The organism is Rhodanobacter glycinis (assembly GCF_900114325.1).
Classification (GTDB): domain Bacteria; phylum Pseudomonadota; class Gammaproteobacteria; order Xanthomonadales; family Rhodanobacteraceae; genus Rhodanobacter_A; species Rhodanobacter_A glycinis.
In genome coordinates this window covers 110782-163070 of the sequence record NZ_FOSR01000009.1, presented here as the reverse complement: position 1 = coordinate 163070, position 52289 = coordinate 110782, and the positions used below count along the sequence as shown (strand labels likewise).

62 protein-coding genes (1 of these 62 running past the window's edge) are annotated in these 52289 nt (G+C 65.1%); 46 read left to right on the top strand and 16 right to left on the bottom strand.

What is annotated here, in order from left to right; genetic code table 11:
- From BMY90_RS11505 to BMY90_RS11355, 31 genes are all read left to right on the top strand, one after another.
- Window positions 1-95 (top strand): EF-Tu C-terminal domain-related protein (locus BMY90_RS11505; RefSeq protein ID WP_092704061.1); only part of this gene is annotated, 95 nt, incomplete at its 5' end.
- A 341-nt stretch (window positions 96-436) separates the two neighbouring features.
- A complete protein-coding gene (gene rpsJ, locus BMY90_RS11500) occupies window positions 437-748 on the top strand; it encodes a 30S ribosomal protein S10 (RefSeq protein WP_008209947.1) in 312 nt (103 codons plus the stop codon).
- A 20-nt stretch (window positions 749-768) separates the two neighbouring features.
- The gene (rplC, locus tag BMY90_RS11495) at window positions 769-1410 is read left to right on the top strand and encodes a 50S ribosomal protein L3 (protein ID WP_008209949.1); all 642 of its coding nucleotides are present in this window, start codon (window positions 769-771) and stop codon (window positions 1408-1410) included.
- An 11-nt stretch (window positions 1411-1421) separates the two neighbouring features.
- Window positions 1422-2024 carry a 50S ribosomal protein L4 gene (gene rplD, locus BMY90_RS11490; protein WP_008209950.1) on the top strand — a complete coding sequence of 201 codons (603 nt, stop codon included), beginning with the start codon at window positions 1422-1424 and terminating at the stop codon, window positions 2022-2024.
- Entirely contained in the window at window positions 2021-2314 is a 294-nt protein-coding gene (gene rplW, locus BMY90_RS11485; protein WP_008209952.1) for a 50S ribosomal protein L23, read from the top strand. The genes rplD and rplW overlap by 4 nt, the downstream gene beginning before the upstream one ends.
- 17 nt (window positions 2315-2331) lie before the next feature.
- Window positions 2332-3156 (top strand): 50S ribosomal protein L2, encoded by an 825-nt coding sequence (gene rplB / locus BMY90_RS11480; protein WP_008209954.1) that lies wholly within the window; start codon window positions 2332-2334, stop codon window positions 3154-3156.
- 12 nt (window positions 3157-3168) lie between these two features.
- Complete coding sequence (gene rpsS, locus BMY90_RS11475) at window positions 3169-3441, top strand: 30S ribosomal protein S19 (RefSeq protein ID WP_008209957.1); 273 nt, start codon at window positions 3169-3171, stop codon at window positions 3439-3441.
- Window positions 3441-3776, top strand: a complete 336-nt coding sequence (rplV, locus tag BMY90_RS11470) for a 50S ribosomal protein L22 (RefSeq protein WP_008209958.1) — start codon at window positions 3441-3443, stop codon at window positions 3774-3776. The genes rpsS and rplV overlap by 1 nt, the downstream gene beginning before the upstream one ends.
- Before the next feature lie 16 nt (window positions 3777-3792).
- On the top strand, window positions 3793-4542 hold the full coding sequence (gene rpsC / locus BMY90_RS11465) for a 30S ribosomal protein S3 (protein WP_008209959.1): 750 nt from the start codon (window positions 3793-3795) through the stop codon (window positions 4540-4542).
- A gap of 11 nt (window positions 4543-4553) precedes the next feature.
- Window positions 4554-4967: a 50S ribosomal protein L16 gene (rplP, locus tag BMY90_RS11460; protein WP_008209960.1), complete on the top strand. Its 414-nt coding sequence runs from the start codon at window positions 4554-4556 to the stop codon at window positions 4965-4967.
- The gene (gene rpmC / locus BMY90_RS11455; protein ID WP_008209961.1) at window positions 4967-5152 is read left to right on the top strand and encodes a 50S ribosomal protein L29; all 186 of its coding nucleotides are present in this window, start codon (window positions 4967-4969) and stop codon (window positions 5150-5152) included. The genes rplP and rpmC overlap by 1 nt, the downstream gene beginning before the upstream one ends.
- Before the next feature lie 12 nt (window positions 5153-5164).
- Window positions 5165-5425, top strand: a complete 261-nt coding sequence (gene rpsQ / locus BMY90_RS11450) for a 30S ribosomal protein S17 (RefSeq protein WP_008209962.1) — start codon at window positions 5165-5167, stop codon at window positions 5423-5425.
- 14 nt (window positions 5426-5439) lie between these two features.
- A complete protein-coding gene (gene rplN / locus BMY90_RS11445) occupies window positions 5440-5808 on the top strand; it encodes a 50S ribosomal protein L14 (protein WP_008209963.1) in 369 nt (122 codons plus the stop codon).
- Between the two features lie 15 nt (window positions 5809-5823).
- A complete protein-coding gene (rplX, locus tag BMY90_RS11440; protein ID WP_008209965.1) occupies window positions 5824-6138 on the top strand; it encodes a 50S ribosomal protein L24 in 315 nt (104 codons plus the stop codon).
- A 12-nt stretch (window positions 6139-6150) separates the two neighbouring features.
- Window positions 6151-6690, top strand: a complete 540-nt coding sequence (gene rplE, locus BMY90_RS11435) for a 50S ribosomal protein L5 (RefSeq protein WP_008209968.1) — start codon at window positions 6151-6153, stop codon at window positions 6688-6690.
- 17 nt (window positions 6691-6707) lie between these two features.
- On the top strand, window positions 6708-7013 hold the full coding sequence (gene rpsN, locus BMY90_RS11430) for a 30S ribosomal protein S14 (RefSeq protein WP_092704059.1): 306 nt from the start codon (window positions 6708-6710) through the stop codon (window positions 7011-7013).
- 216 nt (window positions 7014-7229) lie between these two features.
- Window positions 7230-7625 (top strand): 30S ribosomal protein S8, encoded by a 396-nt coding sequence (rpsH, locus tag BMY90_RS11425; RefSeq protein ID WP_008208429.1) that lies wholly within the window; start codon window positions 7230-7232, stop codon window positions 7623-7625.
- A gap of 10 nt (window positions 7626-7635) precedes the next feature.
- Complete coding sequence (gene rplF / locus BMY90_RS11420) at window positions 7636-8163, top strand: 50S ribosomal protein L6 (RefSeq protein WP_008208431.1); 528 nt, start codon at window positions 7636-7638, stop codon at window positions 8161-8163.
- Between the two features lie 24 nt (window positions 8164-8187).
- Window positions 8188-8547 carry a 50S ribosomal protein L18 gene (gene rplR / locus BMY90_RS11415; RefSeq protein ID WP_172624079.1) on the top strand — a complete coding sequence of 120 codons (360 nt, stop codon included), beginning with the start codon at window positions 8188-8190 and terminating at the stop codon, window positions 8545-8547.
- Window positions 8548-8659: 112 nt separating this feature from the next.
- Window positions 8660-9169 (top strand): 30S ribosomal protein S5, encoded by a 510-nt coding sequence (rpsE, locus tag BMY90_RS11410; RefSeq protein WP_008208434.1) that lies wholly within the window; start codon window positions 8660-8662, stop codon window positions 9167-9169.
- A complete protein-coding gene (rpmD, locus tag BMY90_RS11405; RefSeq protein WP_092704057.1) occupies window positions 9162-9359 on the top strand; it encodes a 50S ribosomal protein L30 in 198 nt (65 codons plus the stop codon). The genes rpsE and rpmD overlap by 8 nt, the downstream gene beginning before the upstream one ends.
- 5 nt (window positions 9360-9364) lie before the next feature.
- Window positions 9365-9796 (top strand): 50S ribosomal protein L15, encoded by a 432-nt coding sequence (gene rplO, locus BMY90_RS11400; RefSeq protein WP_008208438.1) that lies wholly within the window; start codon window positions 9365-9367, stop codon window positions 9794-9796.
- 6 nt (window positions 9797-9802) lie between these two features.
- Window positions 9803-11125 carry a preprotein translocase subunit SecY gene (gene secY, locus BMY90_RS11395; protein WP_037098352.1) on the top strand — a complete coding sequence of 441 codons (1323 nt, stop codon included), beginning with the start codon at window positions 9803-9805 and terminating at the stop codon, window positions 11123-11125.
- A 125-nt stretch (window positions 11126-11250) separates the two neighbouring features.
- Entirely contained in the window at window positions 11251-11607 is a 357-nt protein-coding gene (gene rpsM, locus BMY90_RS11390; protein WP_008208441.1) for a 30S ribosomal protein S13, read from the top strand.
- 12 nt (window positions 11608-11619) lie between these two features.
- The gene (gene rpsK, locus BMY90_RS11385) at window positions 11620-12006 is read left to right on the top strand and encodes a 30S ribosomal protein S11 (RefSeq protein ID WP_092704055.1); all 387 of its coding nucleotides are present in this window, start codon (window positions 11620-11622) and stop codon (window positions 12004-12006) included.
- Between the two features lie 10 nt (window positions 12007-12016).
- The gene (gene rpsD / locus BMY90_RS11380) at window positions 12017-12643 is read left to right on the top strand and encodes a 30S ribosomal protein S4 (protein ID WP_008208446.1); all 627 of its coding nucleotides are present in this window, start codon (window positions 12017-12019) and stop codon (window positions 12641-12643) included.
- Window positions 12644-12659: 16 nt separating this feature from the next.
- The gene (locus BMY90_RS11375) at window positions 12660-13658 is read left to right on the top strand and encodes a DNA-directed RNA polymerase subunit alpha (protein ID WP_008208448.1); all 999 of its coding nucleotides are present in this window, start codon (window positions 12660-12662) and stop codon (window positions 13656-13658) included.
- Window positions 13659-13959: 301 nt separating this feature from the next.
- Entirely contained in the window at window positions 13960-14346 is a 387-nt protein-coding gene (gene rplQ / locus BMY90_RS11370; protein ID WP_008208450.1) for a 50S ribosomal protein L17, read from the top strand.
- Between the two features lie 158 nt (window positions 14347-14504).
- Window positions 14505-15026, top strand: a complete 522-nt coding sequence (locus BMY90_RS11365) for a disulfide bond formation protein B (RefSeq protein ID WP_092704053.1) — start codon at window positions 14505-14507, stop codon at window positions 15024-15026.
- On the top strand, window positions 15023-16384 hold the full coding sequence (locus tag BMY90_RS11360; protein WP_092704051.1) for a class II 3-deoxy-7-phosphoheptulonate synthase: 1362 nt from the start codon (window positions 15023-15025) through the stop codon (window positions 16382-16384). Before BMY90_RS11365 ends, BMY90_RS11360 begins: the two co-directional genes overlap by 4 nt.
- Before the next feature lie 118 nt (window positions 16385-16502).
- The gene (locus BMY90_RS11355; RefSeq protein ID WP_245735023.1) at window positions 16503-17309 is read left to right on the top strand and encodes a hypothetical protein; all 807 of its coding nucleotides are present in this window, start codon (window positions 16503-16505) and stop codon (window positions 17307-17309) included.
- Between the two features lie 48 nt (window positions 17310-17357).
- Here the strand turns inward: BMY90_RS11355 and BMY90_RS11350 are convergent, their stop codons facing one another.
- Entirely contained in the window at window positions 17358-17570 is a 213-nt protein-coding gene (locus BMY90_RS11350) for a GDCCVxC domain-containing (seleno)protein (RefSeq protein ID WP_008208458.1), read from the bottom strand.
- A 7-nt stretch (window positions 17571-17577) separates the two neighbouring features.
- Window positions 17578-19176, bottom strand: coding sequence for an amidase (locus tag BMY90_RS11345; RefSeq protein ID WP_217638572.1), 1599 nt, complete (start codon window positions 19174-19176; stop codon window positions 17578-17580).
- An 87-nt stretch (window positions 19177-19263) separates the two neighbouring features.
- Here BMY90_RS11345 and BMY90_RS11340 point away from each other — a divergent pair, with 87 nt between their 5' ends.
- From BMY90_RS11340 to BMY90_RS11300, 9 genes are all read left to right on the top strand, one after another.
- Window positions 19264-20064: a c-type cytochrome gene (locus BMY90_RS11340; protein ID WP_092704045.1), complete on the top strand. Its 801-nt coding sequence runs from the start codon at window positions 19264-19266 to the stop codon at window positions 20062-20064.
- Window positions 20061-21350 carry a cytochrome c gene (locus BMY90_RS11335; protein ID WP_092704043.1) on the top strand — a complete coding sequence of 430 codons (1290 nt, stop codon included), beginning with the start codon at window positions 20061-20063 and terminating at the stop codon, window positions 21348-21350. The genes BMY90_RS11340 and BMY90_RS11335 overlap by 4 nt, the downstream gene beginning before the upstream one ends.
- Before the next feature lie 333 nt (window positions 21351-21683).
- Window positions 21684-21776 (top strand): K(+)-transporting ATPase subunit F, encoded by a 93-nt coding sequence (kdpF, locus tag BMY90_RS11330; RefSeq protein WP_081491695.1) that lies wholly within the window; start codon window positions 21684-21686, stop codon window positions 21774-21776.
- A complete protein-coding gene (kdpA, locus tag BMY90_RS11325) occupies window positions 21773-23551 on the top strand; it encodes a potassium-transporting ATPase subunit KdpA (protein ID WP_092704041.1) in 1779 nt (592 codons plus the stop codon). The genes kdpF and kdpA overlap by 4 nt, the downstream gene beginning before the upstream one ends.
- A gap of 19 nt (window positions 23552-23570) precedes the next feature.
- Window positions 23571-25676 carry a potassium-transporting ATPase subunit KdpB gene (gene kdpB / locus BMY90_RS11320; RefSeq protein ID WP_092704039.1) on the top strand — a complete coding sequence of 702 codons (2106 nt, stop codon included), beginning with the start codon at window positions 23571-23573 and terminating at the stop codon, window positions 25674-25676.
- 11 nt (window positions 25677-25687) lie between these two features.
- The gene (locus tag BMY90_RS11315) at window positions 25688-26500 is read left to right on the top strand and encodes a TorF family putative porin (protein ID WP_092704091.1); all 813 of its coding nucleotides are present in this window, start codon (window positions 25688-25690) and stop codon (window positions 26498-26500) included.
- A 73-nt stretch (window positions 26501-26573) separates the two neighbouring features.
- Window positions 26574-27146 carry a potassium-transporting ATPase subunit KdpC gene (gene kdpC, locus BMY90_RS11310; RefSeq protein ID WP_092704037.1) on the top strand — a complete coding sequence of 191 codons (573 nt, stop codon included), beginning with the start codon at window positions 26574-26576 and terminating at the stop codon, window positions 27144-27146.
- A gap of 26 nt (window positions 27147-27172) precedes the next feature.
- A complete protein-coding gene (locus BMY90_RS11305; protein WP_092704035.1) occupies window positions 27173-29836 on the top strand; it encodes a sensor histidine kinase in 2664 nt (887 codons plus the stop codon).
- Window positions 29833-30537: a response regulator gene (locus BMY90_RS11300; protein ID WP_008208477.1), complete on the top strand. Its 705-nt coding sequence runs from the start codon at window positions 29833-29835 to the stop codon at window positions 30535-30537. Before BMY90_RS11305 ends, BMY90_RS11300 begins: the two co-directional genes overlap by 4 nt.
- Before the next feature lie 98 nt (window positions 30538-30635).
- On the opposite strand, the gene BMY90_RS11295 is transcribed toward BMY90_RS11300, so the two are convergent.
- Together BMY90_RS11295 and BMY90_RS11290 are read right to left on the bottom strand one after the other, a co-directional pair.
- Window positions 30636-31157, bottom strand: coding sequence for a mismatch-specific DNA-glycosylase (locus BMY90_RS11295; RefSeq protein ID WP_092704033.1), 522 nt, complete (start codon window positions 31155-31157; stop codon window positions 30636-30638).
- Window positions 31141-31836 (bottom strand): Dph6-related ATP pyrophosphatase, encoded by a 696-nt coding sequence (locus BMY90_RS11290; protein WP_092704031.1) that lies wholly within the window; start codon window positions 31834-31836, stop codon window positions 31141-31143. Before BMY90_RS11290 ends, BMY90_RS11295 begins: the two co-directional genes overlap by 17 nt.
- A 262-nt stretch (window positions 31837-32098) precedes the next feature.
- On the opposite strand from BMY90_RS11290, the gene rng reads away from it, so the two are divergent.
- The 3 genes from rng to tldD all read left to right on the top strand — a co-directional run bounded on the left by rng (window position 32099) and on the right by tldD (window position 39333).
- On the top strand, window positions 32099-33577 hold the full coding sequence (gene rng, locus BMY90_RS11285) for a ribonuclease G (protein WP_092704029.1): 1479 nt from the start codon (window positions 32099-32101) through the stop codon (window positions 33575-33577).
- 108 nt (window positions 33578-33685) lie between these two features.
- Window positions 33686-37675 carry a YhdP family protein gene (locus BMY90_RS11280; protein ID WP_092704027.1) on the top strand — a complete coding sequence of 1330 codons (3990 nt, stop codon included), beginning with the start codon at window positions 33686-33688 and terminating at the stop codon, window positions 37673-37675.
- A gap of 218 nt (window positions 37676-37893) precedes the next feature.
- A complete protein-coding gene (tldD, locus tag BMY90_RS11275) occupies window positions 37894-39333 on the top strand; it encodes a metalloprotease TldD (protein WP_008216119.1) in 1440 nt (479 codons plus the stop codon).
- 69 nt (window positions 39334-39402) lie between these two features.
- Here tldD and BMY90_RS11270 read toward each other — a convergent pair whose 3' ends face one another.
- The 6 genes from BMY90_RS11270 to BMY90_RS11245 all read right to left on the bottom strand — a co-directional run bounded on the left by BMY90_RS11270 (window position 39403) and on the right by BMY90_RS11245 (window position 44511).
- Window positions 39403-40068 carry a DUF2894 domain-containing protein gene (locus BMY90_RS11270; protein WP_092704025.1) on the bottom strand — a complete coding sequence of 222 codons (666 nt, stop codon included), beginning with the start codon at window positions 40066-40068 and terminating at the stop codon, window positions 39403-39405.
- Window positions 40058-40699, bottom strand: coding sequence for an OmpA family protein (locus BMY90_RS11265; protein WP_008216115.1), 642 nt, complete (start codon window positions 40697-40699; stop codon window positions 40058-40060). Before BMY90_RS11265 ends, BMY90_RS11270 begins: the two co-directional genes overlap by 11 nt.
- Entirely contained in the window at window positions 40696-42792 is a 2097-nt protein-coding gene (locus BMY90_RS11260) for a DUF802 domain-containing protein (protein ID WP_092704023.1), read from the bottom strand. The genes BMY90_RS11265 and BMY90_RS11260 overlap by 4 nt, the downstream gene beginning before the upstream one ends.
- Window positions 42773-43492: a DUF3348 domain-containing protein gene (locus tag BMY90_RS11255; RefSeq protein WP_092704021.1), complete on the bottom strand. Its 720-nt coding sequence runs from the start codon at window positions 43490-43492 to the stop codon at window positions 42773-42775. The genes BMY90_RS11260 and BMY90_RS11255 overlap by 20 nt, the downstream gene beginning before the upstream one ends.
- A gap of 154 nt (window positions 43493-43646) precedes the next feature.
- Window positions 43647-44240 (bottom strand): ribosome biogenesis factor YjgA, encoded by a 594-nt coding sequence (gene yjgA, locus BMY90_RS11250; protein ID WP_092704019.1) that lies wholly within the window; start codon window positions 44238-44240, stop codon window positions 43647-43649.
- A gap of 28 nt (window positions 44241-44268) precedes the next feature.
- Window positions 44269-44511 (bottom strand): DUF1653 domain-containing protein, encoded by a 243-nt coding sequence (locus BMY90_RS11245; RefSeq protein ID WP_092704017.1) that lies wholly within the window; start codon window positions 44509-44511, stop codon window positions 44269-44271.
- 100 nt (window positions 44512-44611) lie between these two features.
- Here BMY90_RS11245 and pmbA point away from each other — a divergent pair, with 100 nt between their 5' ends.
- The 3 genes from pmbA to BMY90_RS11230 all read left to right on the top strand — a co-directional run bounded on the left by pmbA (window position 44612) and on the right by BMY90_RS11230 (window position 47131).
- Complete coding sequence (pmbA, locus tag BMY90_RS11240; RefSeq protein WP_092704015.1) at window positions 44612-45979, top strand: metalloprotease PmbA; 1368 nt, start codon at window positions 44612-44614, stop codon at window positions 45977-45979.
- A 93-nt stretch (window positions 45980-46072) separates the two neighbouring features.
- A complete protein-coding gene (locus tag BMY90_RS11235) occupies window positions 46073-46525 on the top strand; it encodes a DUF4870 domain-containing protein (RefSeq protein ID WP_092704013.1) in 453 nt (150 codons plus the stop codon).
- 183 nt (window positions 46526-46708) lie between these two features.
- Complete coding sequence (locus BMY90_RS11230) at window positions 46709-47131, top strand: DUF4870 domain-containing protein (protein ID WP_092704011.1); 423 nt, start codon at window positions 46709-46711, stop codon at window positions 47129-47131.
- 117 nt (window positions 47132-47248) lie between these two features.
- Here BMY90_RS11230 and ispA read toward each other — a convergent pair whose 3' ends face one another.
- From ispA to dnaE, 6 genes are all read right to left on the bottom strand, one after another.
- The gene (ispA, locus tag BMY90_RS11225) at window positions 47249-48139 is read right to left on the bottom strand and encodes a (2E,6E)-farnesyl diphosphate synthase (protein ID WP_092704009.1); all 891 of its coding nucleotides are present in this window, start codon (window positions 48137-48139) and stop codon (window positions 47249-47251) included.
- Complete coding sequence (locus tag BMY90_RS11220) at window positions 48123-48380, bottom strand: exodeoxyribonuclease VII small subunit (RefSeq protein ID WP_008216097.1); 258 nt, start codon at window positions 48378-48380, stop codon at window positions 48123-48125. The genes ispA and BMY90_RS11220 overlap by 17 nt, the downstream gene beginning before the upstream one ends.
- An 88-nt stretch (window positions 48381-48468) precedes the next feature.
- Window positions 48469-49770: a tRNA lysidine(34) synthetase TilS gene (tilS, locus tag BMY90_RS11215; RefSeq protein ID WP_092704007.1), complete on the bottom strand. Its 1302-nt coding sequence runs from the start codon at window positions 49768-49770 to the stop codon at window positions 48469-48471.
- Complete coding sequence (locus BMY90_RS11210) at window positions 49767-50507, bottom strand: NYN domain-containing protein (protein WP_008211669.1); 741 nt, start codon at window positions 50505-50507, stop codon at window positions 49767-49769. Before BMY90_RS11210 ends, tilS begins: the two co-directional genes overlap by 4 nt.
- Window positions 50508-50657: 150 nt before the next feature.
- Entirely contained in the window at window positions 50658-51614 is a 957-nt protein-coding gene (locus BMY90_RS11205) for an acetyl-CoA carboxylase carboxyltransferase subunit alpha (RefSeq protein WP_092704005.1), read from the bottom strand.
- 162 nt (window positions 51615-51776) lie between these two features.
- Window positions 51777-52289: the 3' end of a DNA polymerase III subunit alpha gene (dnaE, locus tag BMY90_RS11200; protein ID WP_092704003.1), read on the bottom strand. 3063 nt of this gene lie beyond the right edge of the window; only the last 513 of its 3576 coding nucleotides appear in the window; the start codon falls outside the window, past its right edge — the gene reads right to left on this strand; its stop codon occupies window positions 51777-51779.

The following is a 52289-nucleotide window of genomic DNA, read 5'->3' as shown; positions in this document are numbered from 1 at the left end:
TCCACCCGATCGCGATGGACGACGGCCTGCGTTTCGCGATTCGCGAAGGCGGCCGCACCGTGGGCGCCGGCGTGGTTGCCAAGGTCATCAAGTAAGTCGTTTCTTGTGAGAAGCCTGGCATGGATGCCGGGTTGATTCCGCCATCGGGATGGATGGCTGAAGCGTTACAGGGTGTTGCAACTCGCCCGCAGTCAATGCGGGCGAGGGTTGTGCCGAAGGGCCAGTGCCATTAGTGCTGATCCTTTGGTGGTGGCGTCAGCCACCCGTTTTTTCGTGCGTAGTCAAAAAAACGCGACATTCGCGCGAAAAGCATGTATGATTGTCCGTTCACCATGGCGGAAATGGTCGTGGTGGAATGGCAATTCCCGGATTGTGCGAGGTGGTGAGAAGCCCCCTCGATTCACAGTATTTGTTCTTTCGATAACAGGACACGGTTATGGCGAACCAGAAGATTCGCATTCGGCTCAAGGCGTTCGATCATCGTCTGATCGACCGCTCGGCCAGCGAGATCGTCGAGACGGCCAAGCGCACTGGCGCAACGGTTCTCGGCCCGATCCCGCTCCCGACCAAGATCGAGCGCTACACCATCCTCACGTCTCCGCACGTGGACAAGGATGCACGCGACCAGTACGAAACCCGTACGCACAAGCGTGTGCTCGATATCGTCGACCCCAACGACAAGACCGTGGACGCGCTCATGAAGCTTGATCTCGCCGCTGGCGTCGATGTTCAGATCAAGCTCGGCTGAGCGATAGACAGGATACGAAGATGAGTATCGGACTGGTTGGCCGCAAGTGCGGCATGAGCCGACTCTTCACTGAAGATGGACGCTCGATTCCGGTGACGCTGATTGAAGCCACCCCGAATCGCGTCACCCAGCTGAAGACGGAAGATAATGATGGTTACAGCGCAGTGCAGGTTGCGGCGGGCGTCAAGCGTGCCAGCCTCCTGACGCAGCCGCTGAAGGGTCACTACGCCAAGGCGAAAGTCGAGCCGGGTCGTGGCCTGTGGGAGTTCCGCGTGTCCGCCGACGACCTCGGCAAGTACAGCGTGGGCGCCGAGATCAAGGCCGATGACGTGTTCAGCGTCGGTCAGATCGTCGATGTCGCCGGCGTCTCGAAGGGCAAGGGCTTCCAGGGCACGATCAAGCGCTGGAACTTCAAGATGGGTGATGCCACCCACGGTAACTCGCTGTCGCATCGCGCACCGGGCTCCATCGGTCAGCGCCAGACGCCAGGCCGTGTGTTCCCGGGCAAGAAGATGTCGGGCCAGATGGGTAACGTGAACCGCACGCAGCAGGGCCTGGAAGTGGTCAAGGTCGACGTCGAACGTCACCTGATCGCGGTGAAGGGCGCGGTTCCCGGTGCCACCGGCGGCGACGTCATCATTCGTCCGACCACCAAGGGTTGAGGAGAGACGCCATGGAACTGAATGTCATTGGCGCCAAGCCGCTCAGCGTGTCGGACGAAGTGTTCGGCGGCGAGTACAAGAAAGCCCTGGTTCACCAGGTCGTGGTTGCGTACCAGGCCGGCGGTCGTGCCGGTACCAAGGCGCAGCTGAGCCGCGGTGAGATGTCGGGCACCACCAAGAAGTTCAAGAAGCAGAAGGGCGGCGGCGCTCGCCACGGCGATTACCGCGCTCCGATCTTCGTTGGCGGTGGTGTGGCTTTTGCAGCCAAGCCCCGCAGCTATGAGCAGAAGGTCAACCGCAAGGCCTACCGCGTGGCGATTCGCTCGATTCTTTCCGAGCTGAACCGTGCGGGTCGCCTGAAGGTCGTCGAGGGTTTCGGTGTTGATGCGCCGAAGACCAAGTCGATGATCGCCAAGCTGGCCGAGCTGGAAGTGTCCGGTCGCGTGCTGCTGGTGTCGGAAGATGCCACCGAGGCGCTGTACCTGGCTGCCCGCAATATCCCGTACGTGCATGTGCTCGACGTGATGGCGCTGAATCCGGTCAGCCTGGTTGGTTCCGACCACGTGGTGGTGACCGTCGATGCAGTGAAGAAGATCGAGGAGTGGCTGGCATGAGCAACGAACGCATTCTGAATACGCTGCGTGCCCCGCACATCTCCGAAAAGGCCGCGCGCCTTGCCGAGAGCAACCAGTACGTCTTCGTGGTAGCCCCCGTGGCGACCAAGGCCGATGTCCGTGCGGCGGTGGAGCAGATGTTCGACGTCAAGGTCGAGCAGGTGAACCTCGTCAATACCAAGGGCAAGGCGAAGTCCTTCCGTTCCCGCGCTGGCAGCCGCCAGGGCAAGCGCAAGGCCTATGTGCGTCTCGCCGACGGCCAGACCATCGACGTGTCGGCCAAGGCCTGAGCTAGGAGTTTCGTGAGATGGCACTAATCAATCACAAGCCGACTTCGCCGGGCCGCCGCGATGCGGTAAGCGTCCGTACCGAAGGTCTCTACAAGGGTGCGCCGTACGCGCCGCTGGTCGAGGCCCAGTCGAAGACGGGTGGTCGCAACCATTACGGTCGCATCACCGTGCGTCACCGTGGTGGTGGTCACAAGCAGCACTACCGCATCATCGATTTCAAGCGCGACAAGGAAGGCGTCGCCGCCAAGGTCGAGCGCATCGAATACGATCCGAACCGCACCGCGCACATCGCGTTGCTGTGCTACGCCGATGGCGAGCGCCGCTACATCATCGCGCCCAAGGGCGTGGCGGTGGGTGATCGCCTGGTTTCGGGCCGCGACGCGCCGATCAAGGCTGGCAACTGCCTGCCGCTGCGCAGCATCCCGGTCGGCAGCACGATCCACTGCATCGAGATGAAGCCCGGCAAGGGCGCGCAGATTGCTCGCAGCGCCGGCGCCTCCGTGCAGCTGGTGGCCCGCGAGTCCGGTTATGCCACGCTTCGCCTGCGTTCCGGCGAAATGCGCCGCGTCTCGGTCGATTGCCGCGCCACCATTGGTGAAGTCGGCAATTCCGAGCACAGCCTGAAGAAGCTCGGCAAGGCTGGCGCAAAGCGCTGGCTGGGTATTCGCCCGACCGTTCGCGGCGTGGTGATGAACCCGGTCGACCATCCGCATGGTGGTGGTGAAGGCAAGACCTCCGGCGGTCGTCATCCGGTCAGCCCGTGGGGTACGCCGGCCAAGGGTTACAAGACCCGCAACAACAAGCGCACGCAGCAGTTCATCGTGCGTCGTCGTACCAAGTAACGGGAAGCCGACATGCCGCGTTCTCTGAAGAAAGGTCCCTTCGTCGACCTTCATCTCGTGAAGAAGGTGGAAACTGCGGTTTCCACTCACAACAAGCGCCCGATCAAGACCTGGTCGCGTCGCTCGATGATTTTGCCGGAGATGGTCGGTCTGACCATCGCCATTCATAACGGTCGCCAGCACGTGCCGGTGCTCGTCAACGAGAACATGGTCGGGCACAAGCTCGGCGAGTTCGCGGTGACCCGCACCTTCAAGGGCCATGGCGGCGACAAGAAGGGCAAGTGATGAGCACTGAAGCCAAAGCAATCCTGCGCAGCGCCCGCATCTCGGCGCAGAAGGTGCGCCTGGTGGCCGATCTGGTCCGCGGTCTTCCCGTGGGCCGGGCCAGCGACGTGCTGCAATTCACCAACAAGAAGGCCGCACACCTCGTTCGCAAGGTGCTGCTGTCGGCCGTTGCCAACGCCGAGAACAATCTCGGGGCTGACGTCGACGAGCTGAAGGTCTCGCGCATTTTCGTGGACGAAGGTCCGGCGATGAAGCGCATGTTCGCCCGTGCCAAGGGTCGCGGTTCGCGCATCTTGAAGCGCACCAGCCACATCACCGTCGTTGTTGGCGACTGACTGAGGATAGAAGACGATGGGTCATAAAGTTCATCCCACCGGTATCCGCCTCGGCATTGCCAAGGACTGGAACTCGAAGTGGTACGCCAACAAGGGCGAATACGCACAGTATCTTGCCGCCGACCTGCGGGTCCGCGAGATGCTGCGCAAGAAGCTGGCTCAGGCCGGTATCTCGAAAATCCAGATCGAGCGTCCGGCCAAGACCGCACGCGTGACGATCCACACCGCCCGTCCGGGCGTGGTGATCGGCAAGAAGGGCGAGGATATCGAGAAGCTGCGCAAGGAAGTCAGCAAGCTGATGGGCGTTCCGGCGCACATCAACGTCAGCGAGGTGCGCAAGCCCGAGCTGGACGCACAGCTGGTGGCCGAGTCGATCGCGCAGCAGCTTGAGCGTCGCATCATGTTCCGCCGCGCGATGAAGCGCTCGGTCGGCAACGCGATGCGTCTGGGTGCGCTGGGCATCAAGATCAACGTCTCCGGTCGTCTGAACGGCGCCGAGATTGCCCGCTCCGAGTGGGCGCGCGAAGGTCGCGTGCCGCTGCACACCCTGCGTGCCGACATCGATTACGGTTTTGCCGAGGCGAAGACCACCTACGGCATCATCGGCATCAAGGTATGGATCTACAAGGGTGAAATCTTCGACCTGGCGGCTGCATCGGCCGAGTCGAAAGATGATCAGTCACCATCGCGCCGTGAAGGTGGCGAAGGTCGTCGTGAATCGCGTCGCGAGGGCGGTGAAGGCCGTCGCGAGCGGACGGCGAAGTAAGGAGAGTTGCCATGCTGCAACCCAAGCGAACCAAATTCCGCAAGCAATTCAAGGGCCGCAACGACGGTCTGGCACAGTGCTCCAACCTCGTCAGCTTCGGCGAGTACGGGTTGAAGGCCACCACCCATGGTGCGCTCACCGCGCGCCAGATCGAGGCCGGTCGTCGCTGCATCACCCGTTTCGTGAAGCGTGGCGGCAAGTTGTGGATCCGCGTGTTCCCGGACAAGCCGATCACCAAGAAGCCGATCGAAGTGCGAATGGGCGCGGGCAAGGGCAGCGTCGAGTTCTGGGTCGCCCCGATCCAGCCCGGCCGCATGCTTTATGAAATCGAGGGCGTCGACGAGACCACGGCACGCGAGGCGTTCCGCCTGGCCGCTGCCAAGCTCTCGGTGCAGACCCAGTTTGTCAGCCGGGCGGTGATGTGATGGCTATCAAAGATATCAACAACAAGTCGGTCGAAGAGCTGAACCAGCACCTGCTGGACCTTCGCAAGGAGCAGTTCAATCTGCGCATGCAGAAGGGCTCCGGCCAGCTCAGCCAGCCGCACCAGCTGCGCCGCGTTCGGCGCGACATCGCCCGCACGAAGTTCGTGCTCGGCGGCAAGAAGTAAGGGACGGCGGACATGAGCGAGAACAAAAAGCAGGCACGTACCCTCGAGGGCCGTGTCATCAGCAACAAGATGGACAAGACGGTTACCGTCCTGATCGAGCGTCAGGTGCAGCACGGCCTGCTCGGCAAGATCATCCGTCGTTCCACCAAGCTTCACGCGCAGGATGAAATGGGCGCGAACGAGGGTGACGTGGTGCGTATCGCGGAATGCCGGCCGTTGTCCAAGACCAAGCATCACCGCGTGATCGAAATCATCACGCGTGCGAACGTCTAAGGGAGGGTGCAGACATGATCCAGATGCAAAGCACGCTTTCCGCAGCGGACAACAGCGGCGCCAAGGAACTGATGTGCATCAAGGTACTCGGCGGCTCCAAGCGCCGTTACGCCGCGATCGGTGACGTGATCAAGGTCGCCGTGAAAGATGCCATTCCCCGCGGCAAGGTGAAAAAGGGCGAGGTGTACAACGCCGTGGTGGTTCGTACCGCCAAGGGTGTGCGTCGTCCCGATGGCTCGCTGATCCGTTTCGACGGCAACGCAGCGGTGCTCCTCAACAACAAGCTCGAGCCGATCGGCACCCGTATCTTCGGGCCGGTGACGCGAGAGCTGCGCAGCGAGAAGTTCATGAAGATCGTCTCCCTCGCGCCCGAAGTGCTCTGAGCGGAGACCAGAACCATGAACCGTATCCGCAAGGGTGATCAGGTCCTCGTGATCACCGGCAAGAACAAAGGTCAGCGCGGCGATGTGCTGCGCGTTGATGGCGATCGTGTATTCGTCTCCAACGTCAACCTGATCAAGCGCCATACCAAGGCCAATCCGCAAGCCAACCAGCCCGGCGGCATCGTCGAGCGCGAGGCTTCGATCCATATCTCCAATGTGCAGCTGTTCAACCCCGCCACGAACAAGGGTGAACGCGTTGGGATCAAAACGCTTGAAGACAAGCGCAAGGTCCGCGTGTTCCGTTCGAATGGCGAGGTCGTGGACGCGTAAGGAACACAAGTCATGACGCGCCTTGAAACGTTTTACAAAGACCAGGTCGTAGCCAAGCTCACCGAGAAGTTCGGCTACGAGAACGTGATGCAGGTTCCCCGCATCACCAAGATCACGCTGAACATGGGCGTGGGCGAAGCGGCGGGCAACAAGAAAGTGCTCGAGAACGCCGTGGCCGACATGGCCAAGATCGCGGGCCAGAAGCCGGTCACGACCAAGGCGCGCGTTTCCGTCGCCTCGTTCAAGATCCGCGACGGCTGGCCGATCGGTTGCAAGGTCACCTTGCGTCGCGCCCAGATGTGGGAATTCCTGGATCGCCTGATCAATATCTCGCTGCCCCGCGTCCGCGATTTCCGCGGCGTGTCGGGTCGCGCCTTCGATGGCCGGGGCAACTACAACTTCGGCATCAAGGAACAGATCATTTTCCCGGAAATCGATTTCGACCAGATCGACGCGATGCGTGGCATGGACATTTCCATCACCACCACCGCCAAGACGGACGATGAAGCCAAGGCGCTGCTGGAAGCCTTCAGCTTCCCGTTCCGCAACTGATTAGCGAGAGATAAGCAATGGCAAAGACCTCGATGGTCAACCGCGATATCAAGCGGACCAAGCTCGTCAAGAAGTACGCCGCCAAGCGCGCCGAACTGAAGGCGATCGTGCTCAGCACCACCGCCTCGTACGACGAGAAGATGGAAGCCCAGAGCAAGTTGCAGAAGCTGCCGCGTGACGCCAGCCCGGTGCGCCAGCGCAACCGTTGCGCGTTGACCGGTCGTCCGCGTGGTGTCTACAGCAAGTTCGGCCTTGGCCGCAACAAACTGCGCGAAGCCACCATGCGCGGCGATGTGCCGGGTCTGCGCAAGGCCAGCTGGTAAGAAACCTGCAGGGCGCTACCGGTTTCGGCCGGTGGCAGCCTTCTCCGGGGACGATGTATCGCCCCCGTGGCGCGATTTCAGCCCCGAAATTCGCTAAAGCCTGGAAATGCTGTTATAGTCGTCGGTCTGCGCAAGGCAGGCTGGCTTCTTGCCGGCACACAATTTGAATTGATTTCCGGTTTTATCGGATATCGGTGCACTCTGAAGGATGTTTTCATGAGCATGACTGATCCCATCGCCGATCTGTTTACGCGTATTCGCAATGCCCAGCTTACGGGCAAGAAGACCGTGAACATGCCGTCGTCGAAGTTGAAGGTGGCCATCGCCAACCTTCTCAAGAATGAGGGCTATATCCTCGACGCCCAGGCCTCCGACATGGAAGGCAAGCCGGTGCTCGAGATCAAGCTCAAGTATTTCGAAGGCCGTCCGGCCATCGAGACCATTTCCCGCGTTTCCCGCTCGGGCCTGCGTGTTTATCGCGGCAAGGACGAGCTGCCGAAGGTGCTCGGCGGTCTGGGTATCTCGATCATCTCGACTTCCGCCGGTCTGCTGACCGACGCACAAGCCCGTGCCAAGGGCCTGGGCGGCGAAGTCATCGGCCAGGTCGCATAAGGAGTCGACGATGTCCCGTGTTGCCAAGAAGCCGGTTTCCCTGCCCAAGGGCGTGGAACTGAAGATCGCCGATGACGGCATTTCCGTGAAGGGCCCGAAGGGCACGCTGTCGACCCATGCCCTGCCGGGCGTGTCGATTGCCCTGGACAATGGGGTCGCCACCATTTCTCTCGCCGAGGGCGCCGACGACAAGTTCGGCGGTACCGCGCGCGCCCTGCTGGCCAACATGGTCAAGGGTGTGTCCGACGGCTACGAGCGCAAGCTGGAGCTGGTCGGCGTGGGTTACCGCGCGTCGATGGCCGGCAAGGCTCTCAATCTCAGCCTGGGCTTTTCGCACCCGGTGGTGTTCGAGGCGCCGGAAGGCATCAGCCTCGAGACGCCGTCGCAGACCGAAATCCTGATCAAGGGCGCTGACAAGCAGCGCGTGGGTCAGGTGGCGGCCAAGATTCGCGGATTCCGTCCGCCGGAGCCCTACAAGGGCAAGGGCGTGCGCTATTCCGGCGAGAAGATTTCCCTGAAGGAAGCAAAGAAGGCGTAACGGTCGATCCGTTTCCAAGGAATTATGACAATGAACAAGAACGAATCCCGTCTGCGTCGCGCCAAGTCCACGCGCGCCCATATCCGCAAGCTCGGTGTGGCCCGCCTGTCGGTGCATCGCACGGGTCAGCACCTGTATGCCCAGGTTTTCGACGCCTCCGGCACGAACGTCGTGGCGGCTGCCTCGACCGTGCAGAAGTCGGTTGCCGAGGGCCTGAAGGGCACCAAGAACTTGGAAGCGGCCGCTGCCGTGGGCAAGGCCGTGGCCGAGCGTGCGCTGGCTGCGGGCGTCGAGAGCGTTGCTTTCGATCGCTCGGGTTTCCGTTATCACGGTCGCATCAAGGCCCTGGCCGAAGCGGCTCGCGAGGCTGGCCTGAAGTTCTGATGTTGCGGCAACCGGGTCGGCCTTGCCGATGCCGGTTGCACCAGAAACACCTACAACTCCAAGCGGCTCAGCCGCAAGCAAAGTCCCGGTTCGCTGGGCATATGGATGGAACATGTCTTCTAACGATCGCGAAAATTCGGACGGCCTGCTCGAGAAGCTGATCGCCGTCAACCGCGTGGCCAAGACCGTCAAGGGTGGCCGCCAGATGAGCTTCACTGCACTGACCGTGGTCGGTGACGGCGAGGGCAAGGTCGGCTTCGGTTATGGCAAGGCGCGTGAAGTGCCGGTGGCCATCTCCAAGGCGATGGAGCGCGCGCGCCGCAACATGGTGAACATCGACCTGAACAACGGCACCCTGTGGTACGCCATCAAGGCCAATCACGGTGCGGCCCGTGTCTACATGCAGCCGGCTTCCGAAGGTACCGGCGTGATCGCCGGTGGCGCCATGCGCGCCGTGCTGGAAGTGGTGGGCGTGAAGAACGTGCTGGCCAAGGCCGTCGGTTCGCGCAACCCGATCAACCTGGTTCGCGCCACCATCAAGGGCCTGCAGGCGATTGCCTCGCCGAAGCAGATCGCCGCCAAGCGTGGCAAGACCGTGGAAGAGGTGCTGGGTCATGGCTAAGAAGAACGAAGCCGCTGCCACCGTGCGCGTGCGCCTGGTCAAGGGCCTGCGTGGCGTGCAGAGCCGCCATCGTCTCAGCGTCAAGGCGCTGGGTCTGAACAAGCTGAACGACGTCCGTGAACTGAAGGATAGCCCGCAGGTGCGTGGCCTGATCAACACGGTCTACTACCTTGTCCGGGTCGAGGAGTAAGCATCATGCGTCTGAATGACATCAAGCCGGCCGCCGGTTCCCGCAAGACGCGCCTGCGCGTCGGTCGCGGCATCGGTTCGGGCCTGGGCAAGACGGCCGGTCGCGGCCACAAGGGTCAGCATGCCCGCGCGGGCGGCACCCACAAGTACGGTTTCGAAGGCGGTCAGATGCCGCTGCAGCGCCGGTTGCCGAAGGTCGGCTTCCGCTCGAAGATGAAGGCCGAAAGCCAGCAGGTGTTCCTGTACCAGCTGGCCAACCTGAAGGCGGATGTGATCGACGTGATCGCCCTGCATCAGGCCGGTCTGATCGACAGCCGCGCCAAGAAGGTCAAGGTCGTCGCCAAGGGCGAGATCGGCCGTGCGGTGAAGCTTTCCGGTTTGCTCGCGACGGCCGGTGCCAAGGCCGCCATCGAAGCGGCCGGCGGCAGCGTGGAGTAATTGACGGTGGCGGCAGCCAAGGGCAAAGCGCTCGGATCGACCGGCAAACTCACGGAGCTGCGCCAGCGCATCTTCTTCGTGATTGGCGCGTTGGTCGTGTACCGTCTCGGCTCGTTCATCCCGGTGCCGGGCGTCAATCCGGATGCGATGACCAATCTGATCGGTCAGAGCGGCGGTCTGCTGGACATGTTCAACATGTTCTCGGGCGGTTCACTGGGGCGCTTCTCGGTGTTCGCGCTGGGCGTGATCCCGTACATCTCGGCATCGATCGTGGTGCAGATGATGGGTTCGGTGTTGCCGAGCCTGCAGGCCCTGAAGAAGGAAGGGCAGGCGGGCCAGCGGACGCTGACCATGTATACCCGCTTCGGCACGGTGGGCTTGTCGGCGTTCCAGGCCTTCGGCATCTCGATGGCATTGATGAAGCAGTCCAGCGGCGGCATGCCGGTGGTCTACATGCCCGGCTACGGCTTCGTGCTGTCCGCCGTGGTAGGTCTGACCGCCGGTTCCATGTTCCTGATGTGGCTGGGTGAGCAGATGACCGAGCGTGGTATCGGCAACGGCATTTCGCTGCTGATCTTCGCCGGTATCGTGGCCGGCTTGCCGGGTGCGGTGACCCATACCCTGGGCATGGCGAACAACGGTGAGCTGTCGGTGTTGAAGCTGCTGATGGTGGTGGGCCTGGTACTGGCGGTAACGGCGTTCTGCGTGTTCATGGAGCGTGCGCAACGGCGCATCACCGTGAACTACGCGCGGCGATCCGGCGGGCAAAAGGCCTACATGAACCAGACCTCGCACCTGCCGCTGAAGATCAACATGTCGGGCGTGATCCCGCCGATCTTCGCGTCCAGTCTGCTGATGTTCCCGGCTACGGCGGCGACATGGTTCAGTGCCGGCAGTCAGTCGCATTGGCTGCAGAACCTGACCCAGATGCTGTCGCCGGGCGAGCCGACGTACGACATCGTGTATTCGCTGCTGGTGATCATCTTCGCCTTCTTCTATACGGCGATCGTGTTCAACTCGCAGGAAACGGCGGACAACCTCAAGCGTTCGGGTGCCCTGATTCCGGGTATCCGGCCGGGTCGTTCGACGGCGGAGTACATCGATGCCGTGATGACGCGCCTGACGGGTGTTGGCGCGGTCTACCTGGTGCTGGTGTGCCTGGTGCCGACATTCATGCAGAGCTACTGGCATGTTCCGTTCTACTTCGGTGGCACTTCGCTGCTGATCGTGGTGGTGGTGGTGATGGACTTTACGGCGCAGATCCAGGCGCATCTGGTCAGTCACCAGTACGAAGGTCTACTCAAGAAGGCCAATTTGCGGCGCAGTTGAGTCGGCGGGCAGTTGGTCAAATCGGGGAGTGCGCGGTGCCTGGGTACCGCAGGGCTTTCCTGTCAAGGTAATTCAGGTTAAAATTGCGCGTTTACCGCGCACGAAACGCATCGGAGAAGTACATCATGGCGCGCATCGCGGGTGTCAATTTGCCGGTCCAGAAGCATGTCTGGGTTGGTCTGCAAAGCATTTACGGCATCGGTCGCAGCCGAGCCAAGAAAGTCTGTGAGGAAACCGGCGTGGTCCCGACCACCCCGATCAAGTCCCTCAGTGAAGGCGAGGTTGAAAAGCTGCGCCAGGAAATCGGCAAGTACGTCGTCGAAGGCGACCTGCGCCGTGAAGTGGGCATGGCCATCAAGCGTCTGATGGACCTGGGTTGCTACCGTGGCTTGCGCCACCGCCGCGGCCTGCCGGTGCGCGGCCAGCGCACGAAGACGAACGCTCGTACCCGCAAGGGTCCGCGTCGCGCAATCAAGAAGTAACGGATTCCGAATATGGCAAAGCCGGTCAAGACCAAGAAGAAGATCAAGCGTGTCGTCACGGATGCCGTGGCACATGTGCAGGCCTCCTTCAACAACACCATCATCACCATCACCGATCGTCAGGGCAATGCTCTGTCGTGGGCGACTGCCGGTGGCGCGGGTTTCCGCGGCTCGCGCAAGTCGACCCCGTTCGCTGCCCAGGTCGCCGCCGAAAAGGCTGGTCGTGCCGCTGGCGACTACGGCGTAAAGACGGTGGAAGTGCGCATCAAGGGCCCCGGTCCGGGTCGCGAGTCGGCGGTTCGTTCGCTGAACGCACTGGGCTACAAGGTCCTCAACATCATTGACGTCACGCCGATTCCGCATAACGGCTGCCGTCCCCCCAAGAAGCGTCGAGTCTAAGGAGTTACCCATGGCCCGTTATCGTGGAGCTACCTGCAAGCTCGCCCGTCGTGAGGGTTCGGACCTCAGCCTGAAGAGCCCGGCCCGTGCGCTGGATTCCAAGTGCAAGCTGGAGAACAAGCCCGGCCAGCATGGCGCCAACAAGCGCATGCGCATGTCCGACTACGCCGTGCAGCTGCGTGAGAAGCAGAAGGTCAAGCGCATCTACGGCGTGCTTGAGCGTCAGTTCAGCAACTACTACAGCAAGGCGTCGACCCTGAAGGGCAACACCGGTGAGAACCTGTTGCGCCTGCTCGAAAGCCGTCTTGACAATGTCGTCTATCGCATGGGTTTCGCGGTCACCCGCGCCCAGGCCCGTCAGCTCGTGGCCCACAAGGCTGTGCTGGTGAACGACAAGAAGGTCAACATCCCTTCGTACCAGGTTCGCCCGGGCGACGTGATTGCGCTCACCGAAAAGGCACGCAGCCAGTTGCGCGTGCAGGAAGCGGCCACCGTGTTCGACACGATGGATCTGCGTCCGACGTGGGTTGAAGTGGATGCGAAGAAGTTCGCAGGTACCTTCAAGGCGCTGCCTGATCGCGGCGACCTGCCGTCCGATATCAACGAAGCCCTGATCATCGAGCTTTACTCGAAGTAATTTACCGGAGCCTTGCATGGCAGTTTCGTCAACTAGTGTGCTGCGGCCTCGTGGCCTCAGCGTCGAGCAGCTTGGAGCCAACCGTGCCCGGGTGGTGGTTGAGCCGCTCGAACGTGGCTTCGGCCATACCCTGGGCAACGCGCTGCGCCGCGTGCTGCTCTCCTCGATTCCCGGCAGTGCCATCATCGAGGTGGAAATCGATGGCGTGCTGCACGAATACACCACCCTCGAAGGCCTGCAGGAGGACGTGATCGAAGTCCTGCTGAACCTCAAGGACGTGGCCATTCGCCAGCATACCGGCGACGAAGTCACCCTGACCCTGTCCAAGAAGGGCAAGGGCGTGGTCACCGCCGGCGACATCACCGTGGATCACACGGTCGAGATCATCAATCCCGAGCACGTGATCTGCCACCTGACCAAGGACATCGCGCTCAACATGCGCCTGAAGGTGCATCGCGGCGTCGGCTACCAGCCGGCCAGCGCGCGCCAGCACCCGGATGACGAGGCGCGCCCGATCGGTCGCCTGCAGCTGGATGCGTCCTTCGCGCCGGTGCTGCGCGTGGCCTACGAAGTGGACGCCGCTCGTGTCGAGCAGCGCACCAACCTCGACAAGCTGGTGCTGGATATCGAGACCAACGGCACCATCGGTGCGGAAGACGCGGTTCGCAAGGCTGCCGAGATCCTCAACGACCAGCTGTCGGTGTTCGGTGACTTCTCGCGTCGCGAGAGCGCTACCGACAAGGCCGAGAAGAGCGGTTTCGATCCGCTGCTGCTGCGTCCGATCGATGATCTGGAGCTCACCGTGCGTTCGGCGAACTGCCTGAAGGCCGAGAGCATCTACTACATCGGCGACCTGGTGCAGAAGACCGAGGTCGAGCTGTTGAAGACGCCGAACCTGGGCAAGAAGTCGCTGACCGAGATCAAGGATGTGCTTGGTGGTCGTGGCCTCGCGCTCGGCATGAAGCTTGAAAACTGGCCGCCGCCGGGCTTGTCGCACGGCATGCAGCTGGGTTGATGTTGATGCAGCGGCGACCCTTGGGTCGCCGCTGCAGTTACAAACTGGCGGGGGCCTTCGGGCTGTTCCGCCGGATCACGCCGCCACCTGGCTGCGTATTTGGAGCAGTCCCCTTTGACTGCCCGACCAAAGGCCGATCTGGCCTTTCATGCGATCTCCTGATCGCCAGAGCAACAGACGGCCATTCATGGCCGCACTTCTCACAAGGGCCCGTTTTGACAGGGCTTGGAACAGCGGGCAACCGCGGAAAGCCGGACACAGGTGCCGGTTTTTCATAACAACAGACAGAGAGAGTTTTGCCATGCGCCACATGAAATCCGGCCGCAAGTTCAACCGTACCAGCAGCCACCGCGAAGCGATGTTCAAGAACATGGCCTCGTCGCTGTTCAAGCACGAACTGATCCGCACCACCTTGCCGAAGGCGAAGGAACTTCGTCGCGTCGCCGAGCCGCTGATCACCCTGGCCAAGAACGATGGCGTCGCCAATCGTCGCCTTGCCTTTGCGCGCCTGCGCGACAAGGAAGCCGTGGGCAAGCTGTTCGTCGAGCTGGGGCCGCGTTACCGCGAGCGTGCCGGCGGTTACCTGCGCGTCCTGAAGTGCGGCTTCCGCCCGGGCGACAATGCGCCGATGGCGTATGTCGAACTGGTTGATCGTCCGCAGGCGGCCGAAGCCGTCGACGCCGAGTAAGTCTTCGATTCATTCGGACGTCCATGCGTCCATGCAAAACCCCGGCCGGGCAACCTGCCGGGGTTTTGCTTTTTCGGCGGGTGCAAAATGTCGCTGTTGCTGACAGCGTGCGGGCAAGCGGGTAATGTCTTGCCTTCTCCCATCACCCTAGCAAGTCCATGAACCCATTGCGCTGGTCGTACCGTGTCAGTCTTCTCGCCGGCTTCGTGGTCTGTGCCGGCCTGGTCGGCTTCGCGTTGTACGCGCAATACGTGCTGATGATGGACCCGTGCCCGCTGTGCATCCTGCAGCGTGTGGTGTTCATCGCGCTTGGCGTGGTCTTCCTGATCGGTGGCCTGCATGCGCCGCGTGGTGGTGGACGTTGGGTCTATGTGGTCCTGCTGGTACTGATTGCGCTGATCGGCGTGGGTATTGCCAGCCGCCACTTGTGGATCCAGTCGCTGCCGCTCGATGAGGTGCCGAGTTGCGGGGCGCCGTTGGGTTACATGCTCGAGACGCGCGCCAGCCACGGCGGCGTGATCGGCGTGCTGGCCAAGGTGCTCACCGGTTCCGGCGAATGCGCCCGGGTGCAACCGATCCTGGGCTTGTCGATGCCCTGGTGGTCGTTGATCTGGTTCGTGTTGCTCGGGCTGTGGTCGGTCCGGGCCGGGATGCGCCGTGCCATCGGAACCCGGCGATGAACGAGTCGATGCAAGCCGGATCTCCGGCCGCGGACTGGACGCCGTCGTCATGGCAGCGGCATGAGGCGCTGCAACAGCCTCGCTACGAGGACGCGGAGGAACTGGCGTCTGCCACGTCGCAGCTGGCGCAACTGCCGCCGCTGGTGACTTCCTGGGAAGTGCTGGCGTTGAAGCAGTCGTTGGCCGAGGCGCAGGAGGGTCGCCGCTTCCTGTTGCAGGGCGGCGATTGCGCCGAAAGCTTTGCGGACTGTTCCAGTCCGATCATTTCCAATCGCCTGAAAGTGCTGCTGCAGATGAGCCTGGTGCTGGTGCACGGCCTGAAGCAGCCGGTACTGCGCGTGGGCCGTTTCGCGGGGCAGTACGCCAAGCCGCGTTCGGCAGATACCGAAACCCGCGACGGCGTGACGCTGCCCAGTTTCCGCGGCGACGTGGTGAACGGCCCGGCTTTCACCGCCGAGGCGCGCCGGCCCGATCCGCAACGATTGATCAGCGCACATTCGCATTCCGCGTTGACCATGAACTTCGTGCGCGCACTGATCGACGGCGGCTTCGCCGATCTGCGCCACCCCGAGTATTGGGATCTCACCTGGGTCGAGCGCTCGCCGATGGCTGCCGATTATCGGCGCATGGTTGCGGCGATCGGCGATTCGCTGCGCTTCATGGAGACGCTGGCTGGCCCGATCGCGGGTTTCTCCAAGGTGGATTTCTTCACCTCGCACGAAGCGCTGTTGCTGCATTACGAGCAGGCATTGACGCGGCAGGTGCCGCGCCACCCGGGCTGGTTCAACCTGTCCACGCATTTCCCGTGGATCGGCATGCGCACCGCGGCATTGGATGGTGCCCACGTGGAATACTTCCGTGGCATCCGCAACCCGGTCGCGGTGAAGGTGGGGCCGTCGGTGACGCCGGAGCGATTGTTGCCGCTGATCGATGCGCTGAACCCCGACGATGAACCCGGCCGGTTGACCCTGATCCACCGCATGGGCAACGCCAAGGTCGGTGAGGCGCTGCCACCCTTGCTGGAAGCGGTGAAGCGCGAGGGACGACGCGTGCTGTGGGTGGCCGATCCGATGCACGGCAACACTGAGAGTACCTCGAACGGCTACAAGACGCGGCGCTTCGACAATATTCGCGGCGAGCTCGACCAGGCCTTCGACATCCACGCGGCTGCCGGTACCCGGCTCGGTGGCGTGCATCTGGAGCTCACCGGTGAAGATGTCACCGAATGCCTGGGCGGCGCGCGCGACCTCTCCGAGACCGACCTCGAACGTGCCTACAAGTCGATGGTCGACCCGCGGCTCAACTACGAGCAATCGCTGGAACTGGCGATGCTGATCGTGCGCAAATCGGTGGGATGAACCGCTGCGGGTGAATGACATCGGATGACGAGTGTCATGTCGGTGCCATGCGCCGTGCACTGGGGTGCATTTGCCTGATGCGAGATGATGGCCCCCTCTGGAGGGAGCCGATTGCATGATGGATAAACGGGTTGCGACACCGCGTATCGACATGTGGACGCTGGTGGGCCTGGCGCTTCTGCTGTTGCCGCTGCTGACCATGGCGCATGAATTGCTGGGACACGGCCTGGTTTGCGTGGCCAGCGGTCATCGACCGAGCGAGCTGGGGGCGTATTACGTCGAATGTCCCGGTACCGGGGCGTGGAGCCGGCGCATCGTGGCCATGGCGGGTACCGGCGTGGACGTCGTGGTGGCCGTGCTGGCGGTCCTGGCATGGCGGTTCGTGCAGCGACCCCTGCCGAAGCTGGCGCTGTGGATCGTGTTCACCGTGAAAGGCATGGTCGCGGCAGGCTACTGGATGTTTTCTGGCGCCACCAATCTGGGCGACTGGGGCCCGGCGGCAGGTGGCGGCATCGGGCCGTTGCCGTGGCCCTGGTTGTGGCGCGCGCTGATGTTTGCGATCGGCCTGTGCGTGTACATCATGGTGGTCAAGCGATCGATCCGGATGATGTTTGCGATGCTCGGCGGTGGCGAACAGGCGCGCCACGTGCAACGCAGGGCCGCCATGACGATCTACCTTGTCGGTGGCGCGATGGCGGTGCTGGTCAGCCTGTTCAATCCGCTGGGGATCGTGATCACCCTGATGTCGGCCGTCGCCTCGTCGTTTGGCGGCACGGCCGGCCTGTTCAATGTGGCGTGGCCTCGACCGTGCACGGAGCCGCCACGCGATTTCACTGTCGGCCGGAACTACGTCATCGTCATCCTGGGCGTGCTGGTGACGCTGGGGTTCGCCGTGGTACTGGGGCCGACGGTCTACCTGCACTGAGGCTTGGCCAGGCGGGCCGGTGCGGCGGAAGGAATCGCTTCAGCGGGCTCAGCCGCAGCACGGTTTTTGCAACTGCACCGGTGGACACGGCACGCTGCCGTACGAGCAGAACACGCAGCAGTCGCCCGGCCTGGGTTGCAGCAGCAACCCGCAGTGCGTGCATTCGTGGAAATACACGCAGGCGTTGGTCGGCATGGTTTCGATGGATGAATGACCGCAGCCGGGGCAGGTCAGCGTGCTTTGCCGCATGGGTTCGGACATGGCGTGCTCAGGGCGCCCCTTCGGCGACCGGTTTGCCATCCACCGTATTGAGGAACTTCGGCGCCCGCCACGCATGCGTGTGTTGTTCGAAGCCGTAGGCAATCGAGATCAGCGTCGGTTCGCTCCACTTCGCACCGAACAGCACGATGCCCACGGGCAATCCGTGGGCCCAGCCTGCAGGCACGGCAATCGAGGGGTAGCCGGCTATCGCGGCAGGTTGCGAGGAGCCACCAATGGTGGGGTCGCCGCTGACAATATGGTCGCCCAGCACCGGGTCGGTCATGAAGGCCGGCCCCTCCGATGGCGCCAGCAGCGCGTCGAGGTGGTGTGCCTTGAGTGCAGCGTCAATCCCCTCCGGGCCGGCCAGCCGTTTCACTTTCGCCAGCGCATCGAGATAGGCCTTGTCGGTGAGCGGGCCTTTCGCTTCCGCCTGCTCGAACAGGTCTTGCCCGAACCACGGCATTTCCTGCGTGGCATGCGCCTTGTCGAACGCGATCACGTCGGCCAGCGTGTGCACTTTCAGGTCAGTGCGGGTGGCGAGATAGGCCTTGAGATCGTGCTTGAAGTCGTACAGCAGCACGGTCATTTCCAGCGGGCCGAGTTCGTTGAGGTGCGGCAGTTTCACCGGGTCGACGATGATGGCGCCCTGGGCCTTCATCGTGGCAATGGCGGCATCGAGTACGCGGTCGGCATTCGGTTCGTTGCCGGCAAACTGGCGCACCACGCCGATGCGCTTGCCGCGCAGGCCGTTCGGATCGAGGAAGCGGGTGTAGTCGGTCTTGTGCTTGTCCGCGTCGATGGTGGCCGGATCGCGCGGGTCGCTGCCGGCGATCACCGTGAGCAAGGTGGCGGCATCGGCGACATCACGCGCCATCGGGCCGGCAGTGTCCTGGTTGTGGCTGATCGGCACGATGCCGGCGCGACTCACCAGGCCCAGCGTGGGCTTGATGCCGACGATGCCGTTCATCGAGGACGGGCAGAGGATCGAACCGTCGGTTTCGGTGCCGACCGCCACCGTGACCAGGCCTGCGGCCACCGCGGCACCGGGACCGGAGCTGGAGCCGCACGGGTTGCGATCAAGCGCGTAGGGGTTTTTGGTCTGCCCGCCGACGCCACTCCAGCCACTGCTGGAATGCGAGGAACGGAACGACGCCCATTCACTGAGGTTGCCCTTGCCGAGGATCACCGCCCCGGCGGCGCGCAGCTTCGCCGTCACGGTGGCATCCGTGGGTGCGGGCGCCGCGGCCAGCGCCAGTGAGCCCGCGGTGGTCCGCTCGTGGTCGCCGGTATCGATGTTGTCCTTCAGCAAGACCGGGATGCCATACAGCGGGCCGTCTGTCTTCGTGCGCTTGGCGTCCAGCGCGGCGGCGATCTTCAGTGCGTCGGGATTGGTTTCGATCACGGCGTGCAGGCTGGGGCCGCTTTGATCGATGCGATGGATGCGTTCGAGGAAGCTGCGCGTCAACGCCTGGCTGCTCAGCTGGCCGGCTTTCATCTGTTGCTGCAAGGTGGCAATGGACGCGTAGGCATCGTCATGTTCCTGCGCGGCCAGTGGCGCGGCAACGAACAGGGCGGCGAGCAGGCAGGGTGCAAGTGACGGGCGCATCATCGGAACCTCCGGACGTGCGGCAAGCTGCCGCGCCTTCGCAGCTTACCTGTCTGCATCGAGCAACGCAGCTCGTATACTGGATGGATGAACGTGCGTATCGGGGAAGTGCAAACGGTCGAGGTTGGGAGCTCGCATCGGCGTGGCGCCGGCGGAGCGGTACTCACCGCGGTGCTGGCCATCCTGCTGGCCTGGTTGTCGCCGCTGCGGGCTGCTGCACCGGGGGACAACGCGGCCCCGCAGGTGCCCGATACCTTGCAGCAACGCATCGCCGCATGCACCAGTTGCCATGGCGTGCACGGCGAAGGCTCGCCGGGCAGCGGTTTCTTTCCGCGCCTGGCCGGCAAGCCGGCCGGTTACCTGGCGCGCCAATTGATGTATTTCCACGATGGCCTGCGCAAGTACGCGCCAATGGAGTACATGGTGCGCAGCTTGAGCCCGGCCTACATGCGCGAGATCGCCGAGTATTTCGCCGCGCAGCAGGTGCCCTACCAGCGCTCGCAGGTGCCGCACCTGCCGGCGACCACGTTGCAGCGTGGCGAACAACTGGTCACGCAAGGCGATCCGGCGCTGAAGGTGCCTGCGTGCGAGCGCTGCCACGGCAAGTCGCTGACTGGCGTGGAACCGGACATTCCCGGCCTGGTCGGCCTGCCGTACGATTACATCAGTTCGCAGCTCGGCTCCTGGCGTACCGGCACGCGCGCCGCAGCGGCACCGGATTGCATGTCCGAAATCGCCAACCGCTTGACTCCGACTGACATCAGTGCGGTTGCCGCGTGGCTGGCCACGCGCCAGCTGCCGGCCGACACGCACGCGTTGCCGGCCGGTTCGGTGACGCCGCCGCTGGTTTGCGGGGTGCTTGCCGGCAAGGGTGGAGACGGCACATGAAGTGGCTACGTCGACTGGTGATCCTGATCGTGCTGCTGGTAGCCGTACTGGGTGGCAGGCTGTTCCTTGGTGGGCACAGTGATGAATCGGCGCCCGGCGCGACGAGCCAGGTCAGTGCGGCCACGCTGAAGGACCCGGCACTGATCGCGCGCGGCAAGTACCTGACCACGGTCGGCGACTGTGTTTCCTGCCACACCGAGCAGGGCGGTGCGGATTTCGCCGGTGGCCGGATCTTGCCCACGCCGTTTGGCAACATTCCCACCCCCAATATCACCCCGGACAAGGCCACCGGTCTGGGCGACTGGCGCTTCGAGGATTTCTGGCGCGCGCTGCACGACGGCATCGGTCGTCACGGCGAGTTTCTGTATCCGGCGTTTTCCTACACCTCGTTCACCAAGGTGGATCGTGACGACGCGCTCGCCATCTTCGCCTACCTGCAGTCGCTGGCGCCGGTGCACAAGCCGGCCAAGCCGCTTGGCCTGAGTTTCCCCTACAACGTGCGCGAAGGGCTGGCAGCCTGGCGCGCGCTGTATTTCCGAGAAGGCGTGTACCAGCCTGATCCGACCAAGTCGGCGGCATGGAATCGCGGTGCCTACCTGGTGCAGGGACTGGGTCATTGCAACGAATGCCATGCCGCGCGCAGCGCGTTCGGCGGCACCCATGCGTTGCCGTTGTCCGGTGGCCGGATTCCGGTGCAGGACTGGTACGCGCCCGACCTCAGCAGTCGCGCCCATGGCGGCTTGCAGGGCTGGACCGAACAGGACATCGTCGATTTGCTGAAGAACGGGCAAGCGGCCAAGGGCGCCGCCTTCGGACCGATGGCCGAGGTTGTCGCCAGCAGCACGCAATACATGCACGACGACGATCTGCGGGCGATCACCATCTACCTGCAATCGTTGCCGCCGCGCGCGGCACCTGCGCCCGCGGGACCCGTGCCGGCCGCGACGGCGATGGTGAATCAGGGGGCGAAGATCTATGCCGCGAGTTGTGCGGATTGCCACGGCAAGGATGGCGAGGGCGTGGCCGGTGTCTATCCGCCGCTGGCCGGCAATTCGTCCGTGCTCGATCCTTCCGGCCTCAATGCCATTCGCGCGGTTCTGCTGGGCGGCTTCCCGCCGACCACGGCAGGCAATCCGCGGCCGTACTCGATGCCACCCTTCGCGCAGAAGCTGAGCGATGCCGACGTTGCGGCCGTGGTCAGCTATATCCGCCATGCGTGGTCGAATGATGCGCCGGCGGTGCATCAGCGCGACGTGTTCAAGTACCGGCATACGCCGATCGAGTGAAACGAAACTCGGTGTCTCCCGCTGCCCGGCCGTTTGCGCGGGCGGCACGGGCGTGTGCGGCGTTTTTTCCTCCGGGCGGCGCGCAACGCCGGGCCCATCGATAGCTGACCGCGAAATCTTTACGCGTTCTATACGGCGCAGGGGTCTTTGGCTACCCCTTTCTTATGCGCCGGTTCCTACAGTGCACGCCACTGCATCAACGGAGAACGTTCCGTGGACCTCATCTATCTCCTGCTGATTTTCGTGCTCGCCGCGGCCGGTCTCGGCTTCCTGCTGATCTGCGATCGGCTTGGCCGGCGCTGACTCGCGCGCCTCATCCTGAAGGACTTTTCCATGACGCTGATTTATGGCGCGGCCATCGCCATCGCGGTGGCCCTGGCCGGTTACCTGTGCGTGGCCCTGCTCAAGCCGGAGTGGTTTGAATGACTGTCAACGACTATCTGCAGATCGGCCTGTTCCTTGCCGTGTTGCTGTTGCTGGTGAAACCGGTCGGCAGTTACATGGCGCTGGTGTTCGCCGAGTCGCCCAACCGGGTGACGCGCTTCGGTGGCCATGTGGAACGTGGCATCTACCGCGTGTGCGGCATCCGCGCCGACGAGGACATGGGCTGGAAGCGCTACGCCCTCGCGGTGCTGGCGTTCAACGTGCTGGGGTTGCTGGCCGTCTATCTGCTGCAACGCGTGCAGCAATGGCTGCCGCTCAATCCGCAGCACTTCGGCGCCGTGTCGCCCGATTCGGCGATGAATACCGCGATCAGCTTTGTCACCAATACCAACTGGCAGGGTTATTCCGGCGAATCGACGATGAGCTACCTGACCCAGATGATGGGCATGACGGTGCAGAATTTTCTCTCCGCGGCGACCGGCCTCGCGGTGCTGGTAGCGGTGGTGCGCGGCTTCGTGCGACATGGGACGAAGGCGCTGGGCAACTTCTGGGTGGACCTGACCCGCGGCACGCTGTACGTGTTGCTGCCGTTGTCGATGCTGATCGCGTTGCTGCTGGTATCGCAGGGCGTGGTGCAGAACCTCAAGCCGTATGTCGACGTGCCGGTGCTGCAGGCGACCAGCTACGCGCAAACGACGCAGGATGCCACCGGTCACGAGGTCACGAAGAACGTGGCGGTCACCACGCAGACCTTGCCTATGGGGCCGGCGGCCTCGCAGATTGCGATCAAGCACCTGGGTACCAATGGTGGCGGCTTCTTCAGCGCGAATTCGGCGCATCCGTACGAGAACCCCACGCCGCTGTCCAACTTCATCGAGATGCTGGCAATCCTGCTGATTCCGGGTGGTCTCTGCTACACCTTCGGCAAGATGGTGGGTGACACGCGGCAGGGCTGGGCGATCCTCGCCACCATGCTGTTGATCTTCGTGCCGCTGGCGATCGGTGCCGTGGCGGCGGAGCAAGCGGGCAATCCCGCCCTGCACGGATTGGCGGTGGATGCGCATGCCAGTGCCTTGCAGTCCGGCGGCAACATGGAAGGCAAGGAAACGCGCTTCGGCATCGCTTCGACGGGATTGTTTGTGGCCGTCACCACGGCGGCGTCCTGCGGTGCGGTGAACGCGATGCACGATTCGCTGACGGCGCTGGGTGGCATGGTGCCGATGTGGCTGATGCAGCTGGGCGAGGTGATCTTCGGCGGTGTTGGCTCGGGTCTTTACGGCATGCTGGCGTTCGCCGTGGTGGCGGTGTTCATCGCCGGGCTGATGGTGGGCCGCACGCCGGAATACCTCGGCAAGAAGATCGAGGCCCACGAGATGAAGATGGCCAGCCTGGCGGTGTTGCTGCCGTGTGCGTTGGTGGTGATCGGCACGGCCATCGCAGTGCTGGTACCGGCGGGGGCATCGAGTGTTGCCAACCCCGGCGCGCACGGGTTCAGCGAAATCCTTTACGCGCTGACCTCGGCGTCGAACAACAACGGCAGCGCGTTTGCGGGACTCTCGGCGAATACCCTGTTCTGGAACGTGTTGCTGGGCGCTTGCATGTTCCTGGCGCGTTTCCCGCTGATCATCGCGATGCTGGCGATGGCCGGCTCGCTTGCCGCGAAACGCCACGTGCCGGAATCGGCCGGCACGCTGCCCACGCACACGCCGCTATTCGTCGTGCTGCTGGCCTGCGTGGTGATCGTGGTGGGCGCACTCACCTTCCTGCCGGCGCTGGCGCTCGGCCCCATTGCCGAATACCTGATGTCGGCGCATTGATTCGTTCGGGATATCTTCGATGACTTCGCATACCGCTACCGTTCGCGGCTTCGATCGCGAGCTGGTTCTCAAGGCTGCCGCCGACGCGTTCCGCAAGCTGTCGCCGCGGCTGCAGTTCCGCAACCCGGTGATGTTCGTGGTGTTCGTCTGCAGCGTGCTGACCACGTTGTTGTGGTTGCAGGCGCTGGCCGGGCACGGCGAGGCGCCCACCGGCTTCATCTTCCTGGTGAGCCTGTGGCTGTGGTTCACCCTGCTGTTCGCCAATTTCGCCGAGGCGCTGGCGGAAGGCCGCGGCAAGGCGCAGGCCGATACGCTGCGCAGTTCGCGCAAGGACGTGATCGCGAAGAAGCTGGCGGCGGCCGACCGTCATGCCGCGATCACCTTCGTGCCGTCCAGCGAATTGCGCACCGGGCATCACGTGCTGGTCGAGCCGGGTGAGCAGATTCCCGGCGACGGCGAGGTGGTGGTGGGCGCGGCCAGCGTGGACGAGAGTGCGATCACCGGCGAATCGGCACCGGTGATCCGCGAACCCGGCGGCGACCGCAGCGCCGTCACCGGCGGCACCAAGCTGCTGTCGGACTGGCTGGTGGTGCGCATCACCAGCGATCCGGGCGCGAGCTTCCTCGACCGCATGATCGCGATGGTGGAAGGCTCCAAGCGGCGCAAGACGCCGAACGAGATCGCGCTGACCATCCTGTTGGCCAAGTTCACCCTGATCTTCCTGCTCGCCTGCGCCACGCTGTTGCCGTACTCGATCTACAGCGTGCAGGCCGCCGGTATCGGCCAGCCGATCACGCTGACGGTGCTGATCGCGTTGCTGGTGTGCCTGATCCCGACCACGATCGGCGCGCTGCTCTCGGCGATCGGCATCGCCGGTATGGATCGGATGATTCGCGCCAACGTGATCGCCACCTCCGGGCGTGCGGTGGAAGCGGCTGGCGACGTGGACGTGCTGCTGCTGGACAAGACCGGCACGATCACTCTGGGCAATCGCCAGGCGGTGGCTTTCCATGTCGCGCCGGGTATCGATGAGCGTGCGCTGGCCGTGGCGGCCCAGCTTTCCTCGCTGGCCGACGAGACGCCGGAAGGGCGCAGCGTGGTGGTGTTGGCGAAAGAGAAATTCGGCCTGGGCGAACAGCTGCCGGAAGCCAGCCATGCGCAGTTCGTGCCGTTCACCGCGCAAACGCGCATGAGCGGCGTCGACATGCCAGTTGATCTGTCGCGCCAAGGCACGACCGGCGGCGTCCGGAAGATTCGCAAGGGCGCGCTGGATGCGGTGGAGCGTTACCTCGATGGGCTTGGCAAGCCGCTTCCATCGGCCGTCAAACGCATGGCCGAAGACATCGCGCGCCGCGGCGCCACGCCGTTGCTGGTCACCGAGGGCGACCGCGCGCTGGGCGTGATCGAGCTGAAGGACATCGTCAAGGGTGGCATCAAGGAGCGCTTCGCCGAGATGCGCAAGATGGGCATCAAGACGGTGATGATCACCGGCGACAATCCGCTCACGGCAGCCGCCATTGCCGCAGAAGCCGGCGTCGACGACTTCCTCGCCGAGGCTACGCCGGAAGCCAAGCTCAAGCTGATCCGCGACCTGCAGGCGGAGAACCGCCTGGTGGCGATGTGCGGCGATGGCACCAACGATGCGCCGGCGCTGGCCCAGGCCGACGTGGCGGTGGCGATGAATACCGGCACGCAGGCGGCGAAGGAAGCCGGCAACATGGTCGACCTCGACTCGAATCCGACCAAGTTGATCGAGGTGGTGGCGATCGGCAAGCAGATGCTGATCACCCGCGGTTCGCTGACCACGTTCTCCATCGCCAACGACATCGCCAAGTATTTCGCGATCATCCCGGCCGCGTTCGCCACCACGTACCCGGCGCTCAACGCGCTCAACGTGATGCACCTGGCCACGCCGCGCAGCGCGATTCTGTCGGCGGTGATCTTCAACGCGCTGATCATCATCTTCCTGATCCCGCTGGCGCTGAAGGGCGTGAAGTACCGCGCACTCGGCGCCGCCGCGCTGCTGCGCCGCAACCTGCTGGTGTACGGACTGGGCGGCGTGATGGTGCCGTTCGTCGGCATCAAGCTGATCGACATGTTGCTGGTCGCGCTTGGACTGTCCTGAAGGAGATGGCCATGTCGTTATCCAGATGCGTGATGAGCGTGGTGTTGCTGGGATCCGTCGTCGACGGCGGCGCGTTGGCGGAAGATGCACCGGTCGCTCCGGTGAGCGGCAATGTCGCGCTGGTCACCGACTACATGTTCCGCGGCCTGACCCAGAGCTGGGGTCATCCCGCGATCCAGGGCGGCGCCGACTACGCCAGCCCGAATGGCTTTGCCGCCGGTTTCTGGGGTTCGAGCATCAGCGACCGCAGCTACCCCGGCGGTTCGATGGAGCTCGATCTCTACGCCAGCTATGGCCATGCGATCGGCGGCGACTGGTCGTGGCGCGCCGGGCTCTACGGTTATCTCTATCCCGGCGCCAACCTCGACCACGCCGGACTCGCCCCGCGTTCGCTGAATACCGTCGAGGCGAATGCTGCGCTGGGCTGGAAGTGGCTCACGCTGAAGTACAACCGGGCACTTACCGATTATTTCGGCATCGACATGGAGCAGGGCTATCGTGGCGATTCGAAGGGCAGCGGTTATCTGCAACTGGATGTCGCCATTCCGCTTGGCGAGCGCTGGAGCCTGGCCTTGCATGCGGGGCATACGCATTACGCCACCACGCTGGTCTCGCCACTGGCCAGTGGCACCCGCGACCCCGATTACAGCGACGTCGGTGCCACGCTGGCCTATCAGCTCGACCGACACTGGTCGCTGAGTGGCGGTGTGGTGCATGCCGGCAACGCCGCGTTCTATCGGCACACGTCCAGCTTCCTGGACGCCCGCGATACGCGCAACGTGGGTGGCACGCGTGGCTTCCTGATGTTGCAGGGGCATTTCTAGTGCGATCAACCCACGATCGCGAAGCACCCCGTGCGGTCATCCATGCCGCACTTTCCAGATAAGCGGAATCCTTATGAGCAAGCTACTGCGTCAATCCTTCCTGTTGCTGCTGGTGATGACGGTGGTCACCGGTTTGATCTATCCACTGGCCGTCACCGGCGTGGCCCAGTTGATCTTCCCGCGCCAGGCCAACGGCAGCCTGGTCGTGAAGGACGGTCGACCGGTCGGCTCCGCCTTGATCGGGCAATCCTTCACCGACCCGAAGTACTTCTGGGGCCGACCGTCGGCGACCACGCCGATGGCCGATAACGGCATGGCTTCGGGTGGCTCCAACCTCGGCCCCTCGAATCCGGCGCTGACCGCGGCGATAAAACAGCGTATCGATGCCTTGCATAACGCGGACCCCGGCAACCATGCGCCGGTGCCGGTGGACCTGGTCACCGCGTCCGGCAGTGGTCTCGATCCGCAGATCAGCCCGGCCGCCGCGCAGTACCAGCTAGCGCGCGTGGCACGCTTGCGCGGCTTGCCGGTCGCACGGGTGCAGTCACTGGTCCGCGAGTACACCAGCGGCCGTCAGCTCGGCGTGCTGGGTGAGCCGCGAGTGAATGTGCTGGAGCTGAATCTTGCCTTGGATGCATTGCGGTAAAGTCTCCCCATGAACGGTGGTTGCCCATGAGCGATGCCCGCGAGGTTCGCGCCGATGCCTTGCTCAGCACCACGCGCGAGGAAGCGCAGCAGCGCCTGAAAGTCTTCCTCGGCGCGGCGCCCGGCGTGGGCAAGACCTACGCCATGCTTTCGGCTGCGCGCGAGCTGAGGCGGCAGGGCGTGGACGTGGTGGTGGGGTTGGTCGAGACGCATGGGCGCACGGAAACCGCGGCCTTGCTGGAGGGCATGGAGCTGCTGCCGCGTCGCGTGGTGCGGCATCGGGATCGCGACCTGGAGGAATTCGACCTCGATGCGGCGCTGGCGCGCAAGCCGGCCGTGCTGCTGGTGGACGAGCTGGCCCATCGGAACATGCCGGGCAGCCGTCACGAGCGGCGCTGGCAGGACATTGCCGAACTGCTCGATGCCGGCATCGAGGTCTACACCGCGCTCAACGTGCAGCACCTGGAAAGCCTCAACGACCAGGTACGCCGCATCACCGGCATTACCGTGCGCGAAACGGTGCCTGATGCTTTCCTCGATCGCGCGCGCGACATCATGCTGGTCGACCTGCCGCCGCGCGAGCTGATCGCGCGGCTCAAGCAGGGCAAGGTATACATGCCGGAGACCGCCGCGGTGGCGCTGGACGCGTTCTTCGCGCCGACCAATCTCGCCGCGTTGCGCGAACTGGCGGTGGATACGGTGGCCTCGCATGTCGAGAGTGACCTGCGCGAACACATGCTGGCGCGCGGCAGCGCCATGCCGGTGCGTCGCCGCGTGCTGGCGGCCATCGACGGTCATCCGCAGAGTGAATACCTGGTGCGCGTGGCGCGGCGCATCGCCGAGCGGCGAGGGGCGCCATGGAGCGTGGCTTACGTCGACACCGGTGGCGTCGTCGACCCGGTCCGCCGCGAATGCATCGAGGCGGCGACGCGGCTGGCGCGCCGGCTCGGCGGGGACACGATCATCCTGCGCGGCCACGGTATCGCGGATGAATTGCTGGCCTGTGCCGATCGCGAGGGCGTGGGCCAGATCATCCTCGGCCGCACGCGCGAGCGGCCGATCGCACGCATGCTCGGCCGCTCGTTGACCCAGCAACTGCTGCGTCGCGGCATCCATCTTGAACTGACCATCATCGCCACGCCGGCGGAGCGCGCGCGTGCACGGCGTCGGGCGCACCTGCCAGGCGGCCTCGGCTCGCGCGCGGAATACCTGCAGGCCACGTTGACCACCTTCGCGGCCCTCGGCATTGCCTTCTTTGCCGAGCTCTACCTGTCGGTGGCGAACCTGTCGCTGGTCTTCCTGACGGCGGTATTGGTCGTTGCGGTAAGAACGCGCATGGCGGTAGCCGTCTATACGGCCATACTCTGTTTTCTTGGCGACAACTTCTTCTTCGCGCCGCCGCGCTACACGCTGGCGATCGCCAATGCGGACGACGTGTTGACGGTGTGCCTGTTCTTTGTCGCGGCGCTGGTCTGCAGTCGGCTGGCTACGCGCGTGGCCAGCCAGGTGGAGTCCTTGCACATGGCCCAGGCACGGGCCCGCGTGATGGTCGAACTGGGCCAGCGCCTGTCGGTCAGTGCTGATGCCAACGGTGTCCGTCAGGCGGGTGCGCGAGCGCTGGCGCAGGCACTGGGTGTGGATGCCGCGATCCTTGCGCGCGATCCGGCGCAGGTGCTGCAGCCGGAGGCCATGGCGCCGCATGCATTCGAATTGTCGGTGCAGGACAGTGCCGCCGCCGACTGGTGCGAGCAGCATGCCGAGGCTGCGGGGCGTTTTACCGGGACGCTCAATGGCGCCGCCTGCTGGATGCTGCCACTGGGTAGCGAGGACCGGCGCCTTGGCGTGGCCGCGCTGCGTTTCGGATCGGGCGAACGCGAGCCTGATCCGGATCGGCGCAACCTGGCATTCGCGATGGCACAGGACATCGGCCAGGCACTGGAGCGTGCGCGGCTGGCCGGAGAGCTGGAGACTGCGCGCGTGCAGGGCGAGACCGAACGCCTGCGCAACGCGCTGCTGTCGTCGGTCTCGCACGACTTGCGCTCGCCGCTGGCGTCGATGATCGGCGCGGCCGGTACGCTGTCCAGTTACGCGGAACAACTGCCGCGCGAGGAACGCCAGCAACTGCTGGACGCGATCCTCGGCGAAGGCCAGCGGCTGGATCGCTACATCCAGAACCTGCTCGACATGACCCGGCTCGGCCACGGCACGCTCAAGCTCAATCGCGACTGGGTCGACGTCGCCGAGATCGTCGCTGCCGCCGTGACGCGCCTGCGCAAACTGTTCCCCGAGTTGCGCCTGGATACCGCGTTGCCGTCCGACACGTTGCTGCTGTACGTGCACCCGGCGCTGATCGAACAGGCGCTGTTCAACATCCTTGAAAATGCCGCGCGCTTCTCGCCCCCCGATGAGCCGGTGCGCGTCGGCGTGCATGTCGCGGGCGAGCAGTTGCATATCGATGTCAGCGATCGCGGCCCCGGCATTCCCGAAGACGAACGCGCGCGCATCTTCGACATGTTCTATTCGGTGGCCCGCGGCGACCGCGCGCCGCAAGGCACCGGCCTTGGCCTGGCCATTTGCCGCGGCATGATCGGTGCGCATGGCGGCAATGTGGAAGCCTTGCCGGGCGAGGCCGGTGGCACCACCATTCGCATCGCCTTGCCGCTGCCGGCGGCGCCCGAGCCGAATCCATGAATGCCTCTTCCCCGCGTGTGCTGGTGATCGACGACGAGGTGCAGATCCGTCGTTTCCTCGACATCGGCCTGCGCGCCGAGGGCTATCAGGTGCTGCTGGCCGGCACCGCCGTCGAAGGCCTGGCGCTGGCAGCCACACAGTCGCCCGACCTGGTCATCCTCGACCTGGGCTTGCCCGACCGCGAAGGTCACGAGGTGCTGGCCGAGCTGCGCCAGTGGAGTCAGGTACCCGTGTTGATGCTGTCGGTGCGCGATGCCGAAAGCGAGAAGGTGCGCGCGCTGGACAACGGCGCCAACGATTACGTGACCAAGCCGTTCGGCATCCAGGAATTGATGGCGCGTCTGCGCGCCTTGCTGCGCCGGCAGGTCACGGTGGGCGAGTCGTCGGACATGCCGCCGCGCTACGACGACGGCCGTCTGGTGATCGACCAGGTGCGCCGCGAGGTGCTGCTCGATGGCACGCCGCTCTCGCTGACCCGCAAGGAATACGCCGTGCTTGCCATGTTGTTGCAACATGCCGGCCGCGTGGTCAGCCAGCAGCATCTGCTGCGCGAGATATGGGGCGCCAGCCACGTGCAGGACACCCACTACCTGCGCATCGTGCTGGGCAAGCTGCGCCAGAAACTCGGCGACGATGCGGCTGCGCCGCGCTGGTTGAAGACGGAGCCGGGCGTGGGTTATCGATTCCTGCTGCAGGAGTGATGGCGGAACGTCGGCGCGAGGTGGATGCCGAAGCGATCATCGGCGCATGACGTGTTTCCGTACACCCGAAGACTGGCAGCGATCACGGGATGGCGCGGTCACCGGGGGCGTTCAAGGGCGAATTGCGTTGCCAGTGCGCGCCACGGTGCGATGCTCCAGTGCCCACGTGCCTGTCCCGAGGGTGAGGGCAGCACGAACACGCGGGTCGTGCCGATGGTCTCGTCCTGCAAACCATAATGGGCGATGGCGTGGCCAAGCCCGGCGCGCGCCGCGTTCTTGCTGGTGAAGGCGAGCAGGCGTGGCGCGTGGCGTTCGATCTTGGCGATGAGTGAAGGCACGTCGAAGGCGTCGCGCGGCAGCTCGTTGTCGTTGCCGCTATGGCGCTTGGCCAGGTCGGTAAGGCCGATGCCGTAGTCGGGCAGGCAGGGGAATTCGTGTGGCGCGAACTGGCGCGGGGTGAGGCTGGCTTCGAACAGCGCACGCCAGAACAGGTTGCCGGGGTGGGCGTAGTAAGCGCCTTCGGCGGCGGAACGCTTGCCGGCCGCGGTGCCGCAGAACACCAGTGTCAACCCGGCTTGCAGCACGTCCGGAAGAATCGGTGCTTCAAGCCTGCGCGGCATCGTCGTCGAGCAGGAAGTCGGTGAACTGGAAGCGTCCGTCGCGCAGCACGGATTCGCCACGACGCAGTTTCAGCGGATGGCGGAACAGCGGACCGCCGAAGCTGATGGTGTGGAACTCGCCGCGCTCGCCGCAGGGGTCGACGCCGCTGGGCAATGCGTCGAGCAGCGCACGGTCGAAATCGCGGCCGCAATGGCTGGCGTCGAGCTGCTGCGTATCCACGCAACACAGCGCGGCACGGTGGCCCTCGGCGACAAGGCGCTGCGACAGGGCGGTGGTGTCCTCGCCCCATAGCGGAAAGTGCGCGCGCCAGCCGCCGCGGCCGAGCTGGCGGATGCGGTAATCGCGCACGTCTTCCAGGAACAGATCGCCGAACGCGCAGTAGCGCAGGCCGGGCCAGCGTTGCTGTGCTTCGGCCAAGGCGGCGGCATGGGCGTCTTCATAGGCTTCGTTGCTGCCGGGCCAGTCCATCGCGGCCTCGATCAGCGGCAGCCCGAGCGCGTCGGCCTGGGCCAGCAGCACATCGTGGCGAATGCCGTGCATGGCAATCCGGCCGTAGGTGCGGTTGACCGTGGTGAGCAGGCCCACCAGTTGCCATTGCGGATCGGCGCGCAGCCGCTGCAAGGCCATCAGGCAGTCCTTGCCGCCACTCCAGGCGAGGATGATCGGGGTACGGTTCATCCGGCCACTTTAACCCGGCAGCGTGGCCAGCTTCAGTCGCGCCGCACGTGGTAACTGAACCGGTCGGTATGCGAACGACCGGCGGATGGCCCGGGATGCTCTGCTCGGTTCGTTCAGCTTGGTCGCGTCGGGGCGCTTTCACCCTGTGCCTGGAAGTGACGTGGCACCGCCCTGCGGTTGCCGGAGCAGCGGACCGTGCAGTGCGCATCGACAGTTTGCGCACGCTGCCGCTATAAAGGTGGACATTGAGTTGGAGTGTCCGGTGAGCGAAGAAATCCTGATCAACGTGACTCCGCGCGAAACCCGCGTCGGGGTGGTCGAGAATGGCATGTTGCAGGAGGTGCACGTCGAACGTGCTTCCCGGCGGGGCTATGTCGGCAACATCTACAAGGGGCGCGTGCAACGGGTGATGCCGGGCATGCAGGCGGTGTTCGTGGAGATCGGGTTGGAACGGGCGGCGTTCCTGCACGCCTCGGACATCGTGCGGCCGACCCTGCCCGAGGGCGTCGAGCCCAATGGGCACGGCAATGGCCATGTGCCGTCGATCAGCGAGCTGGTGCACGAAGGCCAGGAAATCGTGGTGCAGGTGGTGAAGGACCCGATCAGCACCAAGGGCGCGCGGCTGTCCGCGCACCTGTCGATTCCGTCGCGCTACCTGGTGCTGCTGCCGCATGCGAAGACGCTGGGCATTTCCGCGCGGATCGAGGACGAGGTCGAACGCCAGCGCCTGAAGGACGTGCTGACCCCGCTGATCGGCGAGAACCCGTTGGGCTACATCGTGCGCACCAATGCCGAAGGGCAGAGCGCCGAATCGCTGGCCTTCGACGTGACCTACCTGGGCAAGGTCTGGCGCGTGGTGCAGGAGAACATCGCCCGGGCGAAAGTGGGTGAGCGCGTGTACGAGGAGTTGTCGCTGCCGCTGCGCAGCCTGCGCGACTCGCTCAACGAGGGCATCGAGAAGGTGCGCGTGGATTCACGCGAAACCTTCGAGAAGGTGGTCAAGTTCGTGCACAAGTTCATGCCCAGCCTGGACGACCGCGTGGAGCATTACGACGGCGAGCGGCCGATCTTCGACCTGTACGGCGCCGAGGACGAGATGCAGCGCGCGCTGAGAAAGGAGGTGCCGCTGAAGTCCGGCGGCTACCTGATCGTCGACCAGACCGAGGCGATGACCACCATCGACGTGAACACCGGCGGCTACGTCGGCTCGCGCAACCTGGAAGAAACCGTCTACCGCACCAATCTGGAGGCGGCGCAGGCGGCGGCACGGCAGCTGCGGCTGCGCAACCTGGGCGGCATCATCATCATCGACTTCATCGACATGGTGGACGAGGAACATCGTCGCCAGGTGCTGCGCATGCTGGAAAAAGGCCTGGCGCGCGACCACGCCAAGACCACGGTGTATCCGATGTCGGCGCTGGGCCTGGTCGAGATGACCCGCAAGCGCACCACCGAGAGCCTGGAGCGCCAGCTGTGCGAGCCGTGCCCGGTCTGCGCCGGTCGCGGCACGATGAAGACCGCCGAGACGGTGACCTACGAGATTTTCCGCGAGATCACCCGTGCGGTGCGCCAGTTCAATGCCGAGAAACTGCTGGTGATGGCCAGCCCCAACGTGGTCAACCGGATTCTGGAAGATGAATCCATTGCCGTGGCCGAACTGGAAGAGTTCATCTCCAAAAGCATACGCTTTCAGGCTGAAGAGCATTATTCACAGGAACAGTTTGATGTTGTCTTGCTTTGAGCCCGTTCGTGGCCCCCGGCTGCATTGCGCCGGAAGCCGTGTACGGGCGGGACAGGGAAGGTTCGCGAGCATGAACAGGTTTGCCGGATCCGGTAGAGACCTCCGGGCATGAACGTGTCGTGGCAACACTGCCTGCACCGCTGCGCGCGGGCGCTGGGCTGGACGGCTGGCGTACTGGTGATCGTGCTGGCGATCTCGGCGGCGCTGGCGCAGGTGCTGTTGCCGCTGCTGGCGCGTCATCCGCAGTGGGTGGCCGCACAGCTCAGCGAGCGGTTGCATCGACCGGTCAGCTTCAATTCGCTGGAAGGGCGCTGGCAGCCGTCCGGGCCGCTGTTCGTGATGCACGACGTCACCATCGGCGTGGGTCCAGGTGAAACCGGCAGTCCGCTGCATATTCCCCAGGCGGCGCTGAAACTCGACTTCGGTGGCTGGCTGCTGCCGTCGCGGCATCTGCTCAATTTGCGTGCGCGCGGCCTGCAGCTCGACCTCAGCCATGATGCCGATGGCGCGTGGCACGTCAACGGCATCGGCGTGGCCGGTGGCAAGGATCGACAATCCACCTCGTTCGGGCGCTTGTCGCTGGGGCTGTGGTTGAGCGATGTACGGCTGGACATCGCCGATGCACGCACCGACAAGCACTACACCCTGATTGCCGATGCACTGCGGTTGAGCCGGCAGGGCAGCACGATCCGCGTCGGCGCGCTGCTGCACCGGGTGGACGCGGCTGGCAACGTGCGCGGTGCGGGGCGCTTCCGCGACGACGGCAGCAGCGGACGCTTGTGGCTGTCGGCGCATGATGCCGACCTGCACAAACTGCTTGACGGCATCGACATGGGTGGGTACCAGGTGGATGCCGGCTATGGCAGCGTGTCCACCTGGCTGGACTGGAAGCGCGGCAAGGTGGTGCGCAGCCTGGCCCGACTCGACCTCACCGATGTAGTGGTTGGCAACCCGCAGGGCGGCAAGGCCAGCGTGCCGTCGGTGCATGCCACGGCCGACGTGCGCGGCATTCCCGGCGGTTATGCGCTGCGCTGGGCTGGCGACACCTCCGGCGCGCTGGCGCTGAACCTGCTGCACCCGGGCACGCCGCAGGCCAGCATCGCGGCTGCTGCAAGCGATTTGCAACTGGCTCCCTTGCTGCCGTGGCTGGCGCTGAAGCCGAAACTCTCGCCGGCATTGGCCGATTGGCTGGGCCAGGGCCATCCGCACGGTTTGCTGGAAGACGCCTCGCTGCGCTGGAGCCAGGCCGCCGGATTGCAATCGCTGACGGTGGATTTCAACGACCTTGGCATCGATGCCGCCGGCACACTGCCGGGTGTGGATCGTCTGCAGGGCACGCTGCGTGGCGATGCCGAGGCGATCTCGCTGGAGCTGCCGGCGCAAGCCACCACGCTGCGTTTCCCGCATGTGTTCCGCCAGCCGTTCGTGATGGCGAAGCTGGGCGGCACACTGGCGTTCTGGCAGGGCGATGGCGATTGGCACATCGGCGTGGCCGGGCTGGATTTCGAAGGGCAAGGCTTCGGCGGTTCGGCGCGTGGCGAGATGGACCTGCACGACGCGGGCGGCGCCCCGTTCCTGGACATGTACGTGCACCTTGCGCATGCCGATACCGCGGCAGCCAAGCTGTTCTGGCCGATCAACGCGATGCCGGCGGGCACCGTGAAGTGGCTGGATGACGCGCTGGTCAGTGGCACCGTGGACGACGCTGACGTGCTGGTGCGCGGCGACCTGAAGGACTGGCCGTTCCATCACAACGAAGGGCGCTTCGAAGCCCATGCCGAGCTCAGCGACCTGACCTTCGATTACGGCAAGGACTGGCCGCAGGCCCAGGGCATCCATGCCACCGCGTATTTCATCGACAACAGCATGCTGGTGCAGGCCGATGCGGGGCAGTCGCTGGGCGTGAAGGTGGACAAGGCGGTAGCGCTGATTCCCGACTTCGGCCATGGCGTGCTCGATCTCAACATCAACGGCGGCGGCAGCAGTGCCAACCTGCTGGATTTCGTGCGCAAGAGTCCGATCGGCAGTCGCCAGGCCGATGTGCTGTCCAAGTTCAAGCTGGGCGGCAGCAGCAGTTTCAACTTCCACTTGTCGCTGCCGCTGGCCGACGCGGCGAACTTCACCCTGGCGGGCAACGCGCAGTTCAAGGACATGGACGTGAATGCGCCGGACTGGAGCCTGAAGCTGGACAAGCTCAGCGGCCCGGCGACCTTCGATGGCCACGGTTTCCACGCCGGTCCGCTGACCGGCAGTGCCCGCGGCGAGCCGTCCACGCTCGACCTCGCGATTGCCGGTGCCACCGGTGATCCATCCACCGTGGTGTCGGCAAAGCTCAGCGGCAATTACAGCGTGGCCGAATTGCTGCAGGGCTACCCGCAGTTGAGCTGGCTTGGCGACATTGCGCACGGCAAGAGTGATTTCAGCATCGGCTTCGACATCACCAAGCCGGCCGGTGGCAATGGCCCCGTGGCGCAGACCTTGAGCGTCGACTCGCCGCTGACCGGCATCGCGCTCGATTTTCCCGTGCCGTTGAAAAAGGCCCCCGCCGACACCGGTTTGCCGCTGCATCTGTCGATGAGCATGCCGGTGGCCGGCAGCGACCTGCAGGTGGCCATGGGCGATGCGATGCGCGGACGTTTCCGCCTGCCTGCCGGCGAGCAGCAGCCCTTGGCGGCCACCCTGGCTTTTGGCACTCAGATGCCGGCGCTCGACACGTTGCCGATCAAGGGGCTGCGTATACGTGGCCAGGCCGACCAGCTCGATGTCACCGGTTGGGTGCAGTACTCGATGGCAGGCAACAGCAGTGGCGGACCGGGGCTGGAAAGCATCGACATCGGTGCCAGCCATGCCCGCTTGTTCGGCCACGATTTCGCGAGCATGCAGATCAAGGCCGTTCCGAAGGGCGACACGTTGGGCATCGATGTCGACAGCAAGGCCATGTCCGGCCATTTCGACGTGCCGACGACCGACTTGAGCAAACGCGGCATCACCGCACGGCTGAAGCGGCTGTACTGGCCCAAGGAAACCTTCTCGACCGGCAACGGCAAGGGAACGACCACCCCTGCATCCGATCCGGCCAACACCGGCATCAATCCCGCCGCGCTGCCGCCGTTGCACATGGTGGTGGGGGACCTGCGGCTGGGCGACGCCAACCTCGGCCAGGCGCGGCTGGAAACCTGGCCGACGGCGAAAGGCATGCACATCGACCAGTTGCGGGCGTTGTCGCGCAGCGTGCAGGTCAGCGGAAGCGGCAACTGGGACGGCACTGCCACCAACAGCCACACCCACATGCGCATCGACTTTGCCGCCGACAACCTTGGCGACATGCTTTCCGCGTTCGGTTTCGATCACATCTTCAGCGGCGGCAAGACGCATGACGAGCTGGATGCCACATGGCCCGGTGCGCCATCGTCGCTCGAACTGGCGAACATGGACGGCAAGCTCAGCATCGACGTCAGCAACGGACGCATTCCCGACCTGGCACCAGGCGTGGGGCGCCTGTTCGGCCTGATTTCGGTGGGCGAATTGCCGCGGCGGCTATCGCTGGATTTCGGCGACGTGTTCGGCAAGGGGTTGGGCTTCGACTCGATCACCGGCGACTTCGCCCTGGCCAACGGCAATGCGGTGACCCACAACCTGAAGATCCGCGGCCCCGCCGCCGAAATCAGCATCGATGGGCGCACCGGCCTGCGCGCGAAGGACTACGACCAGCAGGTGACCGTGGTACCGCATCTGGGCAACAGCCTGCCGGTGGTCGGCGCGGTAGTGGCCGGACCGGTAGGCGTGGCGGCCGGGCTTGCCGTGCAGGGTCTGCTCGGCAAGGGCTTGAACCATGCCGCGTTGCGCCGTTATCACGTCACCGGCAGCTGGTCCAAGCCGGTGATGACCCTGGTGGAAAAGCGCGATTTGCCGACGTCACAGGCGGTACCCGCACCATCCGGAAGCGCCGCGCCGGCACCGGCCATTTCCACGCCGTCCCGGCCGGCAAGTTCCGCGCCGGCGCAACCGGCGGCCACTCAGCCGGTGGCGCCGCCGGCCACGACGCGGGGTACCGGAACCACGCCAGCCGCAGCCGCTTCAGCCGGCGGTCCGCCGTGATCGCGCCACGCGCAGGCTTTAAGCTTCACTTTTCGCCCATATCTCCATCTCATGACGCCGTCATTCCAGCGAAGGCTGGAATTTAGTCAGGTACTCGTGCGAAGCACACACACCTTGTTTCGTGTGCTTCGCACGGCATTTTCACTGGATTCCGGCCTGCGCCGGAATGACGGCAACGACTTTCCCGCGCTTTTCCAACACTCCAACCGGTACCGCCCATGGATTCCCTGATCGCCCAGGCCGAAAACCGCCTGCTTGCCCCCGGCGGCCTCGCCACCGGCGACCTTGATCGCGTGTTTTCCCAGCTGATGGGGCCGTCGATCGACGCCGCCGACCTGTATTTCCAGCATTCGCGCAGCGAGTCGTGGTTGCTGGAAGAGGGCATCGTCAAGGACGGCAGCCACTCCATCGAGCAGGGTGTGGGCGTGCGTGCGATCAGCGGCGAGAAGACCGGTTTCGCCTATTCCGACGAGATCGTGCTGCCGCAGTTGCTGGACGCCTCGCGCGCCGCGCGCGCCATCGCGCAGGACGGTCACGGTGCCGGCAAGCCGCTGGCCTTGAACGGGGCGCGCCAGCTCTATCCGGCCATCGATCCGGTGGAAAGCCTGCCCAATCCCGACAAGATCGCGCTGCTGCGCGAAGTGGATGCCTATGCGCGCTCGCGCGATCCGCGGGTGCAGCAGGTCATCGTCAGCCTCGCCGCCACCATGGATACCGTGCTGATCGCCGCCTCCGACGGCACCCTGGCCGCCGACGTGCGCCCGCTGGTGCGCTTGTCCGTGCAGGTGATCGCCGAAGCCAACGGCCGCCGCGAGCAGGGCCATGCCGGCGGCGGTGGTCGTTACGGTTATCGCGAGCTGATCGAGAACGGTCGCGCCATGGCCTTTGCCGACGAGGCCGTGCGCCAGGCGTTGGTGAATCTTGAGGCGGTCGACGCGCCGGCCGGCCAGATGACCGTGGTACTCGGGCCCGGCTGGCCCGGCGTGCTGCTGCACGAGGCGATCGGCCATGGCCTGGAGGGCGACTTCAACCGCAAGGGCAGTTCCGCCTTCGCCGGCCGCATGGGCCAGCGCGTGGCCGCGCCCGGCGTCACCGTGGTCGACGACGGCACCTTGCAGGGTCGCCGCGGCTCGCTCAGCGTGGACGACGAGGGCACGCCGACCGAATGCACCACGCTGATCGAGGACGGCATCCTCACCGGCTACATGCAGGACAAGCTCAACGCGCGCCTGATGGGCATGGCGCCCACCGGCAACGGCCGCCGCGAATCCTTCGCGCAACTGCCGATGCCGCGCATGACCAACACCTACATGCTTGGCGGCAAGGCCGATCCGGAAGAAATCATCCGCTCGGTGAAGAAGGGCTTGTACGCACCGAACTTCGGTGGCGGCCAGGTCGACATCACCAACGGCAAGTTCACCTTCTCCGCCAGCGAGGCGTACCTGATCGAGGACGGCAGGATCACCCGCCCGGTGAAGGGTGCCACGTTGATCGGCAGCGGCCCCGAAGTGCTCAACCGTGTCTCCATGATCGGCAACGACATGAAGCTGGACGACGGCGTTGGCGTCTGTGGCAAGGATGGCCAGAGCGTGCCGGTCGGTGTCGGCCAGCCGACCCTCAAGATCGACTTGATGACCGTGGGCGGCACGGCGTCGTAAGCGCTTTCAAACGGGGTGCGACTCGCGCCACTTCGTGCCGCGAGGGGTGAGCTTGCCGTTGTTGGCGCGCTACTCGCGTGGCTCGGTTTTTGGCTTGCTCCTAGTGCGTTTCCTGGCGCTGCCGGAGCGGGTGGTGGCCGGTGTCGACGATGCACTTCCGGCGAGCTGCTCCAGCCACGACAAATCGTCGATATAGGCCAGGAAGTGCGCCAGGTAATCCGGTGAAAGGGAACGCATTAGCGTCACGGAACGATGCACCAGGATCGCCGAGCTGAGCGGGCCGCCATGGGCGGGAGCCTGCTCACGCACCTGTTGCAACTGGCTCTGCGCGTGCAATCGCGACCAGGTTTTGCGGAAGGTATCGAGCGCCGGCAACTCCGGGATGGCGCTGGTGTTTGCGGTCTCGCCACCCTGTTCGTCACCGTTGCCCGGTCGCTGCGCATGCCTGGTGATCTGGTCGACCAGCTCGCCCAGCGGCCCGCGCGCAGGTGCCGAGGAAACGCTCGTGGTCGCCGGTTTTTCAGCGACATCGGTCGACTCGTTGAGCCCTTCGGCATAACGATCCATCAGTTGGCGCAATCGTGCTTCCAGCCATTGATGCGTGGCACCGGTGTGGTTGGCCAGGCGCCGTTCCAGCGCGTCGATGAGATGGAAACGCCATGGCTCCGCCGCATGCGCTTGTTGCGCACGCCATGCCTCGATGGTCGCGCGTGGGGACGCGGGTTTACGGCTCATGGCCTGAGGCCGATGGCTTCGGAATCGGGGCGATTTCCACGCGTCGGTTCCTGGCGCGGCCCGTGTCGCTGGCGTTGGAACTGACGGGCTCCTGCGAGCCGAATGCGGCCGCAAACAACGAGTCGGCGGGCACGCCATCGGCAATCAGCGCGCGGGTGACCGTCAGCGCGCGTTCGGCCGAAAGCTCCCAGTTGTCGGCGAAGCGGCGGTTGCCGTCGTGCACCGGCTGGTCGTCGGTGAAGCCGCTCACCATCAGGATCTCGTTGCGCGACTGCAGATAGCGCGAAAGCGGCTGCGCCAGGCTCTGCAGCAGCTCGCGGCCGGCCGGCTGAAGCTGGTCGGAGTTGAGCGCAAACAGCACATTGCCGCGAATGCCGATGCGCCCGTGCACCAAGGTGATGCGACCGGCCGCCAACGGTACCGCCAGCGCATGCTCCAGGCTGATCCGGCGCTGGGCTTCGGCATGCTGCTGCCGGACCGCTTCGTCCAGCTTGTGCGAAAGCTGCAGTTGCATGCCGATCACGCCGACCAGGATCAGCACGAACGCGCCCAGCAGCACCGACATCAGGTCACCGAACGCGGCCCAGATGGGTGTCTCGGTGCCGGCTTCGATTTCGATTTCGTCGCTCATGCCGAAGCGTCCGCAGCCGCTCCTTGCTGGCTGGCCAGTCGTTGCATGTCCTCGATGATCTGCTTTTGCGAGAGCACGCTCAGGTCGACCACTTCGCGCGCCTGCGCCACGTAGTAGGCCAGTTGTTCATCGCTGCGGGCCAGCGAGGTATCCAGCGCGCCGGCAATCTGTTGCAGGCGCTCCATCAGGGCTTCGTTCGACGCGCTGTACAGCGCGACGCCGGTACCGAAGGCCTCGCCCAGGCTGGCCACTTCCACGGCGCTGCCGCCGAGCTGGGCCGCGACGGCGTCGAGCTTGCCGGTTTCATCGGCGATCTGTTCGCTGAAACGGCTGCCGACGCGGTCCAGCAGGTCGGCCGAGGTGGTGACCAGGGCGTCGATGGCCGAACGCTGTTCGGTGGACGCATGATTCACCGCGTCCAGCAGCGTTTCCAGCGTGGCCAGCAGGCGGCTGCGTTCCTCCAGCATGCCGGTGTCGCGGGCCATGCTGTCGGAGAGTTTCTGGCGCAGCTCGGCGACCACTTCGGCGGCGATCCGTGGTGCTTCGGATGCCGCGTCCACCAGCCGCGAAATCTCGGCGATGGTGGCGTTGGCGTGCGTTTGTGTCTGGGCCGACATGTCGTTGGCGGTGCGCGCCAGCGTGTCGCAGATCGCCTGCTGCTGCTCGCTGGCGAGTTCACTGGTTTGTTGCCATTGCCGGTTCAGCGTGGCGCTGATCGCATCGAGCTTTTCCGACCATGCCGACAGTCGCTGCTGGTCGCGTGATTCCAGCGTCGACTGCAGGTCGGCATGCGACTGGTTGACGCCACGAACCAGCGATGTCGCATGTTCTTCGAAGCTGGCGGCGGCGAGGGTCAAGGCTTGCTGGTGGCGGTCCGCCAGCGCCTGGTTCACCGTTTGCTGCTGCGACAGCGCATCGTGCAGGGCCTGCGCGGCATGGCTTGCCGTGGTATCGAGGCGCGCCGAAACACTGTCCAGCAAATCGGCCGAGCGCCGCTCGAAGGTCGTCGCAAATTGCTCCAGCGATCCGCGCAGATCATCCGCCTGCTGCGCGTGGGTCTGCCGTTGCCGGGCCAGCGCGTCATTCCAGATCGCCGTGACCGTTTTGCTGGTGGTTTCAAAGCCGGCCGACAGGTTTTCCGACTGCTGACGCAACGCTTGCGCCACCGTCTCGTGTTGCGTCGTCGTTGCCTGCGCGATGCCGGTCATGGTGGTGGCCACGATCGGCTGCAGTGCTTCGGCGGTGGCGCGGGCGCCTTCGGCGAGCGTGTCCTTCAACGACTGTTCCATCGACGAGGCGAGGCGCGCAAAGCTCGCTTCGGTAGCCGTGTGGAAGCTGGCCTGGCTGGCCAGTTGCCGTTCGCTGGCTGCCACGTTCTGCTGCTCGATGGCGGCCATCATGCCTTGCAGGCGTTCCACCAGCGTGGGCATCAGCTCGGTCTGCTGCTGCAGCAACTTGAAGGCTTGTTCGCGTTGATGGGCCTGGGAATGGACGCGCAGGGTCGTGCCGATTTTTACATCCAGCTGCTGCACCGCCTGCAACCGTTCACGCCGACACAGCGCCGAAAGCAGCCCAAGCATCGCCGAGCTGGCCACGCCGGCGATCGAGGTGCCGAACGCAAACGCCAGGCCATTGACCGGTGCGGCGAGCGAACCGCGGATGGCCTGCAGATCGGTGGCGCTTTGCAGCGCGGTGCCGGTGCCGCGCAGCGTGGCCATCATGCCCAGCAGCGTGCCCAGCATGCCCAGCAACACCAGCAAGCCGACCAGATACGAGGTCAGCGCCGGCGCTGGCAGGCCGACCCGTTCACCCTCGATGCGCAGCCGCACCGCATGGCGCAGGCTGGGATGCAGGCGGCCCAGCCACTCGCCGAGGGAGCCGGCTTCCGGCGATACATCGGCCACGGCCTGTCGCAGCGAGGCCGTGGCCGCGCGATAGCGAAACAGTTCCCAGGCGCCGGTGAGATAGCTGGCAGCCATGACTGCCGCGACCGCCGCCCCCAGCGGATTGGCGCCCACGTAACCCACGCCGATCCAGCAGACCACGGCCAGACCCGCGAGGAACACGAGGAGATCAAGAAGGCGTTTGAACATGACTTTCCTGTTGATGGGTCCGAAGCGCGGCAAGCAGCGCCTCGACCGGTTGAAAGCGGACATCCAGCTCGGCGAGCAGCACGCTGCGCATGTCGTTGCGAAAGATTCCCCGCCATGCGTCGTCGGCGCCAGGCGGGTGGTTCGATGCCTGGCGCGACGCCCGACACAAGCGGTCGAAATGATCGCCCAGCAACCCCGGCACGCGAGCCAGCAACGACTGCTCGCGCGGGCTCAGCGCCCGCTCCAGCGCCGCGTCCACTTCCGCAAGCCGGGCCATGTCGCCCGAACGTCGTGCCAGCATGTCGCGCAACCGGCCGCGCAGCGCGCCGGTGGCCGCTTGCATGGCCCGTTGCCGGCCGAGGTAGTGCTGGCGAAACGGCGTGTAATCATCCGCGGCAAAGGCCTTGGCGTTGCCGCGTTGCAGCGCTGCGGTCTGCACCATCGACTCGGCGAGCGTGGCCCGCATGCGCGCGCACTCGGCTTCCTCGGCGGAGTCGAACGTCGGCCCGTCATCGTCAACCGGCGGCGGCTCGTCATCCAGTGCACTGGACAGTACCAGCGACTGCTTCCAGTCCAGCCACGAGCTCAACCGATCGGACAGCGATTCACCGCTGGCCCGCACATCCATGTCGCAGAGGCGCGCCAGCAAGCGGATGAACGTGGGACCGCGAATCGTCGCCTGTCGGTGGGGTTGAATCATTACGGGTGGCGAAAAATCAGCCATTTTACACCCGAAGGGAAGGGTGGTCGGTGGCTTGGGGCTGAACCAGCGCCGGGCTGCGGATGGCCATTGCCGGAGCGGCCGACGTCGCTGCGGCAAGGCGCGGGCGCCCCCTGGGCGTGCCGCTACACGTTTACGCGTCCGGCGAGGTGGCGTCGTCGTCGGGAAGGGAGGCTTCGCTCGAATCGTCGGGCCTGGGCAGGCCCTTCAACAGCTTGAAAATTTCCCGGTACGCCTTCGGTGGCTTGTTCGGGGTGATCTTCTCGACGCGGGCCTGGCGGATCAGCGAGCGCAGGTGCTGGCGGTCGATCCCGGGATGCTGGTCGAGCAGGGTGGACAGGGCGGCATCGCCATCGTCGCCGATCAGGCGTTCGCGCAACGCTTCGAGGCGGTGCATCGCGGCGGTTTCCTGGCGCTGCTTGTCGCGATTCTCGCCGAGTTCGGCACGCACGTTGGCGAAGTCCGCCTCGTCGTAGCGGCGCATGACCTTGGCCAGGAAGGCGAGCTGGCGCTTGCGCGCGACGTGCGCGGTAACGCGACGGGTGTTGTCGATTTCGCGGACCACGTCGTCGGGCAGGTCGAGCTTGGCCAGCCGGCTCGGTGGCAGCTCGACCAGTTGCCCGGCGAGGGTCAGCACGGCCAATGCGTCGCGGCGTTGCTGGGTGCGGCTGGGGCCGTAGTCCTCGTCGTCGAGTTCGGTCTGGTTGCGGCTGCGGCTCGGGCTCACGATGTCGGTTCCGGAAAGTGGGGCAGGGTCAGCTGGATGGGGCGTCGTCGGGGGAACTGTCGGCCTGTTCCAGTGCAAAGCGCAGGATCGGCTCGCCATCCAGTTCGACGGTTTCGGCAAACATGGCGGCGGGACGTACCCACAGGCCGCGTTCGCCGTACAAGGCCTGGTAGACGACCAGTTCTTCCAGCGTTTCGCTGTGGTGGGCAATGCCCAGTACGCGATAACGCTGGCCCTTGTAGTGGCGGTAGATACCGGCAATGGTAGGCATGACCGGCCTCCCGACTGGCTCTTTGCAAACGGCCGCGATGCCCCCATGTCGGAAGGTCTCGCGGTACATGCCGCCCATTCTACCTGTCAGGAAGCCCTACGTGAGCGCAACTGCCCTTTCCGCCGATCGCAGCCAGCAGGATCTCGACCGTTTGTCCGGCCTGGCCGAGGACGTGATTCGCCGTGCCCGAGCCGCGGGCGCGAGCCAGGCCGAGGTGTCGGCCAGCATCGACATCGGCTTGAGCGTGAACGTGCGCCTGGGCGAGGTGGAGACGGTGGAGCACACGCGCGACCGCGGTTTCGGCCTCACCGTGTATTTCGGCCAGCGCAAGGGCTCGGCCAGCACCGCCGACCTGAATCCGGACTCGATCCAGGCCACGCTGGACCAGGCCTGCGCCATCGCGCGATTCACCGAGGAAGATCCGGCCGCCGGCCTGGCTGACGCGGCGCGCATGGCCACCGCCTTTCCCGAACTGGACCTGTGGCATCCGTGGGCCATCGACACTGCCGATGCCATTGCGCTGGGGCAGCGGATCGAAGGTGCCGGGCGCGCGCACGCCGGCATCACCAATTCCGATGGCGCGAACGTGCAGATGGGCGAAAGCGTGTCGGTGTATGCCAACTCGCACGGTTTCGTGGGACGCGAGCGCGGCACGCGGCACGGGCTGTCGCTGTCGCTGATCGCGGGCGAAGGCGAGCACATGCAGCGCGATTACTGGTACGACAGCGTGCGTGCCGCCGACGATTTCATGGATGCGCAGGCGCTGGGCGACAAGGCGGCCGAGCGCACCCTGTCACGGATGGGTGCACGCAGCCTGTCCACACGCGAATGCCCGGTGCTGTTCGCGCCGGAGCTGGCGCGCGGGCTGATCGGTCACCTGGTTGGTGCGGTGAGCGGCGGAGCGCTGTACCGCCGCGCCAGCTTCCTGCTCGACCACGCGGGCAAGGCCATCATGCCGGGTTGGCTGAATATCGTGGAGCAGCCGCACCTGCTGCGCGGCAAAGCCTCCGGCAATTTCGACGCGGAAGGCGTGGCCACCCGCGACAGCGCGCTGGTGGAAGGCGGCGTGCTGGCGCGTTACGTGCTCGGCAGCTATTCCGCGCGCAAGCTGGGCCTGTCCTCCACCGGCAATGCGGGCGGCATCCACAATCTGATCGTGAAGCCGGGTGCAAGCGACGGCGAGGCCGGCGACTTCGGCGCGATGCTGCAACGCCTTGGCACCGGCCTGCTGCTCACCGAGGTGATGGGTCAGGGCGTCAACGGCATTACCGGCGATTATTCGCGCGGCGCGGCTGGTTTCTGGGTGGAGAACGGGCAGATCGCCTATCCGGTCGAGGAAATCACCATCGCGGCGAACCTGCGCGACATGTTCGCCGGCATCCGCGCCGTGGGCACGGATGTCGATCCGCGCTCGCACATCCTCACCGGCTCGATCCTCGTTGATCGGATGACGGTGGCGGGCGAATAGGTACGCCTGCACTGCCTTGCCGGCGCGCGGCTTGCTAGGATCGGCCTACCGGCATGGGGCCGGCCATGTACACGAGTCCACAGGAGGCGTTCCATGAGCGTTCCGCCCGAGTCCGCTGTACCACCCCCGTCACCACCATCCCCGCCACCGCAAGTGCAGCCGTCCGGCGCGTTGCCATCGGAAGAGCGTACCTGGGGCATGCTGGCCCACCTGTCGTCGTTGCTGGGCGGTTTGCTTACTGCCGCGTTCGGTGGCGGCTGGGGCTGCTTCATCGGCCCGCTGATCGTCTGGCTGGTGAAGAAGGACACCATGCCGTTCGTGGACGATCAGGGCAAGGAGGCGCTGAACTTCAACATCACCGTGGCGATCGCGTTCCTGGTCCTGCTGCTGTTGTCGGTGGTGACTTTCGGCATCGGCTTGCTGATCGCGATTCCACTGTGGGTGATCATCGGCATCGCATGGTTGGTGCTGACCATCGTGGCGTCGGTGAAGGCCAACGAGGGTGTGCGCTACCGCTACCCGTTCACGCTGCGCCTGATCAAGTAAACCCGGTCAGGCGACGCAGTTCCCGTCGGCCGGAACGGCGACGGGGGCTTGGCTGTTGTCGTTTTCCAGGCGCCGCGCGGACGCCAGGTTGCAGTGCTTTCGACACTCGGAAACGGCGGCTGCGCTTGCTAGGATCGTTCGTATCGGCCTGCGCCGACCTTCCGACCGACGAGGATATGCGCCATGAGCGTTCCACCCGAATCCGCCGTACCGCCGCCATCACCGGATGACGTGCCGCCGCCTCCGATCGGCCCTTCGCGCGAGGAGCGCCAATGGGCGTTGTTCGCCCACCTTTCCGCACTGCTTGCCGGCCTGCTGACCGGACACTGGCTGGGCGTGGGCTGTTTCATCGGGCCGCTGATTATCTGGCTGGCGAAGCGCGAAGGCATGCCGTTCGTGGACGACCAGGCCAAGGAGGCGCTGAACTTCAACATCACCGTGGCTATCGCGGCGCTGGTCTGCGGCCTGCTGATGTTTGTGCTGATCGGTTTCGTGTTGCTGCCGATCCTGGGCGTGCTGTGGCTGGTCTGCGTGATTCTTGCCGCGATCAAGGCGAACGAGGGCGAGCGTTACCGTTATCCGTTCGCGCTGCGGTTCATCAAGTAGGCGGCAGGGCTTTGGAACCGGTGGCTGCGTCGCGGCTACCGGTTCGTTCGTTGTCCTGATGCTTGATCCGGCATGTCGCGAAGCGCGCTGCGGGATGCTCCGTCTTGTGGGTGTCGCTCAGCGCGCACGTTGCGCCGAGTAATGTGCCAGCTCGCGCAGCAGCATGCCGCGTTCGCCGAACGGCGCCAGTGCGGCCAGTGCTTCGTCGACCAGTTCGGCCAGGCGCGCGCGTGAGGCATCGAGACCGATGATCGTGGAGAAGGTGGGCTTGTCGGCGGCGGCGTCCTTGCCGGCGGTCTTGCCGATCACGCTGGATTCGCCTTCCACGTCGAGGATGTCGTCGCGCACCTGGAACGCCAGGCCTACGGCGGCGGCGTAGCGGTCGAGTGCGGCCAGTGCATCCTCGTTGGCGCCGGCGCTGAGCGCGCCCATGCGCACGGAGGCGCGGATCAGTGCGCCAGTCTTGCAGGCGTGCATGTGTTCCAGTTCGGCCAGGCTGAGCTTGCGCCCGACCGCGGCCAAGTCCAGCGCCTGGCCACCGGCCATGCCCTCGGCACCGCAGGCGGCGCCGAGTACGCGCAACATGGCCATGCCACGCGTCGAGTCGGGGCTGTCATCGGCAAGAATCTCGAAGGCCAGTGCCTGCAACGCATCGCCGGCGAGGATCGCCATGGCCTCACCGAATACCACGTGACAGGTGGGGCGGCCGCGGCGCAGGTCGTCGTCGTCCATGGCCGGCAGGTCGTCGTGCACCAGCGAATAGGCGTGGATCAATTCCACCGCGCAGGCGGGGGCATCCAGTTCGGGGCCGGCGTGACCCAGCGCGTGGCCGGCGGCGTAGACCAAGAGCGGGCGCAGTCGCTTGCCGCCGCCGAGCACGGCATAGCGCATGGCGCGATGCAATTCGGGTGGCGAGCGATCTTCGGCGGGCAACATCCGATCCAGCGCCTGTTCGGCGCGGGTGATCAGGGCTTGCAGGGCGGGGCCGAGTTCAGCGTTCGGGTTCAAACGGTTCGGCACTTTCGGGAGCATCGGGATCCAGCAGCAGGCGCACGCGCAGTTCGGCTTTTTCCAGTGACTGCTGGCATTGGCGATAGAGACCGATGCCACGCTCGAACGAGGCCAGCGAATCGTCCAGGCTCAGGTCGCCGCCCTCCATCTTCGCGACCAGTTGTTCGAGTTCGTCCAGCGAGTGCTCGAAATCGGCGGCCGGGGCGGTTTTGGCGGTGGTGGAAGCGGACTTGGCCATGGGCCGCAACGCTAGCGCAGCAGCGTTGCGGAATCAATGCGGCAGGGTGCCACCGAGGGGTTTTTCCGGAGCTTCCGGATGGCAGCCATCATGCGCCCGGCCGCCACTCGGGGCGGCTCGCCGCGACACTGAACAACGCTTCGCCGCGCGCACTGAGCCAGCGATCGGCGACGGCAACAAGCTCGCCGTCGGCGTACAGCAGCGGGCAGGCCAGCCGTTGCCACGGCGGCAGTTCGCCCTGCTGGAACAGGTCGCGCAGTTCGCGGGTGTGGGCATCGCCGGCCGGCTTGAGATGTTCGCCGCCGCGGCGCAGGCGCACGTGCAACGGCTCGGGCAGGCGGGCGGCAGGGTCGGACAGGCGCAGCAAGCCGCCGTCAGGCAGCGCCAGCGGCTCGCCACGCCATTCGCAGTGCCAGGCCGGGTCGATGGGTGGCTGCGGGGGCAGCGCCCAAAGCCGGGCCTTCCAGATACGCAGCTCGGCGCCGGCCCAGCTGATGCAGGGCGTTCGTCCCGGTCTCGCCTGGCATTGCCGTTCGATCTGTTGACGCTGGGCGGCCGTCGGCGCGGGCAGTCCGCGGCGGTGCAGCCAGTGATCGAGCAGCGGTTCGCGCAGTGCGGGAGGCAGCGCCAGCCAATCGGGCATGGCCAGGCTGCCGTTGCCTGCGTCGTGCAGCCGAGTGAAGGCCGGCAGCCATTGCGCGCGCAAGGTGTCGGCGGCGGCCTGGCTGAGTGTGGCGCTATGCAGGATCGAGTCGGTTGCCTGTGGCCAGTGCGCGACGAGGCGCGGCAGGATGTCGTGGCGAAGGTAATTGCGCGACAGTCGTGCATCGGCATTCGAGGGATCGTCGATGCAGGGCAGTCCGTGGGCTTCGACATGGGCGCGCAGTTGCGCGCGCGACAGCGCCAGCACGGGACGCCACAGTTGGCCCTTGCCCAGCGCGCGCCGTTCACGCATGCCGCCCAGGCCTTCCGGACCGGCGCCACGCAGCAGCTTGAGCAGCACGGTTTCGGCCTGGTCGTCGCGATGGTGCGCCAGCAGCAGCCACTCGCCTTCGCCCAGATTCTGTTCGAACGCGGCGTAACGCGCGCGCCGTGCGGCGGCCTCCAGGCCTTCGCCGCGATGGGTCTCGACCTGTACGCGAAGCACCGCGCAGGGCATGTCCAGGCTCGCGCAAAGGCGTTGGCAGTGTTCAGCCCAGACGCGGCTGTCGGCGTTGAGTCCATGGTCGACATGCAGCGCGCGCAGGCCGCGTTCGCGTGCCACGGGCAATTGCGCCAGGGCGTGCAGCAGTGCGGTGGAATCCGGGCCGCCGCTAAAGGCCACGCACAGCGGCACGGCAGGGGTGCCCGCCAATGCGGCGGCAAGGTGTTCGAGCAACGCTGGGATCACTTCTTGGCGCTGCGCGGGCGCACGTAGATGTGCTTGCCGTTGCCGATATGGCGTTCCTCGGTCTCGAACAGGCCGATGCCCTTGATCAGGCCACTGAGCTTGGCGTAGCCATAGTTGCGCGAATCGAAGTCGGGCGACTGCTTGTTGACGATGCTGCCGATGGCGCCGAGGCTGGCCCAGCCGTTGTCGTCCGACGCGGCTTCGATGGCGCCTCGCAACAGGTTCATCAGGCGCGTGTCGCCACGCAGCTCCTTGGCCGAACGCGGCTTGGGCGCGGTCTCAGCTTCGGTTTCGGCGGTGCCGGCCAGCACCTCGGTGTAGATGAACTTGTCGCAGGCGGTGCGGAACGGCTCGGGCGTCTTGTGTTCGCCGAAGCCGTACACGGTGAGCCCGGATTCGCGGATGCGCGAGGCCAGCCGGGTGAAGTCGCTGTCGCTGGAGACGATGCAGAAGCCGTCGAAGCGCGCGGAGTAGAGCAGGTCCATCGCGTCGATGATCATTGCCGAATCGGTGGCGTTCTTGCCCACGGTGTAGCGGAACTGCTGGATCGGCTGGATCGAATGACGCAGCAGCACGTCCTTCCAGCCATTGAGATCGGGCTTGGTCCAGTCGCCGTAGATGCGCTTGACGTGGGCGGTGCCGTACTTGGCCACCTCGGCCAGCAGGCCTTCGACAATCGCGGGACGCGCATTGTCGGCGTCGATCAGCACGGCGAGCTTGGTGGAGTCATGGGCCATGGCACGGATCCATCGGTGGGCGTAGGCCGATGGTAACGCCGGGTGCATGCCGATTTGTAGGAGCCCACTGGTGGGCGATGCTCTGTTGGTCGCGATCGCAAGCGCAGCAAAAGCATCGCCCGCGAGCGGGCTCCTACCGGTGTAGAACCGTTATTCCTGGAACGCGCCGTAGCTGCGCAGGCGCTCGTAGCGGCGTTCCAGCAGGTCGGCAACCGGCATAGCTTCCAGCTCGTCGAGCTGGTTCATCAGCACGGCCTTGAGGCGGGTGGCCATGGAACGCGGATTGCGGTGCGCGCCGCCCAGCGGTTCGCGCACGACCTTGTCGACCAGGCCCAGTTCGAGCAAGCGCGGCGCGGTGAGACCGAGTGCCTCGGCGGCATCGCGAGCCTTCTCGGCGCTCTTCCACAGGATCGAGGCGCAGCCTTCCGGCGAGATCACCGAGTAGATGGAATGTTGCAGCATGTTGACGCGGTCACCCACGCCGATGGCCAGGGCGCCGCCGGAGCCGCCTTCGCCGATGACGGTGCAGATCACCGGCACCTTCAGTTCCGCCATCACCCGCAGATTGCGGGCGATCGCCTCGCTCTGGCCGCGTTCCTCGGCGCCGATGCCGGGATAGGCGCCGGGGGTGTCGATGAAGGTGAGCAGTGGCAGGCCGAAGCGCTCGGCCATCTCCATCAGGCGCAGCGCCTTGCGATAGCCTTCGGGACGCGGCATGCCGAAGTTGCGGTACACCTTGTCCTTGGTGTTGCGGCCCTTCTGGTGGCCGATGATGACCATCGGCCGGCCGTTGATGCGCGCCAGGCCACCCACGATGGCGGGGTCGTCGGCGTACATGCGATCGCCGGCCAGTTCGTGGAATTCCTCGCAGATGACGCCGATGTAATCGAGCGTGTACGGCCGCGCCGGGTGGCGCGAAAGCTGGGTGACCTGCCAGGAATTGAGGTTGCGGAAGATCTCGGCGGTCTTCAGCTTCAGCTTCTGGCGCAGGCGGCCGACTTCCTCGTCGATATTGAACGCCTGGCCGTCGCTGGTATGGCGAAGCTCTTCGATCTTCGCGTCCAGCTCGGCAATGGGTTGTTCGAAATCGAGGAAGTTGGGATTCATTCGTGGTAGTTCGAAGTCACAAGTCGCGCATTATACCGGGGCGCAGGAAAAGGCGGGAACGGAAGCGTATGGGGGGCGAGAAGTGAGGGGAGAGAAGTGAGGAGTGAGAGAAAGACGAAAAGCCATGGCCTTTGCTCTCTCTCACTCCTCACTTCTCTGCCCTCACTCCTGATTTCTGACCAGCCGCAGCCGTGCCGCCTCTACGCCGGGCAGGTTGCGCACGGCGCGCAGCAAGTCGGGAATGGCATCCACGCGCCAGTCCTCGCCCAATTCCAGCGTGGCCTGGGCGTTCTGGTTGTGGTAGTCGCCGAGGACGACGCTGGCGTGGCCGCCGCGGTAACCGGCTAGGGTTTGCCGCAACTGCTGTACGAAATCCGGGCCGATGCCGTTGAGCTTGAGGTGCAGCAGGCGCGCCCGGCGGCGGCAGGCATCGCCGAGCGTGACGACGTTGCGTGCGCGCAGTTGGAAGCCGCCGCCGGAAAATTCGTCGATGCGCAGACCGCCCTCGACCACCAGGATCTCATCGCGCACGAGCAGCGGCGCGGCTTGCTGGTAGAGCTCGCCGAAGAAGCTCACCTCGATGATGCCGCTGCCGTCTTCCAGCCGCACGAAGGCATCGCTGTCGCCGCGTTTGCGCACGGCCGAAACCATGCCGGCGACCGTCCATGGCGTATC

Coding starts and splice junctions, on each gene's coding strand:
- rplE (WP_008209968.1), top strand. CDS start 6,151: ATGACGCGCCTTGAAACGTTTTACAAAGACCAGGTCGTAGCCAAGCTC.
- tldD (WP_008216119.1), top strand. CDS start 37,894: ATGGATTCCCTGATCGCCCAGGCCGAAAACCGCCTGCTTGCCCCCGGC.
- BMY90_RS11345 (WP_217638572.1), bottom strand. CDS start 19,176: ATGCGCCCGTCACTTGCACCCTGCCTGCTCGCCGCCCTGTTCGTTGCC.
- rplR (WP_172624079.1), top strand. CDS start 8,188: ATGACAATGAACAAGAACGAATCCCGTCTGCGTCGCGCCAAGTCCACG.
- BMY90_RS11255 (WP_092704021.1), bottom strand. CDS start 43,492: ATGATTCAACCCCACCGACAGGCGACGATTCGCGGTCCCACGTTCATC.
- rplN (WP_008209963.1), top strand. CDS start 5,440: ATGATCCAGATGCAAAGCACGCTTTCCGCAGCGGACAACAGCGGCGCC.
- rpsH (WP_008208429.1), top strand. CDS start 7,230: ATGAGCATGACTGATCCCATCGCCGATCTGTTTACGCGTATTCGCAAT.
- BMY90_RS11270 (WP_092704025.1), bottom strand. CDS start 40,068: ATGAGCCGTAAACCCGCGTCCCCACGCGCGACCATCGAGGCATGGCGT.
- BMY90_RS11235 (WP_092704013.1), top strand. CDS start 46,073: ATGAGCGTTCCGCCCGAGTCCGCTGTACCACCCCCGTCACCACCATCC.
- BMY90_RS11355 (WP_245735023.1), top strand. CDS start 16,503: ATGGATAAACGGGTTGCGACACCGCGTATCGACATGTGGACGCTGGTG.
- rpsE (WP_008208434.1), top strand. CDS start 8,660: ATGTCTTCTAACGATCGCGAAAATTCGGACGGCCTGCTCGAGAAGCTG.
- kdpC (WP_092704037.1), top strand. CDS start 26,574: ATGAGCAAGCTACTGCGTCAATCCTTCCTGTTGCTGCTGGTGATGACG.
- rpsK (WP_092704055.1), top strand. CDS start 11,620: ATGGCAAAGCCGGTCAAGACCAAGAAGAAGATCAAGCGTGTCGTCACG.
- BMY90_RS11305 (WP_092704035.1), top strand. CDS start 27,173: ATGAGCGATGCCCGCGAGGTTCGCGCCGATGCCTTGCTCAGCACCACG.
- BMY90_RS11375 (WP_008208448.1), top strand. CDS start 12,660: ATGGCAGTTTCGTCAACTAGTGTGCTGCGGCCTCGTGGCCTCAGCGTC.
- rpsJ (WP_008209947.1), top strand. CDS start 437: ATGGCGAACCAGAAGATTCGCATTCGGCTCAAGGCGTTCGATCATCGT.
- rplC (WP_008209949.1), top strand. CDS start 769: ATGAGTATCGGACTGGTTGGCCGCAAGTGCGGCATGAGCCGACTCTTC.
- rplD (WP_008209950.1), top strand. CDS start 1,422: ATGGAACTGAATGTCATTGGCGCCAAGCCGCTCAGCGTGTCGGACGAA.
- rplW (WP_008209952.1), top strand. CDS start 2,021: ATGAGCAACGAACGCATTCTGAATACGCTGCGTGCCCCGCACATCTCC.
- rpmD (WP_092704057.1), top strand. CDS start 9,162: ATGGCTAAGAAGAACGAAGCCGCTGCCACCGTGCGCGTGCGCCTGGTC.
- BMY90_RS11365 (WP_092704053.1), top strand. CDS start 14,505: ATGAACCCATTGCGCTGGTCGTACCGTGTCAGTCTTCTCGCCGGCTTC.
- BMY90_RS11315 (WP_092704091.1), top strand. CDS start 25,688: ATGTCGTTATCCAGATGCGTGATGAGCGTGGTGTTGCTGGGATCCGTC.
- rplX (WP_008209965.1), top strand. CDS start 5,824: ATGAACCGTATCCGCAAGGGTGATCAGGTCCTCGTGATCACCGGCAAG.
- rpsC (WP_008209959.1), top strand. CDS start 3,793: ATGGGTCATAAAGTTCATCCCACCGGTATCCGCCTCGGCATTGCCAAG.
- rplQ (WP_008208450.1), top strand. CDS start 13,960: ATGCGCCACATGAAATCCGGCCGCAAGTTCAACCGTACCAGCAGCCAC.
- kdpB (WP_092704039.1), top strand. CDS start 23,571: ATGACTTCGCATACCGCTACCGTTCGCGGCTTCGATCGCGAGCTGGTT.
- BMY90_RS11290 (WP_092704031.1), bottom strand. CDS start 31,836: ATGAACCGTACCCCGATCATCCTCGCCTGGAGTGGCGGCAAGGACTGC.
- rpsQ (WP_008209962.1), top strand. CDS start 5,165: ATGAGCGAGAACAAAAAGCAGGCACGTACCCTCGAGGGCCGTGTCATC.
- BMY90_RS11335 (WP_092704043.1), top strand. CDS start 20,061: ATGAAGTGGCTACGTCGACTGGTGATCCTGATCGTGCTGCTGGTAGCC.
- rpsS (WP_008209957.1), top strand. CDS start 3,169: ATGCCGCGTTCTCTGAAGAAAGGTCCCTTCGTCGACCTTCATCTCGTG.
- BMY90_RS11210 (WP_008211669.1), bottom strand. CDS start 50,507: ATGGCCCATGACTCCACCAAGCTCGCCGTGCTGATCGACGCCGACAAT.
- kdpF (WP_081491695.1), top strand. CDS start 21,684: ATGACGCTGATTTATGGCGCGGCCATCGCCATCGCGGTGGCCCTGGCC.
- BMY90_RS11265 (WP_008216115.1), bottom strand. CDS start 40,699: ATGAGCGACGAAATCGAAATCGAAGCCGGCACCGAGACACCCATCTGG.
- BMY90_RS11260 (WP_092704023.1), bottom strand. CDS start 42,792: ATGTTCAAACGCCTTCTTGATCTCCTCGTGTTCCTCGCGGGTCTGGCC.
- BMY90_RS11205 (WP_092704005.1), bottom strand. CDS start 51,614: ATGAATCCCAACTTCCTCGATTTCGAACAACCCATTGCCGAGCTGGAC.
- rpsN (WP_092704059.1), top strand. CDS start 6,708: ATGGCAAAGACCTCGATGGTCAACCGCGATATCAAGCGGACCAAGCTC.
- BMY90_RS11350 (WP_008208458.1), bottom strand. CDS start 17,570: ATGTCCGAACCCATGCGGCAAAGCACGCTGACCTGCCCCGGCTGCGGT.
- BMY90_RS11280 (WP_092704027.1), top strand. CDS start 33,686: ATGAACGTGTCGTGGCAACACTGCCTGCACCGCTGCGCGCGGGCGCTG.
- rplF (WP_008208431.1), top strand. CDS start 7,636: ATGTCCCGTGTTGCCAAGAAGCCGGTTTCCCTGCCCAAGGGCGTGGAA.
- rplV (WP_008209958.1), top strand. CDS start 3,441: ATGAGCACTGAAGCCAAAGCAATCCTGCGCAGCGCCCGCATCTCGGCG.
- BMY90_RS11360 (WP_092704051.1), top strand. CDS start 15,023: ATGAACGAGTCGATGCAAGCCGGATCTCCGGCCGCGGACTGGACGCCG.
- rplP (WP_008209960.1), top strand. CDS start 4,554: ATGCTGCAACCCAAGCGAACCAAATTCCGCAAGCAATTCAAGGGCCGC.
- BMY90_RS11245 (WP_092704017.1), bottom strand. CDS start 44,511: ATGCCTACCATTGCCGGTATCTACCGCCACTACAAGGGCCAGCGTTAT.
- rplO (WP_008208438.1), top strand. CDS start 9,365: ATGCGTCTGAATGACATCAAGCCGGCCGCCGGTTCCCGCAAGACGCGC.
- rplB (WP_008209954.1), top strand. CDS start 2,332: ATGGCACTAATCAATCACAAGCCGACTTCGCCGGGCCGCCGCGATGCG.
- BMY90_RS11340 (WP_092704045.1), top strand. CDS start 19,264: ATGAACGTGCGTATCGGGGAAGTGCAAACGGTCGAGGTTGGGAGCTCG.
- rpmC (WP_008209961.1), top strand. CDS start 4,967: ATGGCTATCAAAGATATCAACAACAAGTCGGTCGAAGAGCTGAACCAG.
- kdpA (WP_092704041.1), top strand. CDS start 21,773: ATGACTGTCAACGACTATCTGCAGATCGGCCTGTTCCTTGCCGTGTTG.
- BMY90_RS11295 (WP_092704033.1), bottom strand. CDS start 31,157: ATGCCGCGCAGGCTTGAAGCACCGATTCTTCCGGACGTGCTGCAAGCC.
- rpsD (WP_008208446.1), top strand. CDS start 12,017: ATGGCCCGTTATCGTGGAGCTACCTGCAAGCTCGCCCGTCGTGAGGGT.
- BMY90_RS11220 (WP_008216097.1), bottom strand. CDS start 48,380: ATGGCCAAGTCCGCTTCCACCACCGCCAAAACCGCCCCGGCCGCCGAT.
- BMY90_RS11230 (WP_092704011.1), top strand. CDS start 46,709: ATGAGCGTTCCACCCGAATCCGCCGTACCGCCGCCATCACCGGATGAC.
- rpsM (WP_008208441.1), top strand. CDS start 11,251: ATGGCGCGCATCGCGGGTGTCAATTTGCCGGTCCAGAAGCATGTCTGG.
- BMY90_RS11300 (WP_008208477.1), top strand. CDS start 29,833: ATGAATGCCTCTTCCCCGCGTGTGCTGGTGATCGACGACGAGGTGCAG.